Below are 57671 nucleotides of genomic sequence, written 5' to 3'. Positions count from 1 at the left end.
CAACGTGCTGCGCCACGTGTCCATGCTCTGCCCCGGGATGGAAAACATCAGGTCCAAGTTCAGACTGGGAAAACCTTCCGCTTTTAGCACCTGCCACGTCTCTTCCGCATCAGCTCTTGCATGATCACGGCCCAGGGTTTTGAGCGTTTCGTCATCCCAGGCCTGGATGCCCAGACTGATACGTGTGACGCCCATGGCACGCATCAGCGCCGCCTTGGACTCTGTGACACTGCGAGGATTGGCCTCCATCGTAAACTCCACCATCTGCGAGAAATCCACCCGCTCCTTCAGCCCGTACAGCAGGCGCTCCAGATGCACGTCGCTCAGCATCGTGGGCGTACCACCGCCAAAGAAAATCGTCTGCGGCTGCAGCGGCTGTTTTTCCACCTCCCTCAGCAGCGCATCCACAAATGCCGTCATGTCCGTGCCACCCGGCGTGTGCTTGTGAAAGCTGCAGTAGGGGCAGATGCGGTGGCAGAATGGAATATGAACGTAAAGGTGCTTCACTCTCCCAATGCTAGCAGAGAATGCTTGCTCCGGCATCTAGCATCTACCATCTAGCACCTAGAACCATGTCTGACGAATCCCACCATGAACGCGAACTCGGCGGCCAGCTGCTGGCATCGGTCTCGCGTTCTTTCTATCTCACCCTCAAGGCATTGCCCAAGGAACTGCGCGAGCCCATCTCCCTCGCTTACCTGCTGGCCCGCACGGCGGACACCATCGCCGACACTGCCAGCGTGGACGCCGCCATCCGCCTCGACTGCCTCGAGCGCTACCGCGCTCTTGTTCGTGGCACTGGTGACGTTCAAAGCCTCGCCAACATGCTCATCCGCCAGTTCTGCCCGCAGCAGAGCGATGATGCCGAGCGCCGCCTGATGGAAAAATTTGCCGATGGCATCGCCTGGATGCGCACCATGCAACCCGCACCGCTGGCCGCCATTCAGAGCGTGCTGGAGCACATCATCGACGGTCAGATGCTCGACATCCGCCGCTTTCCCTCAGACGGCCAGCTGCGCCGCCTGGCCAGCGCAAAGGAGCTGGACGAGTACACCTGGCTGGTGGCCGGATGCGTGGGCGAATTCTGGACCCAGCTCTGCGCCAGCGAGCTGCCCGCCTCTCTTGACCCCGCCGTGAGCACCGCCCAGATGCAGGAATGGGGCGCTCGCATGGGCAAAGGCCTGCAGCTTATCAACATCCTGCGAGACATCGGTGAAGACACCCGCGACGGCCGCTGCTACCTGCCCTGCCAGCCCGAGGACATCCAGACAGAATGGAGCCTCTGGCTGCAAACCTGCACCGAGCATCTCGAGTGCGGCCTGCGGTACGTCCAGCACGTGGCCCACGGCAAGCTCCGCTATGCCACAGCCCTGCCCCTGCTCCTTGGCATCCAAACCGTGGCCAAAATGCGCACCTCTACGTGGGATAAGATTCAGCAGGGCGTCAAAATCTCCCGTCTCGACGTCGCCAGCATCCTCGCCCAGGCCGCCATCGCCTGCCGCAGCGCGGGGGCGATGGAGAAGCTCTATCGGAAGCTGGCGGAAGCTTGAGGTACGACGTACACTCCCTGTCCGTCGCACGAATCAATCCTTCTTAAACCACCCCTTCACCTTCGTGAAAAAGCCTTTCTTCGGTGCGGTGGAACCCATTGCCTCCGGATCAGGCGTGATGGCAGGCACCGTCACGGGCAGGTTTTGATCCCAGCCACCGCCGAGAGCTTTGACCAGGCTCACGCTGGCGATCAGTCGCTGACCGGCCAGCGTGGCACAGGCGCGCTCGGTCGTTAGCAGAGAGCGGTTGGCCTCGATCACATCCAGATAAGGACTGGTGCCAGCCTCATAGCGTGCATGGGCGATCTTTGCCGCCTGCTGCGCGCTGGCGCGTGCACGGTGCTGCGCCTCAGTCTGGTTGCTGAGATTGCGCATGGCAGCCAGGGCGTTTTCCACATCATTGAACGACGCCAGGATCGCCTGTCGGTAGTTAGCCAGCGCTTCATCATGCGCGGCGCGGGCACGTTCCATGTAGGCGCGGTTCTTGCCACCGGCAAACAGCGGCACCGTGATGCTCGGGCCGATGTTCCAGTTCATGCTTCCCATCTCAAAGAGCTTTTCCACATCGCCGCTCAGATAGCCTGTGCGGCCCGTGAGCCGGATGCTGGGAAAGAAATTGGCTTTCGTCACACCGATCTGCGCAGTGGTGGAGGCCAGAGTGCGCTCGGCAGCCGCCACATCAGGGCGACGCTCAAGTAGATCAGTAGGCACACCCGCTGGGACGACGGGCGGAGAAGGCAGCTGGCTTGGATTGCCCCCCATCTTAAAGGCACTGGGGTTTGTTCCCGTCAGCAGAGCAATGGCATTTTCCAGCTGGTCACGCTGATTTTGCAGTGCTCCCACTTCGGCCTCGGCGCTGGCCACCTCGGTCTCGGCCTGCGCCTGCTCCAGTTCACTGCCTGCACCAGCCTTCACGCGAGCACGTGCGATGTCCAGCGCCTGCCTGCGCCAGCCCACGGCCGCGCGCACGGTGGCCAGTTCGCCATCGAGAGCACGAATGCGGAAGTAGTTCGTGGCCACGTCGGCATGCACTCCGAGCAGCACGTTTTGCATTTGGTTGGCGGCAGCAGCGGCATCCGCACGCGCGCTTTCGTTCTGGCGACGGATCTTTCCCCACAGATCCAGTTCCCAGCTAAAATCCAGCGGCACCGTGTAGCTCGGCCCAACGTAATGCAGGCCGTTCAGCGGAAAGGCGCTGGGCATGTTGGGGGAAGTGCGCTGCGTGGTGAAGGCGGAATTAATATCCGCCGTGGGGAAAAACGCCGCACGCGCCAGCCCCGTACCCGCCCGCGCCTGGTCAAAGCGCGCCACCGATGCCTTCAGCGTCTGGTTGTTTGCCGTGGCCATCTCCATGAGGCTGTTCAGCCTGGCATCGCCAAACACGCGCCACCACGCACCTTTCGGCAGTGTATCGAGCGGGCGTGCTTCACGCCAGTTCACGGCACCTTTGTAGCCTGCTGGCGTCACAGTTTCCGGCCGTTCGTAATTCGGCCCGATCTGGGCGATGACACTAGTCGCAAAAAGAAATGGAATGAAAAAGCGCATGGCGAAAATCAGTGAGGAACAGGAAGAGCAGCGGAAGGGATTTCGTCGGCAGAAGCGGAGGCCTTCTTTTTCTTCTGCCACAGCATCACCAGCACATAAAACACCGGCGTGAAGAACAGGCCCAGGAAGGTCACGCCGATCATGCCGGCAAACACGGCGGTGCCCATGGCGCGGCGCATTTCAGCGCCCGCACCGGTGGAGACCACCAGCGGATACACACCAGCGATGAAGGCGATGGACGTCATCAAAATCGGACGCAGGCGCAGGCGGCAGGACTCGATGGCCGCTTCCAGCGGACTGAGGCCGTGATCAAATTTCTCCTTCGCAAACTCCACGATCAGAATCGCGTTTTTGCAGGCCAGCCCGATCAGCACGATGAAGCCGATCTGCGTGAAGATGTTGTTGTCACCACCCGTGATCATCACCCCCGCCAGCGCAAACAGCAGGCACAGCGGCACGATGAGGATGATGGCCAGCGGCAGGCGCAGGCTCTCATACTGGGCGGCCAGCACCATGAACACCAGCAGGATGCACAGCGGGTAGATGTAGATGGCGGTGTTTCCGGCGATTATCTTCTGGTAGGTGAGGTCCGTCCACTCAAACTCAAACCCGCCCGGCAGGCCTTCTTTGGCCAGCTTGGAGATGAGCTCCTCCGCCTGGCCGGAGCTCAGCGGCGGCATGGGGGCACCGTTCAGGTCGGCGGCGAGGTAGCCGTTGTAATGCGTGACACGGTCCGGGCCAAAGCCCTCCTTCACTTTCACCAATGATCCCACGGGCACCATCTCACCCGCAGCGTTGCGCGTTTTCAGCCGCGTGATGTCGCTGGCGTCGTCACGGAACTGCTGCTCCGCCTGCGCCACGACCTGGTAGGTGCGGCCAAAGCGGTTGAAGTCGTTCACGTAAAGGCTGCCGAGGTTGACCTGCAATGTCTCAAACAGATTCGCCAGCGGCACGCCCTGAACCTTCGCTTTCTCACGATCCACGTCCGCCTCAAGCTGCGGCACATTGACGGTGTAGCCGGAGTAAACCTGCGTGAGCTTCTGGGTGCCATAGGCTGCGCCGACGAGCTTCTGCGTGGCCTGATAAAGCGCCGCGTAGCCCTGGTTGCCTCGGTCTTCCACCATGAGCTTGAACCCGCCCGTGGTGCCGATGCCGTTCACAGGCGGTGGCGGGAACATCATCACCATGGCGTCCTGGATGGCCATGAACTTGCCGTTGAGCGAATTGGCGATGGCCGCGCCGCTGAGCTCCGGCGACTTGCGGTCCTCGAAGTTGTCGAGGCCGACGAACACGATGCCCGCATTGGGGCTGATGGTGAAACCCTGGATGGACAGGCCCGGGAAAGCGATGGCGTCCTTCACGCCCGGCTCGTCCATGGCGATCTGGGACATCCGACGCATGACGTCGTCGGTGCGGTCAAGAGAAGCGCCATCTGGCAGCTGCGCAAAGCCGACGAGGTACTGCTTGTCCTGGCTGGGCACAAAGCCCTCGGGCACAGTTTCAAAACCTTTCCATGTGGCCCAGACAAGACCGCCGTAGATGATGACGGCGATGAAGCTGAAACGGATGATGCGTTTCACCAGGCCCACATACACATTGGACGACCACTCAAAGAAGCGGTTGAACGGCCGGAAGAACCAGCCAAACAGACCGTCGATGAGCTTGGTGAGGATGTCACGCTTGTCACCGTGGCCCTTCAGCAGCAGCGCGGAGAGCGCCGGAGAAAGCGTGAGCGAGTTGATGGCCGAAATGACCGTGGAGATGGCGATGGTGACGGCGAACTGCTTGTAGAACTGGCCGCTGAGCCCGCTGATGAATGCCGTGGGAATGAACACCGCGCACAGCACAAGCGCCGTGGCCACGATGGGCCCTGTCACCTCCGTCATGGCCTGCTGCGTGGCCGCCAGCGGCTTGAGACCGTTCTGAATGTTACGCTCCACGTTTTCGACGACCACGATGGCGTCATCCACCACGATGCCGATGGCAAGCACGAGGCCGAAGAGGGAAAGATTGTTGATCGAGAACCCGAGCGCATGCATCACCGCAAAGGTGCCGACGAGAGACACCGGCACCGCCGCCAGCGGGATGATGGAGGCACGCCAGGTCTGCAGGAAGATAACGACGACCAGCACGACGAGCACCAGAGCCTCCAGCAGCGTGTGGATGACCGCATCGATGGACTTCTCCACGAACACCGTGGGGTCATAGGCGATGGCGTAGTCCACGCCCTCGGGCATTTTCTTCTTCAGCTCAGCCATGCAATGGCGCACCGCCTCGGAGACGGCGAGCGCATTCGCGCCGGGAAGCTGGAATACGCCCATGCCGACGGCACGCTTGTTGTTGAGCAGCGCGCGCAGCGAGTAGTCGCCCGAGCCCATCTCGGAGCGTGCGACATCCCGCAGGCGGAGCTTTTCCCCATGCGGCCCGGTCTTGACGATGATCTGCTCAAACTCCTCCTCGCTGATAAGGCGGCCCTTGGCATTCACCGTCAGCTCAAAGGCGGAGTCCTTGGTGGGCTGCTGGCCGATGGTGCCCGCGGCCACCTGGATGTTCTGCTCGCGGATGGCGTTCACGATGTCGCCGGAGGTCAGGCCACGCGCGGCGGCCTTGTCGGGATCGATCCAGATGCGCATGGCGTAGTCGCCGCCGCCGAAGATGTTCACCTGCCCCACACCGGAGAGTCGCGACAGCTCGTCCTTCACATTGAGGGTGGCGTAGTTGCGCAGGTAGATCTCGTCATAGCGCTCGTTGGGGGAGAGCAGATGCACCACCAGCGTCATGTTGGGAGAAGACTTCACCGTGGTGACCCCGAAACGGCGCACCTCCTCCGGCAGCTTGGGAAGCACCTGCGCCACGCGGTTCTGCACCTGCATCTGCGCGAGGTCGAGCTCCGTGCCGATCTTGAACGTGACGGTGAGCGTCATCACGCCATTGGCCGTGCTCATCGACGACATGTAGAGCATGTTTTCGATGCCGTTGATCGTCTGCTCCAGCGGCGAGGCCACCGTTTCGGCAATGGTCTTCGGATTCGCACCGGGATAGGTCGCCGTCACAATGACCGTCGGCGGCACGACCTCAGGATACTCGGAGATCGGCAGCTGAAAGAGGGAGATGCCGCCGAGAATGAAAATCAGCAGCGACAGCACACCCGCAAAGATGGGACGGGTGATAAAAAATCGGGAAATGTTCATGCAAGCGTAGGGGGTATGTTTCGCTTTGCGATTACTTGGCCGCCGTTTCCTTGGCAGGCGGCGCATCCACCGGCTGCACCGGCATGCCTGGCTGCGGCAGACGCGCCTGCCCATTCACGATGATCTTGTCTCCCGCCGCCAGGCCGCTGCGGATGATGCGCTTGCCGTCGATGCTTGGCCCGATCACGATGGGCTTGTAAACCGACAGTGCAGGCGTCTTGGACTGGTCGATCCCCAGGACATACTTGTTGGCCTGATCTGTAAGGATGCTTTTTTCATCCACCAGCAGCGCCTGGTACTTGCCCGTCATAGGAATTCGGATGCGCGCAAACAGCCCCGGCGTGAGGATGTTGTCGCCATTGGAGAATTCAGCGCGCAGCACCATGCTGCCCGTGCCGGCGTCCAGCCGGTTGTCGAAGGACTCGATGTGCCCATGGTGTGGGAAACCCTTCTCATTGGAGAGCTGCAGTTCCACGGGCACTCGGCCGTCCCCATTGGTGAAGGTCTTTTTATCTCGCTGCATCGCCTGCAGTTTCAGCAGGCTGTTTTCATCGATGTCGGCATAAACATAGACGGGGTCCACGGTCACAATGGTCGTCAGCAGCGTGGTCCCGGCGGTGACATAGTTGCCTGTCGTGGTGATGGCACGGCTGATCCGGCCGCTGATGGGCGCCTTCACCGTGCTGTGCTCAAACTCGATCTCCGCGCTGTGCTGCGCCGCCTTGGCGGCCTCCAGCCCGGCAATGGCCTGTAGGTTCATCGACTCACGTGCCTCCGCCTGCTCTGGGGCGATGGCTTTGGCCTCCAGCAGGGTCTTCACACGGTCAAACTCACGCTTCATCGCCATGGCGTTCGCCTCCGCACGTGCCACCTCGGCCGCCGTGGAACGCAGGCGGGTCTGGAAGGGACGCTGGTCGATGGTGAAAAGAATGTCTCCCTTGTTCACCATGGCCCCGGCTTTAAAATGCACCTCTGTGATGTAGCCGGACACTCGTGGCTTCAGTTCCACCGTTTCCACCGGCTCAACACGCCCCGTGAACTCCTCCCACTCAACGAGTTCTTTCTGCTCGACCGGTGCGAGCGTGACCGGTGCCGGGGGCATCTGCCCGCCATGGCCACCACCAGGCGGTTTGCCACAGGCAGCCAGAAGCAGGACAAGAGGGAGAAGGTTTTGGATTTTCACGGGGCGCGTTAGGTTTTGGGGTGTAAAAGTTGACCAGTTGGTTAATTTGAAAGCAAAAAATGACCCATCTCAGTCTTTGACTCCGAGAATGATCTTGGCTCCGGCCTCAAACTCATCCAGACGGCCAAGATCGTTCCACATGCGGGCATGCAGCAGCAGGCCTTCGCTGTAGGCAAACACGATCCGTGCCAGAGCCATGGCATCGTGCGTGACAATGCTGCCCTGCGCCTGCGCATCACGGATGGCGCTCTCATAGTAGCGGATGAACTGGGCCAGGATTTCCTGCAGTTTGTCCCGCAGGCGCTCATCCACCGTGCTGACCTCCGCACCCAGGGAATGAATGGGACAGCCTAGCACTCGGCCATGTTTTTGAAACAGCTCCTCCTGTTCCTGGCGAAAATTGCGGAAACAGTTCAGGATCCGTTCCACTGGCGGCACCACAGGGGAGAAAATTTGATCCAGCTCCTTGCGGTGCTCGACCCAGCCATGCTCGATCGCGGTGAGGGCCAGTTCCGTCTTGGACTCAAAGAAATGGTAGAAGCTTCCCTTCTTGACCCCTGCCCTCTCGCAAATCTGATCCACCGAAGTGCTGCCATAGCTGCCTATCCAGATCAGTTCGATCATGGATTCTATCAGGCGGTCTTTGGCGGTGGAGGTGCGTCCCATGGGGATGTTTTAGGCTGTGGTATTGCATAATCAACGAACTAGACGTTTAGTCAACTATTTTCAAGACCCTCCACTTATCACTCCTCCATTTAGTAGCTCGTCTTTTTCCAAAACTGTGCCATTCTTTCACTCATGCACGACCAAGCCACAGTCCTGATCGTCGATGACGAGAAGCACACCCGCGACGGCCTGCGCCTCTCGCTGGAAGATGACTTCGACTGCTATGTGGCTGCCAACGCCGCCGAGGCGATGGAATACCTGCAAAATGACCACATCGATGTGATGCTCACGGACCTCCGCCTCGGCGAGGACGACGGCATGAAGCTGCTGGATGCCGCCCTAGCCCTGCCCAAGCCGCCTGTCTGCATCATGATGACCGCCTACGGCAGCGTGGACACCGCCGTGGAGGCCATGCGCCGCGGAGCCTACCATTTCGTCACCAAGCCGCTGAACCTCGACGAGGTGGAGCTGCTCATCAAACGCGCCCTGCGCAGCCGCTCGCTGGAGCACGAAAACGTCGCCCTCAAGCAGCAGGTGGAGCGCAAATTCTCCATCGAGGGCATCCTTGGCCAGGCCGAGGTGATGAAACCCATCCTGGACACCATCCAGCAGGTGGCTCCCTCCCGCGCCACGGTTTTGATTGAAGGTGAAAGCGGCACCGGCAAAGAGCTGGTGGCCCGCGCCATTCACAATCTCAGCGGCCGCCCCAAGGCCAGCATCGTCTCCGTGCACTGTGCCGCCCTTTCCCCACAGATCCTGGAGAGCGAGCTCTTCGGCCATGAAAAAGGCGCCTTCACCGGTGCGCAAGAGCGCCGCATCGGCCGCTTTGAGCAGGCCAACGGCGGCACGCTTTTCCTCGATGAAATTGGCGAGATCGACGCCAGCACCCAGGTGAAACTGCTGCGCGCCCTCGGAGAACAGACCATCGAGCGTGTGGGCAGCAGCAAGCCCATACAGATCAATGTACGCGTCATCGCTGCGACGAACCGCGACCTGGCCAAGATGGTGGAAGAAGGCAAATTCCGCGAGGACCTCTACTGGCGCCTGCGCGTAGTCACCATCAAGCTGCCGCCGCTGCGTGCACGCAAGAGCGACATCTCCGTGCTGGCGGATCACTTTCTCAAGGAGCTGGCCAAGGCCAACGGCAAGGCCTACAAGCCCCTCGGAGAGGACGCCCTGCCCGCCATGATGAACTACGACTGGCCCGGCAACATCCGTGAGCTGCGCGCCGCCATTGAGCACGGAGTAGTCATGAGCAACAGCAACCGCGTGATGCTCAAGCACCTGCCCTCCTACCTGCTCAATCCGCACGGCCTGGGCTTCGGACTCCGCGCTCCCTCTTTGATCGCCGCCAAAGACGCAGCAGCCGCGCTGCCTGCCACCGCTTCAGCCGACACCCCAGATGCCATCGCCAGACCCAAGAGCGATCTGGATGTGAACGAGGCCGAGCACCAGCTCATCCTCACCGCCCTGCAGCGCAGCGGCAACAACCGCACCGTCGCCGCCGAAATGCTGGGCATGAGCCGCCGCACCCTGCAACGCAAGCTCAAGGAGCTGAACATGGTGCGCACGCACCGCAGGCGCAGCGTGACACAGGCATTACCTCCTCCCCCGGCCTGAAGAACGCTTCATCAAAACAGCGGTGAATTCGTCCGAAACTCTCACTTTGGAAATCCAACGATGAGCCCATCCATTCCACGCCACGCCTTATGGCCTCGATGCCGGGGCGACGTAGGGAGCAGGATATTTTGACGGATTCTTCATGGCATCTTTCACCACCCGCGCCAGTCCGGCGATCAGGAGTGCTGCCAGCAAGCCGCCCACCTGCTTCAGGCTGAGCTGGCTGGCTGCCTCCTTTTCCATGGCAGCCTGTGCTGATTCGGCAGGAAGACGCCACATCACCTGGCATCCAGCCAGCAGATCATGCAGACATTGGCGACTGGGCGTCCACAGGCAGGCAAGGTAAAGCGGCAAAAAAAGAATGGAAGCCATCATGCCGGCCACACGCAGCATCCCCTGACCGAAATTGACACGCACACCATGCCTGTCTGTCACCACCAGTCCCAGCATTCGCTTTCCCAGTGATGCCTGCATGCCGGAACACTCCAGCAGTGCATAATAAAGCAGGACACATGCTGACACCAGCAGCCTAAGGCCATTCGTCATCTCCTGTGCTGCTGGTAGATTCTTGCCTGTCACGGCCATTTCTTGGATCGCGAGAAACTCCTTCAGAAAAAGCACCCCCATCATGGCAAAAAGCACCAATCCAGTGTCGATCACGAAGGCCCCCACCCGCCTCATGAAAGGGGCCGCTATGTCCACCATCCCAGCAGGACATCCGGCAACTTTTGCCCGCCGCACTTCGACCGCCTTTGGACCGCGAGCGGATGCGGACAAAACTGCTTCTGGCAGAGACTGCACCCTCTGGAGTGATCCTCGTTTTTCATATACCACGCGGTAAGGAAACTGATCCTCTGGCAGATGATAAAGCCACAAGTAAGCCTGATAAATCCGCTCCGACTTAGCAACCGCTTTGGCACGCATTTCTTCCATTCCCGCAAAGCTGCCCGGATTCCATACCGTGGCCATCTGCTGGTAGGCGGTATTTAAAGATTCCCGGGTTATAGGGGCGGCAATTTCCAGTAAATCCAAGGCTTCCCGAGTGGTCATAGACCGTTCATGTAATGAATCATTCGGCAAAATCAAACATTACACTCCAATATTCCCTGATACCAAACACCCATTTAGAAGCATCGGAGTGTGCAACAGTTCTAGCCTGCACACTCGAAAAGACAGCCCGCTCCACTCACCGCTGGAGCAGCGAGATCCATCACTCTTCGTAAACCGTCGGGTCTGGCAACCCGGCCAGCACGAAGGCCTCGATGCGTTCCACGCAGGTGCCGCATTTGCCGCAGTGAAGATCGCCGCCTTTGTAGCATGACCACGTCTTTCCGTAGTCCACCCCCAGCTCCGCGCCGGTTTTGGCGATGCCCGCCTTGTCCAGATGAATAAAAGGGCGCATCAGCTCGATGTGCGCATACGTCCCCTCCCGCATGGCGGCCGCCATGCCTTGCATAAAGGGCTCACGGCAGTCGGGATAGATCGTGTGATCACCCGCATGCGCAGCGATCACCAGCGCATCCGCCCCGCAGCTCTCCGCCAGCCCACAGGCAATGGAGAGCATGATGCCGTTGCGAAATGGCACCACGGTCTTCTTCATGTTTTCATCCGCATAGTGCCCCTCGGGGATGGTGCCGCCAGACTTCAGCAGATCAGAGGCAAAGTGCTGGTTCATGAAGCCGAGATCAATGATGTCGTGTTTCACGCCAGATGTCGCACAATGCCACGCCGCCAGCGGGATCTCCCGGTGGTTGTGCTTGGCACCGTAGTCAAAGCTCACCGCACCCACGACCTCATGCTCGTGACGCGCCCAGTAGAGAGCCGTCACGGAATCCATCCCACCGGAGAGCAGCACGAGCGTTTTCATTCTGGCAGGCGCAGCGTTTCTTCAATGTCGGGAAAGCGGGCCTCGCAGGTGAGCTGGATCCCGCCGCGTGCGCCAAATTTCCCCCGCACCACCACCTGCTTTGGAGCGCAGGCTTTCACGATGTCGTCCAGCACGCGGTTCACGATGGCCTCATTGAAGGAGGCATGGTTGCGGTAGGATGCCAGATAGAATTTCAGCGACTTTGTCTCCACGCACTTCTCATCCGGGATGTAATAAATCTCCAGATGTGCTGAATCGGGCTGCCCAGTCACAGGGCAAATGGAGCTGAATTCCGGCGCGCTGAGGTGAATGCGGTAGTTGCGGCCTGGTGTGCGGTTCGGGAAGGTCTCCAGCACCGCCACGTCCGGCGAGGCGGGCAGGCGGTTTTCGGAACGTCCGAGCAGGGTGAGATCAGGGGAGGAAGACATGTTCTCTCCAGAATGCCCGCCACGGAGGGGAATGCAACGCCGAGCATGGATTTGCAAAAAAGGCACATCTTTTTCCGCGGCTGCGCGGGCGGGCGCTGTCAGACTAGCCGGGCGAATCTGGTGAAACAGGAAAATTGATAGTTTTCCAAATGTGGAAACGTTTCTAAATTCAGAATGCTTAAGGAAGCCGCCATCCCTCTCACCGACGACACGCTCGCCCCCGGCACGGAGCGTACTCTCGCCATCCTGGAACTCCTGGGCCGCCACCGCGCCGGACTCAGCCTCACCGAGATCGCGAGAGAGCTCGACCTGCCGGTCAATTCCGTCTTCCGCATCACCGGTACGCTGCACAATCGCGGCTACCTCCAGCGCCGGGAAGACGACAAGCGCTTTGTGCTCACCAACAAGCTCTTTGATCTCTCCCGCCCGCAGGTGCGCGAAAAGAGCCTCGTCGTCTGCGCTCTGGAATCCCTCAAATGGCTGCGCGATGAAACCGGCGAAACCACTCAAATTCTCGCCAGCGTGAACCACAAGATGACCGTGCTAGAGCAGTGCATCTCCTCCCAGCCCATCAAGGTCAGCAGCACCGTCGGCCTGCAGGTGCCCATGTACTCCTGCGCTCCAGGCAAGGCGGTTCTGGCAAATCTCCCTCCAGTGGAGCTGGACCAGTTCTTTGCCGCCGTGCAGCTCAAGCAATACACCCCCACCACCCTGGCCGCCCCCGAACTGCTCACCGCTGATCTGGCCAAAACACGCAAACGCGGCTACTCCACGGACATCGCCGAAGGCCTGGAGGGCATCCATTGTGTCGCTGCCGCCATCCTGGATGAATACCGCTACCCCGTCGCTGCCATCACCGTCATGGCGCCCTCCTTCCGCCTGAAGCGCGACCAGTTTGAAAAAGCCGGCAGACTCTGCATCGAGGCCGCAGCAACCATCACCCAGAGGCTCCTGGCATGAACAAGCATCTTTTCATCTCCGCTGCTGCGTTCCTCTGTGGCAGTCTGCATGCTGCGCCCACAGCTGCGCAGATCGAATTCTTCGAGTCGAAGATCCGCCCCATCCTCGCGCAGGAGTGCTACGAGTGCCACAGCACGGCCACCAAGAAGAAGGGCGGCCTCGTGCTCGACTCCCGCCCCGGCTGGCAGTCGGGCGGCGAATCCGGCGATGTCATCAAACCGGGAAATCCCGCCGAGTCGCTGCTGCTGCAAACCATCAAGCACGAGCACGACGACATCAAGATGCCCAAGGCCGGGGCCAAGCTCGATGACAAGGTCATCGCCGACTTTGAGCAATGGATCCGCGACGGTGCCGCCGACCCGCGCGACACCGCACCCTCCAAAGCAGAGATCGCCAAGGAGACCGACTGGAAGAGCATCCTCGACCGCCGCAAGCAGTGGTGGTCCTTCCAACCCGTCTCCAAGCAGCCCGCGAACAAAACCATCGATGACTACATCGACGCAGAGCTGGCCAAGCAAGGCATCCCCGCCGCAGCACCTGCCGATGCACAAACACTGCGCCGCCGCCTGAGCTACGTGCTCACCGGCCTGCCGCCCTCAGGCGTTCAAAGCATCGACGACCTGCTGACCTCCCCGCACTTTGGCGAGAAGTGGGCCCGCCACTTCATGGACTGGGTGCGCTACGCTGAGACCTACGGCTCCGAGGGCGACCCCGCCATCCCCTACGCCCACCAGTACCGCGACTACCTCATCCGTGCCTTCAATGACAACGTGCCCTATCCGCAGCTCGTCAAGGAAGCCATCGCTGGCGATCTCCTCGCCAAGCCCCGAATCAAGAACGGCATCAACGAAAGCGCCATCGGCATCGCCCAGCTCCGCATGGTGCTGCATGGCTTCTCGCCCGTCGATTCTCTGGATGAAATGGTCACCTTCACCGACAACCAGATCGACACCGTCACCAAGGCCTTCCAGTCCCTGACTGTGAGCTGCGCCCGCTGCCACAACCACAAGTTTGACGCCATCTCGCAGACCGATTTCTACTCCCTCTACGGCATCTTCACCAGCACCCACCCTGCCGTCATTGACGTGAATGCCCCTGGCACAGGCAAAGCCGAGCGCGAGGAACTGGCCAGGCTCAAGGCACAGATCAAAGACGCCGTGGCTGCGCACTGGCTCAAGTCAGCCGCCAAAATCACCGCCAGCGAGAACACCGAATCCACGCACCCCGGCCTGGGCAAACTGCAGTGGTTTGCCAATGGCGTAAGCCTCACCAAGGCAGGAGAATTTTCCATCGCACTCGAAGGCGAAAACGCAGTCTCGCAGATCCACCCTGGCGGCTATTTCAGCGACCTGCTCAGCACCAAGGAACGCGCCGTGCTTTTCTCCAACCGCTTCAAATGCGAAGGCGGCACGCTGTGGTTCCGCGTGGCAGGCAATGGCGGCGTGAAGGCCAAGTATGTGGTGCAAAACTACCCACGCACCGGCACCATCCACAAGGCAGTCGTCCTCAGCGATGCCAAGGATGAAAAGCTCGGCTGGCGCTCCCTCGATCTCGAATTCTGGAAGGGCGATGAAATCTTCATCCAGATCACCACCGCCGCCGACCTGCCTGCTGAGTTCAACAAGGATGCCCGCTCGTGGTTTGGCCTCACCGACGTGTTCATCACTCAGGACAAAACACCTCCATCTGTCGAGGCACGCGCCCCGTTCGCCGCGAGCGATCTCATTCAGTCCTGGCAGAAAGGCACGCTGACGGACACGCAGGCGGAGGTGCTCAACCGCCTTGTGCAGACCGGCAGGCTGCCCAACAAACTCGCCGATCTTCCCGAGGCCGCCAAGCTGGTGGCACGCTACCGCGAGATCGAAGCCCGCCTGCCCATGCCCACACGCGTGCCCGGCGTGATCGAGGCCGATGCCAAAGACGCGCCGCTCTTTGTCCGTGGCGACCACAAGCAGCCTTCGGAAATCGTTCCCCGCCGCTTCCTCGACGCCCTCGATCCCGCGCCATTCAACACCACCGGCAGCGGTCGCCTCCAACTGGCCGAGCACATGGCAGACCTGAAGAACAACCCGCTCACCGCACGTGTCATCGTCAACCGCCTCTGGCACCATGTCTTTGGCCGCGGCATTGTCTCTACTGTGGACAACTTCGGCAAGCTCGGCGACCTGCCCACACATCCCGAACTGCTCGACTTCCTGGCCCAGCGCTTCATCGACAGCGGCGGCGATATCAAGGCCATGCTCAAGCTCATGGTCAGCTCACGGGCCTTCCAGCGCAGCGCGCAGGCCTCGGAGATCGCGATGCAGAAGGACCCTGAAAACAAACTGCTCAGCCACTGGACCATCCACCGCCTGGAGGCCGAGTCCATCCGCGACTCAATCCTCACCCTCACCGGCAAGCTCGACCCCGAGCTCTATGGTGAACCCATCGGCAGCGGCAACACACGCCGCAGCATCTACGTGAAAGTCATCCGCAATTCACTCGATCCCTTCCTCACCACCTTCGACTCTCCCGTCCCCTTTGCCACCCGTGGCAAGCGCGACACCACCAACGTCCCCGCACAGTCCCTCACCCTGCTCAACGACAACAACGTCATCCGCTGGTCACGCGAATGGGCGCTGCGCTCCAGCAAGCTCGACGACAAAGCCCGTGTGCAGCAGATGTTCCGCGAGGCCTTCGCGCGCGAAGCCACCCCCGATGAGGTGAAGCAAAGCCTGGCCTACCTCGGCATCTTGCAGCAGGAAAACAACGAACTCGTCCAGGAGCTGAACTCCAAGGAACAAAAGCTCGCGGCAGTCACGCAGCAAATCTCCGCCCTGCTGGAGCCCGCACGCACTCGACTGCAGACCGAGCGCAAGCTGCCCGCCGTGCCGCTCAACACCCCTGCCCCGCTGGCCGAGTGGACCTTTGACAAAGACGCCCGCGACACCGAAGGCCGCATGAACCTCGAACTCGTCGGCAACGCTCGTGTGGAAAACGGCGCTCTCATCCTGGACGGCAAGTCCATGGCCAAATCCGGCTCCCTGCCGAAGACGCTCACCACCAAAACCCTCGAAGCCTGGGTCATGCTGGACAATCTCACGCAGCGCGGAGGCGGTGTAGTCACCGTGCAGCACAAGGACGGCGGCCAGTTTGACTCCATCGTCTTTGCCGAGAAAACCCCGCAACACTGGGTGGCTGGCAGCAACTTCTTTGACCGCAGCGAGCTCTTTGAAGGCAGCGCCGAAACCGAAGCCACCACCCGCCCCGTGCACATTGCTGTGGTTTACCAGCCCGATGGCACCATCTCCGGCTACCGCGATGGCAAGCCCTACGGCCGCACCTACCGCAAAGCCCCCGCTGCCACCTTCGCCGCCGACGCCTCCCAGATCCTCCTCGGCTGCCGCCACGGTGCCCCTGCCGGCAACAAAGGCCTCACGGGTCGCATCTTCCGCGCCCGTCTTTATGACCGTGCGCTGACACCCGAAGAGATCGCCCAAACCGCCCGCATCGAATCCAGCTCCATCACCGAGGCCGATATTCTCGCCGCACTCACACCGGATCAACGCCAGCAGCTCACCCAGCTTCAAACCCAGCGCGACGAGCAGTCAAAACAACTCGAATCCCTCCGCGCCTCCACCGCTGGCGACGACGCCACCGTCCAAAGCTGGACCAGCCTCGCGCAATCACTCATCAACCTGAAGGAGTTTATTTACCTGAAATGAACACGCCCTCAAAACCCGCGCCAGCGTTTTGGAGTGCTCCAGTCCTCTGGAGCTTTGCGCAAGCCGGTGGCCACCCGAAAGCGCCGGAGGACCGGCGCACTCCAAAACGCTCACGTGCACAATGATTGGCTTCTCTCCAACTTGGCAAAAATTTGCGTCCAAAGCCCGATGCTTTGAACGATTCGACTATCTATTCGACAAGGACGTGAGGCCTGAATGGGCCAGATCAAAATATCTTGGCTTAAATGAGGGCCGGAAGATGGCCGTACGATTTTACTGGTTCAAAGCTGAGTTAAACAATGGCGGTCTGCCTCAGTACTTCTGGAACTCTAGTGGTGCTTTTACCGCCGATCAGATTGCTGACCTCGCAAAGATTGGCTGCCAAACCGAGTCAGAAATCCTTTGCTCAGCAGCTCGTAAACTATTTGGTTCTGTAACTCCTCCGACAGACACTACAGAACGCAGAACACAGATTCAGGCCTTTTACGGCACACATCCGTTCAACGATGATGACGATCAGGAGCGATTGTTACAGTTGGACGGCAAAGATGATCTGAGGTCAGAGACTTCTCATTTGCAAGACAATCAAAAAGCGATTGCCGAAGCTTTGTGCGCCTGGTTCCGCTCAAACAGTCTCTTCTTCACTCGCCTCAAGGACAAGCCATGAACTCCCCCCTCTCCCGCCGTCAAATTCTCTCCCGAGCCTCCACCGGTTTCGGCATGGCCGCACTTGCGGGTCTCATGCAGGAAGAGGCTCAAGCGGCGCTGCCGCTCGTCAATCGCGCCAAGCGCTTTGCTTCCAAAGCCCGCAGCGTCATCTTCCTCTACATGAGCGGCGGTGTCTCTCACGTGGACTCCTTCGATCACAAGCCGCTCCTCACCAAGTATGCGGGCCAGCCGATGCCCGGCGCGGTGAAGAAGACGCAGTTCAACAACAACGGCACCGTCCAGCCCTCGCATTGGGACTTCAAACGCTACGGACAGTCCGGCCTGGAGGTCAGCGACCTCTTTCCGCAGATTGGCGGTGTGGTGGACGAGCTATGCCAGCTCCGTGGCATGACGGCCAAATTCAGCGAGCATGCGCAGGGAAATTTCTTCATGCACACCGGCTTCCCCTTCCTCGGCTATCCCAGCGCAGGAGCATGGACGAGCTACGGGCTCGGCACCGAGTCGAGCGATCTTCCCGGCTACATCGTGCTGCAGAGCGGCGGTGCCTCCACTCCGCATGGCGGCGTGGGCCTCTTCAGCAATGGCTTCCTCCCCGCGCAGCATCAGGCCAGCATCGTGAAAGCTGATGAAGCCGAAGCTGTGGCCAACATCCGCCCGCGCCAGCCGCACGACATGCAGCGCAGGCAGCTCGACTTCATCGGCAGCATGGACCGCCGCTTTGTCAGCACCACGCAGCACGATATGCACATCGAGGCCGCCATCTCCAACTACGAGATGGCCTGGCGCATGCAGTCCGCCGTGCCCGAACTCTGCGACATCTCCGGCGAAACCGAAACCACCAAGAAGCTCTACGGTCTGGATGATCCGGAACCCAAAAAAGCCGCCTACGCCCGCCAGTGCCTGCTGGCGCGTCGGCTCGTCGAGCGTGGCGTGCGCTTCATCGAGCTGAGCACGCTGGCCTACAACGTGGGCGGTGGCAACGGTGCCAACCCCTGGGACCACCACGGCGCGATCAAGGAAGGCCACGGCAAGATGGCGAACCAGATCGACCAGCCCATCGCCGCGCTCATCAAAGACCTGCGCTCGCGCGGCCTGCTGGACAGCACGCTTCTCGTCTGGGCCGGTGAATTTGGCCGCACGCCCTTTGCCCAGGGCACCAATGGCCGCGACCACAATCCCTACGGCTTCACCGTCTGGATGGCCGGTGGTGGCGTCAAAGGCGGCCACGTGTACGGTGCCACCGATGACTTCGGCTACAACGCCGTCGAAAACATCTCCACCGTCTATGACATGTGGGCCACCGTGCTGCACCTCATGGGCATCGACCACGAGCAGCTCACCTACCGCTTCAGCGGTCGTGATCTGCGCCTGACGGATGTGCATGGCAACGTGCTCAAAGACATCATCGCCTGATGAATTCCCTCCTCTCACGCCGCCAGATGCTCGCCCATGCCTCCACCGGCTTTGGCATGGCCGCGCTTGCGGGACTCATGCAGGCGGAGTCGCCGGTGAATCGTGCGAAGCGCTTTGCCCCGAAGGCCCGCAGCGTGATCTTCTGCTACATGAGCGGCGGGGTCTCTCACCTCGACTCCTTTGATCCGAAGCCGCTGCTGGAAAAATACGCCGGGCAGCCCATGCCGGTGGAGGTGAAGAAGACGCAGTTCAACAACAACGGCACCGTCCAGCCCGCGCACTGGGCTTTTCATCGCCACGGCCAGAGCGGCATGCCGGTGAGCGAGCTCTTCCCGCACATGGCCACGCTGGCGGATGAGATCTGCGTCATCCGCAGCATGACGGCCAAGTTCAGCGAGCACGCGCAGGGAAATTTCTTCATGCACAGCGGCTTCCCCTTTCTCGGTTATCCGAGCGCTGGTGCCTGGGCCAGCTATGGTCTTGGCACGGAGTCGCGTGACCTTCCCGGCTACATCGTGCTGCAAAGCGGCGACGCCACGGTGCCGCACGGCGGTGTGGGAGTCTTCAGCAACGGCTTCCTGCCCGCGCAGCATCAGGCCAGCATCATCAAGGCCGATGCCGAAGAAGCCGTGAAAAACATCCGCTCCCGGCAGCCGCGCGCCAGACAGCGCCGCCAGCTAGACTTCATCAGTGACATGGACCACCGCTTTGCCAGCATGGCGCAGCACGACGTGCATGTGGATGCCGCCATCGCCAATTACGAAATGGCCTGGCGCATGCAGTCCGCCGTGCCCGAGCTGTGCGACATCTCCGGCGAGACCGAGGCCACGAAAAAGCTCTACGGCATGGACGGCCCGGACGACACCCGCACCGCCTATGCGCGGCAGTGCCTGCTCGCACGTCGGCTGGTGGAGCGCGGCGTGCGCTTTGTAGAGCTGAGCTGTCTGCCGCAAAAGCTCGGCGGCAAACAAGCGGCGAACCCCTGGGATCAGCACGGAGAAATCAAAAAAGGCCACGCCAACATGGCCTATCAGGTGGACCAGCCCATCGCTGCCCTCGTCAAAGATCTCAAATCACGTGGCCTGCTGGACAGCACGCTGGTCATCTGGGCTGGTGAGTTTGGCCGCACCCCCTTTGCCCAGGGCACCGACGGCCGCGATCACAACCCCTACGGCTTCACCATCTGGATGGCCGGCGGCGGCATCAAGCCCGGCCACATCTACGGCGCCACGGACGACTTCGGTTACGATGCCATCGAAAACGTCTGCACTGTCTATGACATGTGGGCCACCGTGCTGCACCTGATGGGCATCGACCACGAGCAGCTCACCTACCGCTTCAGCGGCCGCGATCTGCGGCTCACCGATGTCCACGGCAATGTGCTGCGCGATGTGATCGCGTAGGCAAGGCATTCGCAAAATCTCTCGAGAGCGTCTTGGAGTGCGCCGGTCCTCCGGCGCTTTCGAACGTTCACAATCCTTCACAACGCTCCAGAGGACTGGAGCACTCGATGAAGGTTCGCGCAGACGGTTACTTCAGGCTCACACCTCCAGCTTCCAAGGCCCGCGATACTCACGGCCCAGCAGCTTGGCGGCATCGGCATCACCCAGGATCTCCTCTTTCACCGGATCCCACTTGATAGAGCGGTTGGTGAGGAAGGAAATCAGGGCAAGGTGGCCTGGCGTGGCACTGTGATGCGCGGTCTCCACCGGAGTCACAGTGGGCTGGCGGCTCTTCACGCAATCGAGGAAGTTGCGGTGGTGCCCCTTGGTTTCGTAGAGGCGGGTCTTGATGATGTCATCTCCCAGCTTCGGAGCCTTGGCCACTTCGATGATCTCGCTCTTCGGGTCCTTCTCATCCTTCCGCTTCTTGACCATCTGTTTGAGCGCCGGGTTGGAGCAATCATACGCGCCGCCACGGTTCACATACACCCAGCCGTCCGTGCCGATCCACTTGGTGCCCATCTTGATGTCGTCATGGCCGCCCGCGATGGTCATGGTGATGCCGCCGGCATACTTGGCCTCGGCGCGGTACTTGGTGGCGGTGTTCCAGATGTCGGTGCGCGGTGGCATGTCCACCTGGATGGGGCTCACCTCATTGGGACCGCTGCGGTCCATGTCCATTCCCCAGTGCGCGATGTCGCAGTGGTGCCCGATCCAGTCGAGAAGCTGACCGCCGCCGATGTTGTAGTCCCAGCGCCAGTTCTTGTGCACGCGGCACTCAATGTAGTCCTGCATCGTCGCAGGCCCGATCCACATTTCATAGTCCAGTTCGGGAGGCGGTGGCGTCACGCTGCGCTTGTCGCCGGTGCCTGCAAAATCCTTGTGCCCATCAGGCAGCCCCACGTGCACCTCCTTGAGCTTTCCGATGAGCCCGTTGCGCACGATCTCCGCGCCGATGCGGAAGTTGTCCTCGCTGCGCTGCCACGAGCCCGTCTGCCAGATGCGTCCGTGCTTCTGCACCGCTTTCACAATGGCCTGCTGCTCGGCGATGGTGCGTGCCAGCGGCTTCTCACCGTAGATGTCCTTGCCGTTCTTCGCCGCTTCGATGGCGGTCAGCGCATGCCAGTTGTCCGGCAGCGCCAGCATCACGGTGTCGATGTCCTTGCGCGCCATCACCTCACGGTAGTCATGGTAGGGCTTGCAGTCTTGATTCTTGTAAGCGCCATTGATGACCTCCAGCGCCTTCTGCAGGTTGCGCTTGTCAATGTCACACGCAGCCACGATCTGGCAGTCCTGCTCCTGCAAAAATTTGCTCGTGTTGCTCGGCCCCATCATGCCCCAGCCAAAGACAGCCATGGTGATCTTGTTGGAGGGGGCGTTCTGCCCCAGCACACTGGCCGGGATGATGGTGGGAAAGCCGATGGCGGCTGCGGACCTGGCAAGGAACTGACGGCGGGAGGAAACAGGAATGCGTTTCATGGCGGTGGTTTGACGGATGACTGGATTTAAACGGGACTCCGCCCCGGAGTCGAGCCGCAAAATTCAGTTACTCCAGTTAGCAGCTCGTCGGCACGCGCTGGGCCAGCTTTACCGTATGGGGAATGGCCCCCAGGACAAAGCCGAGGCAGTCCACGGCACCCTGCGGCTTGCCTGGCAGGGCGATGACGAGGCTGCGCTCCACCACTGCCGCAAGGCTGCGGGAGAGGATGGCATTGGGCGTCAGTTCCAGTGACTTCATGCGCATGAGCTCGCCAAAGCCGGGAATCTCCACCCGCATAATGCCACGAATGGCCTCGGGTGTGACATCCCGCTCGGCGATGCCCGTACCACCCGTGGTAAGAATGAGCGCGCAGCCCTGGGCTCCAAAGGAATGAATCGTCTCCTGGATGCGCTTCAGATCGTCTGGGACGATCGCCTCCGCGGCGACAGTCCAGCCATAGCCTTCCGCCGCCTTTTTCAGCGCCGGGCCGCCCAGATCCTCATACACGCCCTCGCTGGCGCGATCAGATACCGTGATGATGCCTACCTGCATTCTTGATGAAAAGAAGGCGATTACTGAGCCTGAGGCTTGTCCGCAGCAGCGGCTTTGTCCTCCGTCTTGGCAGCGGTGGTCGGCTTGTGGTCCAACTCCAGCAGATCGCGCAGGACGTGGATGGTTTCCAACTTCACGGGCTCCACGCCATACGGGAACTTGGATTCGTCACTGCCACCCTCTTCATCCTTGGAGGCCGTGCGCATGCCGGAGTTCATCTCCTTGGTAAAAGCGGACTCGGGTACGAGGTCGGGCTTGTCCACATTGTCGAGCGTCAGGTGGTAGGTCTTGAAGCCGTTGTCCTTGATGCGCTCAGCCACTTCCTTCACACGCTTGGCGCGCTCTTCGGTCTGCTTGTCGCGTCGAGCTTCGTTGTCCAGGCGCTCTTTCTCGCGCTCCTGCAGGTTCAGGCTCACCGTGTTGCGGTCGATCTTGTCCTTCAGGCGCTTGGCCTCATCGACCACGTTCTGGAATTCAGGATTGGTGGCCAGGCGGCTCTTCACTCGGGCATTGATCTCTTCGATCGGAAACGGGTCCTTGCGGAAGAGCGGATACTTGCGCGGCGGGATGGTGTCGTAGGGCAGCGGATTCTCAGCGGAGGCTTCGCCGATGTCCAGCACGTCACGGATGGAGGGCAGCGGCACGTCAGCCTCCACGCCCTTGAGCTGGGTGGAGCCACCGGCGATGCGGTAGAACTTCTGAATCGTCACCTTCAGGTCACCAGCACCTTTCTTGTCGCTGAAGAAGGGCATGTAGCGCTCCACAGGCAGGATGGTCTGCACCGTGCCTTTGCCGAAGGTGGACTTGTCTCCCACAATCAGCGCGCGGTGGTAGTCCTGCAGGGCGGCGGCCAAAATTTCAGAGGCGGAGGCGCTGGCCTTGTTGGTCAGCACGATCATCGGGCCGTCATACACCGGCTTCTCGTTTTCGCAATCGCGCCAGGTGATGCTGCCACGCCAGTCCTTGGCCTGCACCACAGGTCCGGCGGGGACAAAGAGGCCGGTGAGCTTGATGGCTTCATCCAGGGAGCCGCCGCCGTTGTCACGCAGATCCAGCACCAGACCGTCGATCTTTTCCTTCATCAGACGACGCAGCAGGCGCTCCACGTCAGCACTGGTACTGACGGTGCCGTTTTCCATGTCGGCATAGAAGTTGGAGAGGTTGATCCAGCCCACTTTGAGCGTCTTGCCCAGGTCCGGCGGAGTCACCAGCAGCTCGGCATTGGCCAGCTTTTCCTTCAGCGGCACCTCATCACGCACGATGGCGATGATGCGGGTGCCGGCGGGGTCATCAGCCGGGACAATCTTGATGCGAACGGTGGTGTTCTTCTCGCCGCGGATCATGTCCACGATCTTCTGCAGCTTGAGGTACTTCACGTCCACAAACTCGTCGTCGCCCTGGGCCACGGCGATGATGCGGTCATTCAGCTTGAGCTGCCCTTGCTTGTCAGCAGGGCCGCCGACCACGATGCCCTGGATCTCGGCACCATCGTCCTTCTGGCCGAGCAGTGCGCCGATGCCCACCAGCTTGTGGGACATGTGGATGCGGAAGTTGTCGCTCTCATCCGTGCTCATGTACTCCGTGTGCGGGTCGTAGGCGGTGGCGAGGCTGGAGAGGAAGAAGTTCACCACATCCTTGGTGTCGTTCTCGTTGATGCTTTCGAGCAGGCGGGTGTAGTCCTTCAGCACACGTTCCTTGGGCGTCAGGTCTTTGTCGTCCTTGTCCTTGTCTTTCTTGGCGGCGACCTCAGGCTTGGCCGGGGCGGCGGCTTTGGGCTCCTCCGCTTTTGCCTCGGGCTTGGCGGCAGCGCTTTCGGCCTTCTTGGCGGCAGCCTTCTCAGCCTTCTTTTTTTCGTCGCGCTCACGGGTCTCGTCGGCGATGCGCTCTGCCAGCAGATTGTCCTCGATGATGTCCAGCCAGAGCTTGTCCTGTTCGGCCTTGTCTTTCGGCCAGGGGGCCTTGTCGCGCTTGATCTGGATGGTGCGCTTGGAGTCAAAGGTGAACTTGTTGGTCTCCAGCGCCTTCTTCAGGAATTCCACGCGCTCCTTCACACGCTCCTTGTAGATGTCATAGATCTCGATCGCCGGGCTGATGTTACGCATCAGCACATGGTCGTCGAGGGTGGTCTCATACTTGTCCTTGAAGCCCGCCACATCCTGCTCGGTAAAGAAGATGTGCTTGAAGTCCAGCATGTTCAGGTAGTTGTGCAGCATCTCCCCGGACACCTTGTCGTCAAAGTCCTGCTTCGAGTAGTGGTGGTTCTGCAGCATGTAGGCCACGTGCATGGCCACCTGGCCGAAATTGGTCTCTGCCTGCGCGGTAGGAAGGAGAAGCGCGAGGGCGGAGGCCGCAGCCGCGACGGGGGTGAAGAAATTGCGAGTCATGGTGGGGGTCGTCCAGATCTATATAACGAACCTCGCGGCGCGTTTTGCGTTCAGATTTTGCCTTTTCAGAGTTGAAATGTCCAACTCTTTCCCGTCTTTCGCCTCCTCCATGCCTCAAATCTCCACCTACACCGGCGGCATCGCCGCCACCAATGGTCACGTCCTCTCCCTGCCCGGCGGCACGGTGCTTGTCGATGCCCCTGATGGCATATCCGGCTGGCTCCGGCTCAACAAGATCAAGGTGGATGCCGTGCTCCTGACCCACCAGCATTTCGACCATGTGCTGGATGCCGCTGCCGTGAAGGCGGAGCACGGCTGCCCGGTCTATTCCTTTGCCCCGTATTCACGCGACCTGACACTGGAAACCCTCTACGGTGCGGCCAGCGGCAGCCCTTTCTCCGTGCCTCCTTTTGACGTCGATATCGCTCTCAAAGGAGAGAGCCAGGTGGAGGTCCTCGGAGAGACCTGGAAGCTCTTCCATGTGCCCGGCCATTCGCCCGACAGCCTGTGCTACTACCTGGAAAATCAGGACCTGCTTTTTGGCGGCGACGTGCTCTTTCTTGACAGCGTGGGCCGCACCGATTTACCCGGAGGTTCCGGCGCACTGCTGCTCAGCGGTATCATCAAAAAATTGTTCCCTCTGCCCGATGCCACACGCGTCTTTCCCGGCCACGGCGATGACACCACCATAGGCCGGGAACGGCTTGAGAATCCGTTTCTCACGTGACACCCTGATCGTCAATTCACCTAATGCCGCGTTCACTGCATGACCTGACCTATGACCAGCTCCGCGAGGTGCTCGTCTCGGCAGGCCTGCGCCCGGCCCACACCGGCACGCTTTGGAACACCCTGCACTTCCGGGCCATGGCCGATCCGCTGGCCCGTGAAGACCTGGCACCCCCGCTGCGAAAATGGCTTACGCAGGTGCTCACTGACGGCAACTGGATGCTGGACGTGCCGCCCATCTCTCTCGACACGCCCAGCAGTGATGGCCTCACGCACAAATACCTCCTCCGCATGGCCGATGCACAGGAGATCGAGACCGTCATCATGGGCTACACCGGCCGCCATACCGCCTGCATCAGCACCCAGGCCGGCTGCGCCATGGGCTGTGTCTTCTGCGCCACTGGGCAGATGGGCTTTGTGCGCCACCTGCGCCCCGGCGAGATCGTGGCCCAGGTGCTGCATGCCCAGCGCTGCGTGCGCGCCAAAGGGGAAAAAGGCCTGCGCAATCTCGTCTTTATGGGCATGGGCGAGCCCCTGCACAACTACGACTCCGTGATGACCGCGCTGGACATCATCTGCGACACGCGCGGCCTCAACATCGGCCCCAGCAAGATCAGCGTCTCCACCGTGGGCGTGGTGCCCGGCATCCTGCGCATGGCGGCGGAAAACCGGCCCTACAACCTGGCCGTGAGCCTGCACGCCGCCACCGAGGAGGAGCGGGCCAAACTCATCCCCGCCAACCAGCGCTGGCCGCTCACTGATCTGATGGCCGCCTGCCGCAGCTACAATGCGCAGACGGGCCGCCGCATCTTCTTTGCCTGGACTTTGATTGATGGCGTCAATGACACCCCCGAGCACGCAAAGCGCATCGCCGAACTGCTCCACGGTCTCGACGCCCACATCAATCTCATCCCCCTCAACCGCACCGACGGCTACTCGGGAGAGGAAAGCACCAGCACCGCCGCCGATGCCTTCCACCGCATCCTCCAGGACGCCGGATTCCCCTGCACCATCCGCCAGCGCCGCGGCATCGACGTCGCCGCCGGCTGCGGGCAGCTCAAGGCGCTGAAAAATCGGCGCAAAGCAGCCGCCTGATGAACTCCCCGTGAAGCCCATGTGAATTCGGCTTCACTAAACCATCCCTCGCTTGCCGCCCCCTCGTAGCAGGGCGTATCGTTTTCGCAGCCATGTCCGCCCGCGTCTTTTTGCTGAACCTGTGCGCCTGCCTGTGGTGCTGCTTCACCCTGGTGCTGCGCATTCATCTGGCTGGGCATCATCATTACGCCTTCATGGTGTGGAATCTCTTCCTGGCCGCCATTCCGCTGGGTCTCAGCCTGGGCCTGAGCAGAATCAGCCGTCTCTCCCTGGCTCTACCGGTGCTGGCGCTTTGGCTGCTGTTCTTCCCCAATGCCCCCTATGTCCTCACGGACCTGATACACCTCAACGAGCACCCCGCCAACGTACCCAAATGGCTGGACCTGCTGATGCTGCTCTCCTTTGCCCTCGTCTCTCTCTGGCTCGGCTTTCAGTCCCTGCACATCGTGCAGCACTGGTTTGCGCGGAAGTTCTCTCATGCCACCGCGTGGTGCGTCAGCGTGGGCTCGCTCGGCCTGAGCGGCTTCGGCGTTTACCTGGGCCGCTTTGACCGCTGGAACAGCTGGGACCTCCTGCACCGGCCCGCTTCCCTGCTCACCCGCATCGCCTCCTACGTGCTGCACCCTCTGGCGCATTCTCGCACCTGGGGTTTCACTCTCGGCTTCGGCACCCTGCTGATCCTGGCCTATCTTTTCTGGCTTTCCTCAGCAGCTGCAGCCCCTGTGAATCGTAAAATAGAATAGCCGTGCCCAGCTACGATCCCAGCCACGACCACCTCCTGCTCTTTGATGGCGTCTGCCATCTTTGCGATGCCAGCGTGCGCTTCATCGTGCGGCACGATGCCGCAGGGTGCATCAAGTTCGCCCCCATTCAGAGCCCCCTCGGCCGCGAGCTCTACTCACGTCATGGCCTGGACCCTGATGCCCCCGGCTCCATGCTCTTTCTCACGCCCAAGGGAGCCTTCAAAGAAAGCGATGCTGCACTCGAGATCGCCCGCACTCTCGGCATTCCATGGAAGCTGGCGCTCCTCTTCAAACCCGTGCCTCATTTCCTCCGCGATGCCGCCTACGCCTTCATCGCCCGCAACCGCTACCGCTGGTTCGGAAAGCATGAATCGTGCATGATGCCCACACCTGAGTTAAGAGCCCGCATGCTGGAGTAGCAGGAAGACACTCCAAAGCCGTCATGCCCGGCCCGTGGCAGGCGTGGTCCGGCGGCGGCGGTCGTCGTCGCTGAAGTAGGTCTGCATGCGTTCGCGCAGGTCGGCGTAGAAATTGCGGGACATCTCCTCCAGCACCTCCGCCGTGTGGCTGACGCCGCTCTTGGCGGCCAGCTCGCGGGCCACGCGGTTTTTCTCTTCAAACTCGCGTTCCAGATCCATGAGATAGACGAGGAACTCCTTGGCCGAGCGTGCGCCATCCACACCGGTGACGAGGGCGCGCTCCAGCGGCTTGTTGCGCGTGAGGTTCAGCACCTTGCTCTCGCTCAGCTCCTTCATCTGGCGGCTGAAGCCCTCCAGGTAGGCCTTGCGCTCGCCATCATAGAGGCGCTCCTCGCGGTCCAGCAGCGTGTCGTAGGGGCCGGGCTTGGAGAAGAACTTCACGATCAGCGGAATGGTGTCCACCAGCATAAAGAGCAGCGTCAGCACCAGATACGCGGCCAGCGCGAATTTGCCGCCTTCCGCGCCTTGGTCAAAGAGCTCGTGCAGCGCCAGCGTCTGCGTCAGGATGTCCCGGCGCGGCTCAGCACGGATGCCTGAGATGCGCGTGTCCTCGTCCTTGATGAGCTGGCCGATCTCCGCGTGCAGATTTTTCTGCTGCAGCAGCAGCGCATCAATCTGCGTCTTGAGCGTCTCGCGGATGGCGTTTTGCTGGGAGACAAACTGGTCCGCCTGCTCCGTCTGCACCTTCTGCTTCAGCGCGGAGATGCGGTCCTGCTCCGCTTTGTTGCGTGCGGCTTCTTCCAGCGCTTTGGCATCCAGCGCTGCATTGACTCCGTCCTCAGCGGCTTTGATCTCGGCCACCAGCGCCACACGGTTCTTCGTCATCGTGTCCAGCACACCGCTCAGACGGGCGGACTCGGCACGGCGCCAGGTCAGCTGGTCCTCCTGAATGCTCTTGGCACGCGGCCCCAGGCCCACGATGCCGCTGCGCTGGCCATTCACCTCGCGCTCAAATTCAGACTGCCAGTGGTTCAGCTCCTCGGCGATCTTTTGGTAATCCTGGCTCAGCTTGGCCATCTCGGTATCCAGCTTGGTCAGGCGTTCCTTCCCCGGAGCCACCGCATCGGCGATCTTGCCTTCGCGTTCGGCCTTGGCGGCTTTCTCATCGGCAGTCAGAGGCTTTTCCACCGGCTTGCCGTTTTCATCGAGGAACTTGGCGTTGAAGGTCGCATTCCAGTTTTCGCGCTGCTTGGCGATGTCCGTCTCCAGCGTGGCCAGCCGCTCTTCCACGGCGGCCTTCTGCTGCTTGGCGGTTTCACGCGCGGCCTCGATCTCGCCCTGGCGGTGCTTTTCCACCACGGAAGTGATCGTGTCTTTAAACAGCAGCAGCGTCAGCGGATGGGAGATGGTGATACCCATGAGCGCCGCCACCACCATGCGCAGGGAAAATTGCGCGGCCTTGCGGAAGATAGACTGGTAGGCGCGGTAGGTGGCCAGCAGTGCACGGTCCACCGTCAGGATGATGAAAGACCACACCAGCGACACCGGCGCGATGACCATCCAGTTGTCCGTCAGCGTGCTAAGCGCATACGCGCAGGCGATGATGGCAAAGGTGGAGGGCACCAGCACCGTGGCGCCAAAGGCCACATACTTCCGCCGCTCCCATGCCGGGCAGTCATCGAGGTTGTCGGAGGAGGCTGAGGAGAGCCAGAAGAAAACGCGTTCGATGCGCTGGAGGAGGTTCATGGGCGTGTGAGGGTGCCGTTGGCGAAGGTGGGGTCACGGGCGGGATTGTCAATCTGCGGGTATGGATTATTAAGCCCTATCTATGACGCCCGTCCTCAACGATGCATTCATCTGCGATTCCGTGCCTCCCGAGGTCATGGACCAGGTGTGGGCGGCAGGGTGGCGTCATTTTGGCCGGTACTTCTTCCGCTACAGCACCCAGCCGGCCCCGGAGGGCGGGCTGCAGACCATCACCCCGCTGCGCATCGATCTCGCAGCCTGCACCTTCACCAAAAGCCAGCGCCGCGTGCTCAACAAAAACACCGGCCTGCGCAGCGAGATCGCCCCCGCCGCCATCGACTCCGACCTGCGCGCCCTCTTCCAGCGCCACAAGCAGCGCTTCACCCACAACATCCCCGACACCCTCGAAACCTTTCTCGGCCCCGATCCCTCCCACGGCCCCTGCGAGTGCCGCATGATCCGCGTCTTCGACGGCCCACGGCTCATCGCCGCCAGCTTCTTCGATGTCGGCCAGCAGGCCGCCTCCAGCATCTACGGCCTTTTTGAACCCGAATGCTCCAAACGAAGCCTCGGCATCTACACCCTGCTGCTGGAAATCCAGCACTGCCAGACTTCAGGCCTCCGCTGGCTTTACCCCGGCTACGCCACCCGCGAACCCAGCGTGTATGACTACAAGAAGCAGTTTCGCGGCATGGAGTATCTGGAGTGGAGCTCGGGAGAGTGGGTGCCACTCATGTAGCACCCGCTGGGCAGAAACAGATTCCACCTTCCCGCTCAGACATCACATCGGTGCAAGCCCCCCGCAGGTGTCCTGAATCACGGTTCGCTGAATTTGATGCCTGATACCACGCCTAAGCACGGCATCACGGCATCATTTCTTCAGCCACAGCCTCTCACCTGTGCATTGAATGGTATCAAAAAGCATTTCATGGCATTGATGTGAAAAAAGTTTTCAGCAACCCTCGCCGGGTGTGGCAGCATTTAGCAGCTCCATTTGCTGCCGTGAACACGCGCCAGAGAAGCAGCTGGCCACAGCCGCATGCAATCAATGCCGGACATGCCACGCGCACATGGCAGCATGCATTCATTGAGAGATTCATAGGCACAAATATTTCCCCCCTTGGAGGGGCAAGGCTCATCACTTCTTCACCAGCGCCATTCTATGCCGCAGACCTGCTCTCGTTGCCAAACATGGGAAGCAGCAGTGCCTGCGCCCCCTCCGCAGGCTTTGATGCCGTGATGCCGTGCTTAGGCGCGGCATCAGGCATCACTTCCGTTTTCACCACTCAGGGAGCCTGCAGGCCATGGCATGTGGAGGCATGCAAGCGCATCCGAGTGCAGTTGCATCAGTGTTTAAGGAAAAAAGGCGGCATCATTCCCCCATGCATTTTGCTGCCATGGCTTCACGCAAAACCAGCTCCCTACCTTCGGATGTGCAAAAACAGATTCACCCCCTCCGGTTCCCACATCACCTCGATCGAGTCGGCAGGTGCTCCGGCCTCCAAGGCCAGGGCGCGGAGTTGATCGCTCGTACGGTGGTGCAGCACCCAGTCTCCCAGCAGCTCCATGTAGTCGCGGCTGGGGTTGTAGTCGGAGAAATTCCCCACCACCACTTCCCCGCCGCGCTTGGTCACGGCCATGAGCGCCTTGAGCAGAAAGACAAAGGTGCGATCCGTGAGGTAGTCGAACAAGCCGGCCGACCACACCAGCTCATACCCCTTGGTGGGCAGAAAGCGCAGCACGTTGCGATGGTAAAACTCCACCCTCTTTCCAAATGGAGCGCACAGCTTCCGCGCACGCTCGATGGCATGCGCCTCGGCGTCCACGCAGTCGAAGAACACCTCGCACTCGGGATTGTCCAGCACCCACTCACGCACATCCCGGGCAGGGCCGCTGGCCACATTCAGCACATTCAGGGGCGTCCGGGCGCGCCCAGCAGAGTGGGAATTGAGCAGCTGGTGAAAGTAGGCCTTGCGGTTGCGCACGGCATTCGGTGCCGCCTGGGAGTGGAAGTAGAGATCCCAGCGCCGCAGATGCGGCTCCTGCGCGATCTGCATGGTGTAAATGGCCTCAATAATCTCAAAATCACCGCTGTAGCCGTATTTCTTGCCCAGCGCCCGGGCTTGCATGGTGCCCTCCAGATGTCGGCTGGTGATGTCGTGAGAGTAGGCGATCACGTCTTCCCGAGCGATCACTCCAGCCTTTACCGCATCACCAAGCCGCCTCAGCGCACGGTTCATGTGTGCATAATCGCTCGGCATGGGGCCACCGCAGGCGATAAGCTCGCGCAGCAGATCATCACACTCGATCAACGGCGCAAAGTCGTTCTTGCGAACGGTATGGCTTTCTTGGAGGACAGTGGGCGGCATGCGCAGGAGGTGGCAGATTGAAACCGGATGACTTAGTTATTTGATAATAAGCCCCTCCTGACCTTCCTGGAAGTAAAAAATTATTAACATCAGGCTATCAAAGCAGCCAAAATTATCAATATTTTTGAAATTTATACACTGCATGATTAATCAAAAGTGAATCAGAAGCGGTGAGTTCTAAAAACACATTCTTCAGCTAACAGTCCCCAAGTGAATCTCGTCAGTCAGGAACTTAACTTCTGACTCAGAGCAGCGGCGATGCCCCGCCGAAGACAAAAAATCGCGTTCCCGCGTAAAAAGCAGCCTCCAGGCGGAGATAAGAGAATGAACTCGCATGCCTCCCACCGACCACGAACGCCACCGCCGCTTCCTGCGCAGCTTCACAGCGCACGAGCCCGCCATCCGCGCCCATGTGCGTCGGCTGGTGCCCGCACGGGCGGATGCGGACGACATCATGCAGGAGATCAGCGTCGTCCTGTGGGAGAAATTTGACTCCCTGGCTGAAGGCGCAGACTTCAAGCCCTGGGCTTTCGGCGTGGCACGCTACGAGGTCCTGGCCTGGCTGAGAGATCGCGGTCGTGACCGCCTCGTGCTGGATGAGGAAGTCGTCTCCAAGATCGCCGAGGAAACCACCGCCCTGGAGCCTGTGCTGGAGCGCCAGCGCGAGGCCTTGGAGCACTGCATGCAAAAAGTGCCCGCAGACCAACGCGGACTCCTCATGCAGGCCTACCAGCCCGAGTCCAGCATCCAGGAAGTTGCGCAAAACAGCGGGCGCAGCGTGCCCGGCTTTTACCAGTGGCTGCACCGCATGCGGCAGAAGCTGCTGGAGTGCATCCGCCGCGTTTTGGCAGAGGAGGCCGCCTCATGAAAGCAGAGCTGATGGCCGCCTACCTCAGCGGCAGCATCACGCCGCCGCAGATGCAGCAGCTCAATGCCATGCTGCTGGCAGACGCGGAAGCCCGCCGCGAATTCGCCGAACTGCTCAACGTGGACTCCGCCCTCGCAGCGCTGGCTGCGGATTGGACCTCCACCCCCAAGGCGGCGCAGCCAAAGCCTGCGCGCTGGCTCACCTCTTCGCCACGCTGGATCACCGCTGCCGCTGCATGCATCGCCATGCTGCTAGGTGCTTGGTACTGGCAGCATGCCCACACCATCTATGCCACCGTTTCCAAAGCCGCAGGGGTGCAGGAACTGACCGATGGCGCAGCCCTGCGCGGCGAGACTCACGACATCCGCGCAGGCAGTGTCTCCCTCATCACCGCACGCGGCGCACGCATCGTCATCGAGGCCCCGGCGGAGTTCCGCTTTGAGTCTGCACAACGCCTGCACATGAAGCGCGGGCGGCTGGCAGCCGATGTGCCGCCCACGGCCAAGGGCTTCACCGTCATCACACCTTCCGGAGACGCGGTGGATCTCGGCACCCGCTTCGGTGTGGACGTGCCCACCAGCGGCGCGGCGGAGGTGCACGTGTTTCAAGGCGAGGTCATCGCCAAAGCCTCCGGCGCACATGACAAGCAGAGCCTGCGCGGTGGCGATGCGGTGACCTTTGCCGCAGGTGCCAGCACCGCACGCGAGCTGCGCTCCGCCGCCTTCATCCAGCCCGATGAAATGCCCGGCCTCACCGCAGGCCTGGCCGCCGGTCAGCGTGCCCAGGCCGAGGGCGCGCTCGCTGCTTTACGCAAAGATCCCGCGCTCATCGCGCTGCTCGACTTTGAATCCGCCGAAGAACTGCCCGGCGTGTATCGCAAAGTGCAGGGCCGCTGGCCGGGCTCTCACGCGCCGGAGTTTGTGAATGTGGGCGATCATTTGAAGCTCGATGTCGGCGGTGGCCGTGACTGGCCGCAGCTCACGCTCGCCGCGTGGGTGCGCATTGACCGCCTCGGCGCGCCCTACCAGTCCCTGCTGCACACGGATGGCTGGAGCCAGAACAACCCCGGCCAGGTGCACTGGATCATCAACCGGGACACCACCATGCGCCTCGCGCTCATCGGCAATGTCCTCGCCCCCGGCTCCGTCGAACGCCAGGGCCACCCCGACTCACGCACCCCCGTGCTGCCGGAGCAGGGCCGCTGGGTGCATCTGGCCGCCGTCTATGACTCCGCGCAGAAAACAGCGCGCTTTTATCTCAATGGCCAGTTCGACAGCGAGACCCGCCTGCAGACCGCGCCGCCCGCACGCCTGGGCCCCGCACAGATCGGCAACTGGAACCAGCAGGATCGCAAGCTCAGCGGCCGTGTGGACGAGCTGCTCCTGCTGGGCCGCGCCATGAGCGACGCCGAAATCCACGCCCTGCACGCCGCTGGCAATCCCTACCGCTGATGAAGCTCGCCCTCTCATTCCTGCTCGCCTCCTCCGCTCTCGCCGCCGCCGTCGATTTCGTGCGCGACGTGCGCCCCATTTTCCAGCAGCACTGCTACAGCTGCCATGGCGAAAAAAAGCAGAAGTCCGGCCTGCGCCTCGACATCAAATCCGAAGCCTTCAAAGGCGGCGACAAGCACGCCCCCGACATCATCTCCGGCAAGTCCAAGGACAGCCCCCTCATCCACTTCATTACCACCGACGACGAAGACGAGCTCATGCCGCCGAAGGGCAAACTCTCAACCAACGACATCGCCACTCTCACCACCTGGATCAACGAAGGCGCCCCATGGCCCGACGGCATCGACCTCGCCAAACTCGAAAACCGTCTCGATCACTGGAGTTTCAAACCGCTCCAAGTTTCAAGTTCTGCACAAAGCATCGATCAATTCATCGACGCTAAGCTCGCCGAAAAGCATCTGCACCGCTCCGCGCCCGCCGATCCCGTCTCACTCATCCGCCGCATCACCTTCGATCTCACCGGCCTGCCGCCCACCCCCGAAGAAACCACCGCCTTCGAAAAAGAGTTCATCCAGGATCGAGCATCCAGCATCCAGCATCTGGTTGACCGCCTACTCCAAAGCCAACGCTACGGCGAGCATTGGGCCCAGCACTGGCTCGACGTGGTGCGCTACGCTGACACTCATGGCTTTGAGGTGAACACCGAGCGCCCCAATGCCTGGCCCTACCGTGACTACGTCATCCGCTCCTTCAACAAAGACACGCCCTACGACCGCTTCATCAAGGAGCAGATCGTGGGCGATGCCATGGGCCAGGATGCCGCCACCGGCTTCCTCGTCACCGCCTCCGTCCTGCTGCCAGGACAGATCGGCAAAGACGATGCCTCCAAGCGCCTCGCCCGCCAGGACTCCATCGACGAGATCGTGGTCAACATCGGCCAGACCTTCCTCGGCCTCAGCATCGGCTGCGCCCGCTGCCACGATCACAAATTCGATCCCATCACCTCCAAAGATTACTACGCCATGCAGGCCTTCGTGGCCGGTGTCGAATACGCCGACCGCGACCTGCACACTCCCGAGGCCGAGGCCGCGCGTGCGGAGGAAAAGAAGCTCAAGGCACGCCTCGCAGAGATCGACAAAGAACTCGCCCGCTTCGTGCCTCTCGCCAAATCCGGGACCGAGCGCCCCATGATCAACGCCCGCGAAAACGCCGACCGCTTTCCTCCGGTGAAAACAAAACGTGTGCGCTTCACCATCAAGGCCACCACCAATCTGGAGCCCTGCATTGACGAGCTGGAAGTCTTCAACACCGCCGGCGAAAACGTCGCCCTCGCCACCACCGGCACCCAGCGCAAATCCTCCGGCGACATCGGCGTGGCGGAGCGCCACGAGCTGCGCTTCCTCAACGACGGCCGCTACGGCAACTCAAGAAGCTGGCTCTCCAACAAGATCGGCCAGGGTTGGGTGGAGCTGGAGTTCCGCCAGGAGCAAACCATCGAGCGCGTCGTCTGGGGCCGCGACCGCGAAGGCAAGTTCACCGACCGCCTCGCCACCGACTACCAGATCGAAGCATGCGATGCCACCGGCACCTGGCACATCGTGGCAGACGCCAGCGACCGCCAGAAGTTTGATCCCAAAAATCAGACCAAGAAAACCAAGCCCACGCTAAACGGCCTCACCGCCGAAGAAACCAAACGCGCCAAACCGCTGATCCAGGAAAAAGCCGCCGCTGAATCCAAAATCACCCAGGCACAAAACGCGCAGAAGGCATTCGCCGGCACCTTCCGCACCCCGGACGACATCCACCTTCTCAATCGCGGCGATCCCGAGCAGCCCAAGGAATCGGTGACTCCCGCCGTGCTTAGCTCACTCGGCTCTTTGAAGCTGCCCAAAGAAAGCGCCGAGCAGCAGCGCCGCCGCGCCCTCGCCGACTGGATCGCCAGCCAGCAAAACCCGCTCACCGCCCGCGTCATGGTCAACCGCATCTGGCAGGGCCACTTCGGCACCGGCCTCGTGCAGACCGCCAGCGACTTCGGCCACATGGGCATGAAACCCACCCACCCCGAACTCCTCGACTACCTCGCCGCCGAGTTCATCCGCAGCGGCTGGAGCGTGAAGCACATGCACCGGCTGATTGTGCTGTCGGAGACCTACGGGCAGTCTTCGCAGATCGCTGAAGACAATCAGACCATGAGACAATCAGACACGGAGAAAAGCTCCGCTTCAGCAGTCTCCTTGTCTCCCCATCTGATTGTCTCCCTATCTACCTCCGCAAGCACCACCGACTCCGAAGCACGCTACCTCTGGCGCTTCCCCTCCCGCCGCCTCGAAGCCGAATCCATCCGCGACTCCATGCTCGCCGTGAGCGGTCGCCTGAACCTGAAAATGCATGGCCGTGGCTTCAATCTCTTCGACCAGCGTGGCGGCCTCAGCGGCTTTGATCCCATCGAGACCTTCACCCCCGAAAACGAGCGCCGCATGATCTACGCGCACAAAGTGCGCCGCGAGCCCGAAACCGTCTTCGGCGCCTTCGACTGTCCCGACGCCGGCCAGAGCACCGCCCGCCGCATCGAAAGCACCACGCCCATCCAGGCCCTCAACCTCTTCAACAGCCGCTTCACCATCCTGCAAAGCACCGCCTTCGCCGATCGCGTGAAAAAGGAAGCCGGCCCCGATCTCGCCCATCAAATCACCCACGCCTACCGCCTCGCCCTCAGCCGAGCCCCCACTCCCGAAGAACTCGCCGACACCCTGCCCCTCGTCCGCGACCACGGCCTCCCCGCCCTCTGCCGCGCCCTCTTCAACAGCAACGAGTTTCTCTTCATACCCTAGCTGGAGTCCGGTGCTCAGGGCAGATTCTGATTCTCCACTTCCCGCAATTCGTTCGGCAACACTCCTGCAGGATCGGGGGCGACATAATCAAAACAGCTGCCCGTCTTCATGCCGGAGAAAACATTGCCCTGCACCTGCACATTCTGTGGCAGCAGCGGGTATTCCGGGCGGGCATAGATGCCTGCGGCTATGCGCTTGTCACAGTGCTCAAAAAGATTGCTCACGATGAGAATGTTTTTCGCACGGCCATAGCCTCCCAGTTCATCGCTTTCACCAAAAGTTTCCACATCCGCTGCCATCAGGGAGACAGGCCAGCCATAATAGTCTGCAGGCTTCCCAAGATTGCGGAAGGTGTTGCCAATGATGATGTGGTCGTCGCCCTGCAAACGCACACCGCCAGTGTTTTCCCGCCCCTGTCCGTCGAAGACATTGCCCTGCACCAGAACACGTCGAGCAGTGCGCAGGCAGAGCACCCCCTGGCTGCCGAGGAAGCGGTTCCCGCGCACCACGATGTCGGACGCCTTCAGGGTGATCAATTCATTCTCGCCATCGCACTTCTCAAAGATATTGCCCTGAATGAGCGCCCCCGTGGAAGCCGCACGCACCCCGCTCCACCCGATCTGGATGATCTCGTAGCCGTTTTGGTTGTCGAGATGCGGACGGCTGGCAAAGCGGTTGTTGAGAATATGCAGCCGCTGCAGCCCCTGCGCTGGCAGCTCAGCCGCCCCAAGCATCTGGCCAATGTTGCGAAAGTTTTCAAAGACGCAGTTGGCCACCGTGTTATCACTGCCGCGCAAAGCCATGAGCCAGACATGGATCTTCGAGCACTCAGCGGGATCAGCAGAACCGCAGTCCTCGATGCGGATGCGATGAAAAATGCACTGGTTAGCCGGTTTCTGCTCCCCATTCCCTGCCGCGAAAACAGTGGTGTTGTTTCTCGTGACTGTGATGCCATGAAAGGCCAGGTCGTGCACGATGAGATGCTCCCCATGAAAACGCACACTGGAGCCACCGCTGAAAACCACCCCACCAGGCATCTCCGGACAGATCAAAAGAGGAGCCTCCATGGTGCCGTGCCCTTCAAATACAAACGACTGGTCTTTCCACTCTCCCGCCGCGAGCACGAGCCGGTCTCCCGGAGCCAGCCTGCCGGAGATCCGTCGCACCTCCGCCGCGTCATGAACCAGATGTGTCTTCCCACCAAACAACCCGCAACGCAGGATGTCCCCACCCTCAATTCTGGCCAGCCTGGGATCTATCGGACGCTGAAGATCCAGCCGCAAAGCGCTCCGCCATTTCGCCGCGTTCAGTGCCGTCTCCAGTTCTTCGTCAGCAGAAGCACAGAACGTGGATCCAGGCGCGACAAGCAGCCATGAGATGAAGGCCCAGATACATGCGGTGGTTTTCATGCGGTTAGAATAGTCGACAGGTTCTTTTTCTTCGCCTCCAGGCGCAGCGGCATCTATCTCACCAAAACCTCTGGTTGGAAATGGTCACGTCGTCCACATACAGCATGTGCTCATGCTCGGTGCTGCCGTTTGCGGTGATGCCAACTTCGAGGCGGTCATAGACTACTTTTGCGGTGGGAAGCGTTTGTCCGCGGGCATCGATCACCTTGGTGTCGTCCTGCCAGATCTCCATGATGCCGTCGAAATTCTCTGACAGAAACATGTGCACTCGCAGCCGAACCCAGCGGTCCGTGGGAAACGATATGGCGCAATCATGCGGCTGGCGAAAGGTGCGCGCGGAGAACCACTTGCCCAGATCAGAGGCGATGACGCCGCCCTTTTGCAAATACACCCGGCGCCCTGGCGACTGCCATTTGTGACTCGTCTCAAGGTCCCAGAGAAAAACGTGCTCAAAACTCGGCCCTCTTTTGAGCCAGAACCAGGCCTCCGACCAAACGTGATCACCTTTGGTGAAAGGCAACTGCTCGCGTTCAACGTCAGACTTTGAAGTGATGTCATTTCGCTTCACCGTGGCAAAGCATTGGATGGACTGTTTTCCCGAATGGGCCTTCTCCATGGTGAGACTGATGCTGTTATTCGCTGGCACGAGCTGCCGCCCATGCCAGCGCGAGAGATCCTTCGGGTAAAGTTCGAGAAACGTGGCTGCGTTTTCAAAACCATCTCGGAAGACAAAGGCGCTCTCACCACGCACAGGCTGCTCCTCGAACCAGTCCAGCCGCACCGCCAGCAGTCCTGCGAACACCGTGAACGCAAGCCCCCCAAGAGTGATCAGCACACGTTTGAATCTCATGTCACGCTTGGGTTCTCCGGCAGATCCTTCATTCGACCTGCGCCTTTAATTTCGCCTTCATCGCCGGCCAGCCTTTCGCGGGCACGCCCTCCCAAAGGCGAAAATTTCGAAAGCTAGCGGAGAGCGGCGGGCTTTTGTCAAAGCCGTTCGAGTAGCCGCTGACTCCAAAACTGATGTAGGCCTTGTCAGCCGCCACCTGCGGATGCGCCCCGGCAATGGTTCGGCCGTCAATGGTGGTGACCATTTCCTCTTCCATAATCTCGATGAGCACCGTCTTCCACTCCCCCATGGCCATGGCTTTCTTCACCGCGCCAAATGGCTCGTTCACATCCGGTCCGTCATGGTCGTGGTCGTCCTTCTGCGTGGAAAATCCGTTTTTATTGATGATGAGGCGGCACAGATGCTCCACGCGGTTTTGCGCAGGACGTGTGGGCGTGGCTGCCCTGATTGCCGCCGGATCATCAATACAAAAGACCACCTGCGAGCAGCCGTCGATCTTCACATCAAACTGCAGCACCGCATTTTTCCACGGCAGCGCAAAAAACGCCGCCGCGCTATGATTGTCCTTCTTGAGCTGATAGCCACGGAGAGCACCGTCCACAATATCCCACTGGCCAGGTCTGAACGACCAGCCGTGGCTCATGCTGGCGAGCCCGCCTCCTTTGAAAATGTCCGTCGGCATCTGGGAGAGATCCTCGCTTGCCAGCAGCTTCCCGCGCTCGGTCATCAGCGTCTTGGGATCATTAGCCAGAGCCAGGCTCGTCACAGCAAGGAGGAAAAGAATCGTGAGCTTCATGAATCAGTTGGATGTTTGGGCTACCACGCCGACCTCCAGCTCCACAAGCTGCAAAGGCTGGGCCAGACTCGCGGGCAAAAGGGTGATCTCGATGTCATTCCATCCTTCGTGCAGCTGGCTCAGGTCACTCACCGGCCACTGCACATAAGCCTCCGTCGGCGGCGGGTGCGATCCATTCCCATGGCGCTTGCCTGTGGTGACAACAAGCTGACCGGCCACATCGCCTTCGTGAAAAGCACGCCCGTTCACCACCACTCGTAGCGCCAGCGGGGCAAAGGTCTTGTTCGCGCCGGACAGACCGAGACGCAGCCCGACATAGTCAGGCTTCGGCACGGCCTTCGCCAAATACTCGCCAATCAGCAGCCGCAGCTTTGAAACAACCCCAGGCCTTAGTGCCAACGGCAGTTGCTTGCGATACTCGTAGCTGTCCTCCGAATCGTGAAAATAGCTCTGTGTCACCTGATAGCGTCGGCTGCCGGGAGGCTCGCGCCAGATGCCTCCTTTGATCGCAGCGGCCATGCTGGCACTGTCAGATGCAAAGCTGAAGTTGAAGATCTGCACGCCATCCGCACCTAGCTGGCGTTGGTTCAGAATGGAGCCAAGTATCTGCGCGGCGTCCGGCTCACGCTTCACCTCCATGTCATAAGTCGCAGCCTGATGATTCGCGGCAAACGGCCAGTTGTAGCCGCCCCTGCCATAAATCGAGCCCACAATCTGCACCCCCGCAGGCTTCGCAATGCACACAAATTCATCGATTGGCATGTCATGCGTCAGCGTCATCAGCGGCGCTGGAATGACGACATCCACCAGCCGCTCTCGCATCCACTTCTCCACCTCCAGGCCAGACCACGCGCAGTTCTTCAGCGCCGGTGGCACTCTCACGATCAGCGGCATCGCACGCTTCTGCTTCGCCGATTGCTCCTCCAGCCGTGAACGCACCCGCCGCAGCATCTCCGTGATCAGCGGCGCGCCTTTTTCCGCCTCACCCGGCGGGAAAAAAATCTGGAAGCGGTTAAAGTCCAGCTCAAGTCCGTCCATCAGGTCCGCATAGCGCTCCATCGTCTCAAAGATCACCGCCAGGCGAAAGGCGCGCACCGACTCTCGGGCATAGTTCAGCAGATGCTTGTACCCCTCAAAGGCCGGCACTGGAGATGCGCCGATCGTTGCATCCTGATTCTCCATCCAGAACCGGCCTGTGAGCGGATACTCGAGGGGATCCGTCGTGAAGTGTCCGTCGTTCATCCGATATGAAGGCACAAATTTCAGCCCCAGTTCATGCAGCCGCTCGCCAACGATGCGCGGCGCATCCAGCCCGGCCTCTGTGGCCACGCGGCATTTCTCGATCCGCGTCTTCCATTTCGGATCCTCGGTATACTTCGTTTTCCTCCAGCCCCAGGTGCTCGCGACTTTGGTCGGATAGTAGAGAATGTCAGAGCCCGCGCCGATGCACCAGCACACCGTGTTCACCGGCAGCTTCGCCTCTTCATCGATGAGCTGCTTCAGTTTGACCACCGAGTCTTCCGGCGTCACTCCACGAAAGGACAGATCACCATCAAAGTTGTGCATCAGCCCCAGATCAGCTGCCATCACGGGCACCATGAGCACAGCAGATAATACAAGCGTGGCGGTAAATTTCATCGAATGAATCAGCAGGAGCGCTCACTTCATACGCAGGCCGCCACCTCAGCTTCTCTAAGAAGTCTCCGAATCACGCCATTCCAGCACTCCACCTCGGCGGCTCCGCCCCCTGCATTTTTCGTCATTTCGCCATGAATCATCGTTAAATCTCGCCGCGTTGTGGAGAGTGTCAGGCGGACTCTTCATTCCCTGACCTCGCGCCCCAGCCATGTCTCCCCATGTCGAACATCTCTCCCCCGCAGGCCACACGCTTCTGGATCGCCGCCGCTTCCTCTCCAGTAGCGCCACAGCACTAGGCTCCATCGCGCTGACCAACCTCCTCGGCCTCGATGGGCTGCTCGCTGCTCAGTCAAACGGCCCCATCATTGACCCCGCCCGCCCCTACGCTCCACGCCAGCCGCATTTCCCTGCGAAGGCCAAAAACGTCATCGTCATCTTCTGCGCAGGTGCCGTCAGTCAGTTGGAGACTTGGGACTACAAACCCGAACTCATCAAATGGGACGACAAACCCCTGCCCGGTGGCCCCGCTGTCACTTTCCAAGGGCCCGCAGGCAATCTCGCACGTCCGCAATACACCTTCCGTCAGCGCGGCCAGACCGGCAAATGGGTCAGCGACATGATCCCGCACCTCGCGGAACTCACCGACGACATCGCCTTCGTCCACTCGCTCACCAGCAAGTCCAACACCCACGGCCCCGCTGAGAACTTCCTCTCCACCGGTTTCAATCTCGACGGCTTCCCTTCCCTCGGTGCCTGGACCACTTACGCCCTCGGCAGCGAGAACCAGGATCTCCCATCCTACGTCGCCATCCCCGATCCACGCGGTGTGCCGCAAAACGGTGCCAACAACTGGGGCCCCGGCTTTCTCCCCGCAGCCTTTCAAGGCACCACGATGAGCTCCAAAGCCCCCGTGCGCCACCTCGCCGCACCGGGCGTCCCCCCAGCCAACGATCAAGCTGCACGCTCCCTGCTTCAGCGAATGAATGCCCGCCACCTCGCCGCCCATCCCGGCGATGGCAAACTGGCCGCACGCATCGCCAGCTACGAGCTCGCTGCGCGCATGCAGCTCAGCGTTCCCGAGATCAGCGACATCAGCACCGAGCCCGCGCACATCCTCAAACTCTACGGAGCCGACGACACCCAAAACGCCGACAAAGCCGCCTTTGCCAAGAATTGCATCCTCGCTCGCCGCCTCATCGAAAAAGGCGTGCGCTTTGTGCAGCTCTTCAACGGAGCCTACGCCAGCGGCGGCAAGCTCAACTGGGACGGCCACAACGCACTCAAGGAGCAGTACGATGTACACGCCTCCATCCTCGACCAGCCCGCCGCTGCGCTCATCCGCGATCTCAAAGCCCGTGGCCTGCTGGAGGACACTCTCGTCGTCTGGTGCACCGAATTCGGCCGCATGCCCTTCTTCCAAAAAGGAGCCAAAGGCCGCGACCACAACCCCGACGGCTTCACCTGCTGGATGACCGGCGCAGGCGTCAAGCCCGGCGTCAGCACTGGCGAGTGCGATGAACTCGGCCAGAAAGCCGTGAAGGACATCCACCCTCTCTACGACTTCAACGCCACTATTCTCCACCTCCTCGGCCTCGACCACGAACGCCTCACCTTCGAGCACAACGGCGTCCAGCGTCGCCTCACGAATGTGGAGGGGCATGTGATCAAGCAGATGCTGGCGTGAATGACTGAAGTGATTCAGGCACTCCTGCCTGCAACTCGAACGTCTCGTGACATCCGCAGCAGGCAAGAGTGCCTGCATCACTCACCCCTGCACAAGCCCCTCGATCTCGTCCCTCGCTGGAATCGCCGGCTGCGCACCCGCCTTCAGCGTCGCCAGCGCACCAGCCGCATTCGCAAAGCGAATCGCATCTACTCTGCCCTCGCTGCTCGCCACGGCAAACGCCCCCGCAAACGTATCCCCCGCACCCACCGTATCCACCGGCGTCACCTTCGGCGGCGCGACCTCCGTCACGCCGTCCTCCGTGATGCTCAACGTGCTCTCCGCGCCACGCGTGATGATTAGATGACGGCACATCGCCTCGTTTAAATTTCGCCCCGGCGTGATCTTCGCCGCCTCCCCTTCATTCACTATCAGCACATCCACCGCAAACCGCGCAGCCAGATACTCCGCGCTCAGCGGCGAAGGATTCAAAATCACCCGCACACCCGCATCCCTCGCGATCTCAGCCGCTCGCTGCACCACCGCCAGCGGACACTCCAGTTGCAGCAGCAGCGCATCCGCACTGCGGATCAGCTCTGCATGCCGGTCAATGTCCTCCGGCGTGATTGCATGATTCGCCCCCGCATTCACGACGATGGAGTTTTCCCCAAGATCATCCACTGCAATGAAAGCCGAGCCCGTGGGCAGCGGCGAACGCAAAACGCCCGCCGTATCGATGCCATCACGCTGCAGATGCTCGATATAGCGCGCACCAAAATCATCCTGCCCCACGCAGCCGATCATGCTCACCAGGCCACCCGCACGCGCCGCAGCCACCGCCTGATTCGCCCCCTTGCCGCCAAAGCATGTCAGCATGCTGCTCGCTGCGAGGGTTTCTCCCGGCGCGGGAATGTGCGGCACACGCAGCGTGTGGTCCACATTCAGCGAGCCGACGACGACAATCCTGGGACGCTGCGTAGCCATCACTTCTTCGCGGGTGGAGGTTCCACACTGAGCTGCACGATAGCCTCGCGCACGCGCGCCGCTTGCTCCGGGCTCATCACCAGAAAGCGGTGATTGCCTTTGCCCTTTTTATTGGCGCGAAAAAGCGTGGCCGAATCATCTTCCACGATGACTGTCCCCGGCGGCGAAAGATCAAAGTAGCCACGCTCCGGCAGCACCGCATATAGCACCGATGTCGGGTCCCAAGTCGGGCGGTCATGCGGCGGCGGATTGTACAAATAATATGCCTCCTTCAGCGGATGGTGCGGGATGTATTCGAGATCCTGTTCGATCACCACATGCGGAAACGCCGCTGCCACACCGATCTCATACCCGCTCCACACCACCTGGGTAGGCCACTCCTTGGCCAGTTTCTGCGCCGCAGGCACATCCAGCTTCACGTTGTACTCCAGGTGCCGCGTGTCCCACTGCACCGTCTGAAACGCGCCCGCCATGATGCTCAGCACCTTCACCTTTTTCGCGACCAATTCTTTCCCGCCCGGTGAATCCAGCAGGCGGGACAGATTGGTAAAGAAGCCCACCTGCGCGATCACCACGCTGCCGTCCGGCTGCTTGGCCAGGATGTCCTTGATCAGGCCCACCGCCTCCGGCGCATCCGCACCACTCTTGAGATCATGCGGATATCGCAGGCTGCCATCAGCGTTCTTTTCGTCCGCCAGCAGGTTGAACTTCCCAGCCTCCTTTGCCGCTCCATCACGCACCACGCCGATCGGGATGTCCGGATAGCCATAAAGCGTGTTCACCGCATCCACAAACGCCGCCGCCTGCGGATGGTCTTTAGTGATCGTCACCGCCAGCAGTTCGCACGCACCGCGTTTTTGCAGATTGTGGATCATCGCCAGCGCCATCAGGTCATCGACATCGTTGCCCATGTCGGTGTCAAAGATGAGTTTGACCGGCGCCGCCTGGGACAGGCCGCAGAGCGCACAGAGGAATAGGGTGATGAGCTTTTTCATTTCTTGGGTGGTTGCACAGTGGTTTGAACGATGGCCTCCAGCATGCGTGCCTTCTGCACTGAGGTCAGGGTGAGAATATGGTCACGTCGGGCCACCTTCACAGATGGGCCCGGCGTCACAACTCGCGTGAAACCATCATCGCCCACTTTCACACGACCCGCAGCAGAGATGCCGAAAAACCCACGCTCAGGAAACACCGCCTGCAGCACACTGCTTTCGTCCCAGCACGGCCGGCGATGCAGAGGCCCGCTGTGCAGCAGATAGGCCTCTTTCACGATATGATGCGGCATGTAGCCAAAATCCAACGCAATTGAATCGCTTGGAAACGGCAGCGCCTCACCAATCTCATACCCGCTCCAGTACACCGGCACCTCATCCGGCCAGTCATTCGCCACCGTCTGCATGAAGCCGATGCCATTGATCACGTTCGCCTCCAGGTGGTAGTTCGTGTTGTTGCAGAACGCGAACGCTCCTGCCATGATCGACAGCATCTTCACCTTCTGCCGGATCAAAGCCGGCCCGTCCAGCGGCGAATGGGCATCCGCCTTCGATTTCAGCAGGTTCGCCATGTTCGAGGCAATGCCCACGCTGATGATCGAAACACTCCCGTCCGGCTGCTTCGCCAGCAGCTCGCGCAGCAGATCTACCGCCTCGCGTGCATCTTCATTCTTCTTCAAATTGTGCGGATAATCCGGCGAATCTGCCAGCTTCAGATACTTGCTCTCACGCTTCTGCGCCGTCGGATCACGCGTGACACCAATCGGCAGGTCCGGCCTTCCGTAAAACGTGTTCTGCGCATCCACAAAACTTGCCGTGAGCGGATTGTCCTTCGAGATCGTCACGCCGAGAAACTCACAGGCACCACGATCTGCCAGCGTGTGGCACATGGTCAGCGCCAGCACGTCGTCCACATCTCCGGTGATGTCCGTATCAAAGATGATGCGCGGCTTTTCAGCCAAAGCCGAGGCACCGAGAAGCATTAAAAAAACGAGTGGTCTCATGTCTGTTATTTCCTTCTCCAGGTATCCGCCAGCACAGCGGCCACGATGACCAACCCGGTCACCACACGCTTCACCGGCTCCGTCGCACCCACCTGAATCAATCCCGCCTCCAGCGTGGCGATGATGAGCACGCCCATGAAGCTCTTCACCACAGAGCCACGTCCACCCATCAGGCTCGTGCCACCCACGACCACTGCCGCGATGGCCCCCAGCTCAAAACCCGTGCCCGCATTCGGATCCGCCGAGCCCAGACGCGAACAGTTAAACACCGCCGCCAGTCCGGTCAGCGCCCCCAGCAGCGCATGCGCAAAGATGCGCGGCCGGTCCACCGGCAGCCCGGAAACCAGCGCCGCCTCACGGTTCGCGCCAATCGCAATCAAGTGCCGCCCCAGCGCCATTTGCGAGAGCATCACCTGCCCCGCCGCCACCACCAGCAGGCTGATCACAAACGCAGGTGAAATCACCATCCCGCCAAACGGCGCGCCCAGCGTCTCGATGTCCGCTCCGATGTACTTCGTCTGCGAATTCGTGGTCAGAAACGCCAGCCCGCGCGCGATCTCCAGCATGCCCAGCGAAACAATGAACGACGGCAGCCGCAGCTTCACGCTCACCGCACCCGTCGTGCCGCCCAGCACGGCTCCCACGCACACGCAGGCCGTCATCGCCAGCGTCAGCCCCCAGTGCAGATCCGCCATCAATACGCCCGCCACCGCCCCGCAAAAGCCCAGCAGCGATCCCACCGAGAGATCGATCCCGCCCGTCACCATCACCAGCGTCATTCCCGTGGCCACCAGCGCCAGCGCAGGGATGCGGTTCGCCACTGTCCCCAGCGTGCCCAGACTGAAGAAACTCTCCCGCAGCATGCCAAACAACCCGATCATTGCCGCCAGCACGCCCATGAGGATGAAGAAGTCGGTGAAGCGGCGCATTTTTAGTTTTGAGTTCCGGTTGGCAGCGGAGCATCAAGGTCAATACCACACGATCTAAGATGCTCCTTGTCGGCATCACTCAGTTCGCGACCGAGATTTTGAGCTAGGTCCTCCACCTTGGCACGAAAGCCGTGGATGAACGCAATGGACAAACCTAAAGCCGCTTTCTTGACCGCCGCACTCAGCAGCGGCTCATCGCCGATTCTTTTATCGACAATTCTCAGCAAGTCGCAAAGTCGATGTAGTTCTGATTCGTCTTCAGTGGTCATCAAGTTAGCCCCCCATCCATCACTTCGTCACGACATCCACCGGCGTCTGCTGATCCGCAGGAGTCGTCTTGCCCTTCAGAACCTTCAGTGCCGCCTCGATGCCAAACACCGCGAGCTGATCTCCATGCTGGTCGCACGTCGCCAGCACGCGACCATCCGCCAGCAGCGGCTTGAGCGCGGCGATGTTGTCAAAGCCCACGATCTGCACCTGCCCTGTCTTGCCCGCCGACTGCACCGCAGCCGCAGCGCCCAGCGCCATGTTGTCATTCGCACACAGCAGCGCCTTCACATTCGAATTCGCCGCCAGGATGCCCGCCGCGATGCCATTCGCCTTCTCCATCTCCCACTGACCGCTCTGCGAAGTCACGATCTTCATGCCGCCCGCGTTCATCGCATCTTCAAAGCCAGCCTTGCGCTGCTGTCCGTTGAAGGCCGTCGTCACGCCTTCGATGATCGCCACCTCGTCTCCCGCCTTGAGCTTCTTTGCCAGCACCTCCGCCACCGCCTTCGCACCCGCACGGTTGTCAGGCCCCACAAACGGCACGCTCAGGCCCGCCTGCTTCAGCGCGTCGGCGTCCAGCTTGTTGTCGATGTTAATGATGAGCACGCCCGCCGCCTTCGCGCGCTTCAGGACCGTCACCAGCGCCTTGGAGTCCGCCGGGGCAATCACGATGGCCTGCACTCCTTGCGACACCATCTGATCCACCAGCCCCACCTGCTCAGCGAGATCCGTCTCGTTCTTGATGCCGTTCACGGTCAGCTCGTAGTCCGCCGCATGCGCCGACTGGTGCTTCTTTGCGCCTTCGGCCATGGTTTGGAAAAACTCATTCGCCAGCGACTTCATCACCAGCGCCACCTTGGGTTTTCCTGTGGCAGTCGAACTGGCAGGCCCGCCCGCAGGCTTGCAGGAAATGAGCGCCAGGCTGGCGAGAAGAAGTGGAACAAGGCATTTCATGGCTGGAAAAGACGACTTTGCGCAAACGATTGTGCAGAAGGAATACTTTCGGTCAATCTTTCTTCTTGGGCCCGATGGACGCGCGCTCGATCAACCGCACCGGCAGCGTCGTCAGCGCCTTCCGGGATGGCTTTCCGCCTCGCTTGATCAGCTCGCACAGGCGGTCCACCGCCACTGTGCCCATGTCCTCCACCGGCTGCGCCAGAGTTGTCAGCGGCGGAGAGAGCAGCGAGGCCCAGGGCTGCTCATCAAAGGCGATCAGCGAGAGATCATTTGGGATCTCCAGCCCTCGTTCACGCACCGCCTCCAGCGCCCCCAGCGCAAGCTGATTGCTCAGCGCGAGAATCGCCGTGGGACGTGGCCGCGCGTCCAGCAGCTTCAGCGTGTGCTCCCGAGCGATGGCCAGCGAATGCTCCCCACCTGCCAGAAACCTCTTCTCAAACCGCAGCCCCGCTTCACTCAACCCGGCGCGATAGCCACGCACACGCTCGGCAATAACCGAGCTGTCCTCCCTCCCCTGCAGGCAAGCGATGCGCTTGTGCCCCAGCTTCACCAGCCTCCTCACAGCCTCACACGCTCCGGCAAAATTGTCAGCCACCACAGCAGCCGTCTTCAACGAGGTAAACACACGATCCACCTGCGTCAGCGGCAGCCCGGATGAAATGAGAGGTTTCAGGTGCGCGGACTCACCTCCCACTGGCGCAAGGATGAGCCCGTCAATCCGTCGATCCACCAGCATGCGGATGCACTCCGCCTCCACCTCCGCGGACTCCTGCGAATCAGCCAGCAACACCGTGTAGCCCTGCGCCCGTGCACGCCTCTCCACCGCCCGCGCCAGCGCAGCAAAGAACGGATTCGAGATGTCCGGAATCACCAGCCCCAGCGTGCGCGTGCTTTGCAGACGCAGGCTCCGCGCTAGCTCATCCGGACGCACCCCCATCGCCGCCGCTTCATCCAGAATGTGCTTCTGCGTCTCCTTCGCGATCCGAAACTCATCCCCCCGCCCCGCCATCACACGCGAAACCGTGCTGGCCGAAATACCAAGATGCTGGGCGAGAGATTTGAGATTCATGCGAACTCCGACACACTGGCAACAAACCGGCAGCGCCGCAACAACACCCGCTCACTCAACCGATTGTATACCTACGGAATACACAGAATACACGGAGCCAGTCCCTGACTTCTGATTTCCGTGCATTCCGTGTATTCCGTAGGCCGCTCCTCTGGTACAATTTTTGGCACTCCTCTCCTCCCCACCGGGAATACCTAGCGGCCATGTCAGATTCTCCATCCAGCACCGAGACCCTCGTCCTCCTGCTCACGCAGCATCAGGAGCCGTTGTTTCGCTATATCTTCAGCCTCGTCCCTCGCGAGGCGGATGCCCGCGACATCCTGCAGGAGACGAGCCTGGCGCTGTATCGCAAATTCGCCGAGTACGACCCCGCCCGCCCCTTTCTCCCCTGGGCCTACCGCTTCGCCTACCTTCAGGTGCAGAAGCACCGCGAGAAATCCTCACGCTCGCCGCTTCTCTTCAGCGAGGACGTCATGGACCTCCTCGCCAGCGAGCGCTCCCACATCGAGCCACAGCTCGATGAGCGCCTGCGCCTGCTGGATGCCTGCCTGCAAAAGCTAACCCCGCAGGATCAGGAGCTCGTCACCAGCCGCTACGCCCAGCGCCAGAGCGCGGAGGAAATGATGAGCCGCTTTTCCCTCAGTCGCCGGACCCTTTTCCGCAATCTCGAGCTGCTGCGCCAGCGCCTTCACGAGTGCGTCTCACGTCAGCTTCACACCGAGGGCCTCACATGAATCTCGAATCCCTCATCCACGCCGCCATCGATGGCGAGATCACACCCGAGCAGCAAGCGCAGCTCGAAGCCCTGCTGCGCTCCGACTGGCAGGCACGCCGCCTTTACCTGGAGCTCGTCGATCAGCATGCACGCCTGCTGCTGCAGCCCGCCGTCAATACTGGCCGCCTGCCAACAGCCACACCCAAAAAATCTCCGCCTCGCCGCTGGTGGCCCTCTCTCACCGCAGCCGCCGCAGCCATCGCCTGCGCCTTCCTCTTCTGGCCCCGCCACCCAGCGGAAACCGAGGCCACCTCCAACGGCGTCGCCATGCTCAGCCAGACCATGGCTGCAAAGTTTGCCACGGCACTCCGCAGCGGCGACACCCTCAAGCCCGGCACCGTCAAGCTCACCCAGGGCCTCGCCCAGATCGAGTTTTACAGCGGCGCCACCGCTTTGATCGAAGGCGCTGCCGAGATCGAAATCCTCTCCGCCTGGGAGGCACGCTGCCTCAGCGGTCGCGTGCGGGTACATGTGCCACCTGCTGCCAAAGGTTTCCTCATGCACGCCCCCGGCATGAAGCTCGAAGACCTCGGCACCGAGTTCGCCCTCAATGTGAAGGACAACACCAGCGCCGTGCATGTCTTCGAAGGCGAGGTCATCGCCCACACCGATGCTCAAACCTCCGCAAGCCTGAAGCAAGGCATGTCCCTTTCCTCAGCCAAAACCGCCAGCATCTCGCCCAAGGATTTCCTCTCCATCAATGAGCTTCACGGCCTCGTGCAAAAGCGCGACACACAGCGCTTTGATGAATGGCAGCAGTGGTCGCTCGAAACGCGCAAAGACCCGCGCCTCATCGCCTACTACACCTTCAAGCACTGGGAGGACGACCGTTGGGACCGCCTCGTCAATAACTTCACCGAACCCCGCCGCCCCAGCCGTGCTGGTGGCGCGGTCGGCGCCAGCTGGACCCAGGGTCGCTGGCAGAAAAAGGAAGCACTGGAATTCAAGCGCCCCGGCGACCGCGTGCGGCTCAACCTCGACGGCACCTACCACGCCCTCACCCTCGCCTGCTGGGTCAAGGTCGATTCCGTGGACAAAAAGTACAACTCTCTCCTCCTCACCGACGGCTACGATAACGGCGAGCCCCACTGGCAGATCTACGAGGACGGCAGCCTCATGTTCTCCATCATGTATCGCCCGGCAGAGGCCGCCAAGAGCGCGAAGTACAACCAGATGTACTTCAGCCGCCCCGTCTTCACTGCCGACAGCCTCGGCCGCTGGCACCATCTCGCTGTCACGTATGACAACACCAGCGGAGAGGTCATCCAGTACTTCGATGGCCAGGAAGTCGGACGCGAAATCTCCAAGCTCCACCAGCCCGGACGCGACATCGTATTCGGCCCTTGCGAGATCGGCAACTGGGGGCTGCCCACTCAGGGCCACCAGTTCCCCATCCGCAATCTCAACGGCGCCATCGACGAATTCGCCATCTACAGCGCCGCATTAAAGGCTTCTGAAGTCCGTAACCTCTACGACCACGGCAAACCCGAATGACCACCCGCCAAACCTTTTTCATAAGCCTGCTCCTGGCTGCATCTTCTCTCCATGCCGAGGATGCCGAGGCGCTCTTCGTGCGCCGCATCTGGCCGCTGTTTCAGGAAAAATGCCTCGCCTGCCACGGCAATGACGAAAAGAAGATAAAAGGCGGCTACGACATGCGCACGCAGGAGAGCGCCATGAAGGGCGGCGAGAGCGAAAAGAAATCCATCATTCCCGGCAGGCCTGAGGACAGCCCGCTCTACCTCGCCTCCACTCGTCAGCACGCCGACGACTGGGAGCCCATGCCCCCCAAGGAAGCCGACAAGCTCTATGCCGAGCAGTTGGGATGGATCAAAATCTGGATCGCTGAAGGTGCTCCGTGGCCTGACGAAACAAAACGTGCCGCCATCGCCAAAGCCAACGCCGAAAAATGGAGCGCCGAAGATGGCATCGTGGTGAAAACCTCTGGTGCTCTCTCCCCCGAATGGGCCAGCCGCCGCTACAAACCCGAAGGCCTCTGGGCCTACCAGCCAGTGAAAAAGCCCGCCGTGCCCGCTGGCCAGCATCCCATCGACTTCCTCCTCGCTGTCAAAGACCCCGCACCCGCCGCCGATCCACGCACCTTCATCCGCCGCGCCACCTTCGACCTCACCGGACTCCCTCCCACTCCCGAGGAAGTCGCCGCCTTCGAGCAAAGCTATAGCAAGGATCCAGCATCGAGCGTCCAGCATCTAGTCAACCGCCTGCTCGACTCCCCTCACTACGGCGAGCGCATGGCGCGTCACTGGCTCGATGTCACCCGCTACGCGGACAGCAGCGGCTTTGCCAACGACTACGAGCGCGGCAACGCCTGGCGCTACCGCGACTACGTCGTCCGCAGTTTCAATGCCGACAAGCCCTACGACCACTTCATCAAAGAACAAATCGCCGGAGACGAAATGCAGCAAAGTGATGCGGGCACTCCTGCCCGCAATTCAGTCGCCCCAGCGACAACTCCTGCCAGTGAAGGGAGCGCGGGCACTCTTGCCCGCAACTCTCTGCCCCGTAACGGGGGCATTCCTGCCCCCTCTCCGGCAAACTCCGAACTCCTCATCGCCACCGGCTTCCTCCGCATGGGCCCCTGGGAGCTCACCAGCATGGAGGTCGCCAAGATCGCCCGCCAGCGCTTCCTCGATGACGTCACCAACAGCGTCGGCGAGACCTTCCTCGCCCACTCGCTGCAGTGCGCCCGCTGCCACGATCACAAGTTCGACCCCGTGCCCACGCACGACTACTACGCCATCCAGGCCTGCTTTGGCACCACCCAGCTCGTCGAGCGCCCGGCCCCCTTCCTGCCCGTGGAAAACACCACCGGCTTTGAGGAGAAAAAATACCTGGAGTCACGCCGCGACGAGCACCTGGCCATGCTAGCCCGCCTTGACGAAAAGATGCTCGCAAATGCTTCAAAATGGTATGCCGAAAAGAATCTCGATCGCAGCGCCTGGGACAAAGCCGTGACATCCGCAAGCGCCTTCATCGCAGGCGGCGGCAAAATGAAGAAGGGCCGCAGCTTCACCGGCGTCTTTGAAACCGCACGCGCCGCCCTGCAAAAACAAAACGTTCCCGAGGATCAATACCCGCCCAAGCTCGTCGGCTTTGAGCCCGAGGATTACGGCAACGAGCGCGTGGCCCGCAAAGGCCTCGAACGCCTGAAGTGGGAGCTGGAACGCTACGAGCCCTTTGCCTTCAGCGTCTATGACGGCCTCACCCCTCAGGTCACCAGCATCAATCAGCCCATCCGCATGCCGCAGTCCCCCATGACCACTGGCGAGTTGGAAAAGACCGCCATCCTCAGCGGTGGCGATCCCTTCTCTCCACTCGCGGCCGTCAAACCCGGCGTGCTCTCAGTTCTCAACAGCATCGAATTCTCAGACGCCATCACCGGCCGCCGTACCGCGCTGGCAAACTGGATCGCCAGCAAGGACAATCCGCTCACCGCCCGCGTCATCGTCAATCGCCTCTGGCTCTGGCACTTCGGCCAGGCCATCGCGGGCAATCCGAACAACTTCGGCAGCACCGGCAAAAAGCCCACGCACCCTGCCCTGCTCGACTGGCTGGCCGCAACGCTGATGGAGAAAAACTGGTCCATCAAAGAGATGCACCGCATCATCATGACCAGCGCCACCTACCAGCGCAGCGCAAAGTTCGAAGGGAGCGCGGGCACTCCAGCCCGCTCTGCCGACAAGATTTCACCCCTCACTCGCGAAGAGGCTGAAAAAACCTACGCTGTCTTCAAGCCCCGCCGCCTCATGGCCGAGGAGCTGCGCGATGCCATGCTCAGCATCACCGGCGAGTTCAACCCCGCGCTCGGCGGCATCCCCAATCGCCCTGAAATCAATATCGAGGTGGCCATGCAGCCACGCCAGGTCATGGGCACCTTTGCCGCCGCCTGGGTGCCCAATGCTCTGCCTGCACAGCGCCACCGCCGCAGCCTCTACGCGCTCAAAATTCGCGGCGTTCGGGATCCTTTCATGGAGGTCTTCAATGAACCTGCCCCCGACTTCTCCTGCGAAGCCCGCGAGGTCTCCACCGTCACCCCCCAGGTCTTCAGCCTCTTCAATGGCCAGGCCAGCTACAGCCGCGCACTCGCACTCGCAAACCGCGTTCTGAAGGAAAAGACACCCGATGCTATCACCCGCATCTTCCAGCTCACCTATGGCCGCGCTCCATCCGCAGATGAAAAAAACGCCTGCACCGCTCACTGGCAGGCCATGGAAAAGAAACAAACCGGCCTCACCTTCCCCCAGTCATCCCCGCCGCTCACCGTGAAGCGAGACGCTGTGGAGGAAAACACCGGCGAGAAATTCAGCTTCCAGGAAAACCTGCCCGGCTACGCCGACTTCGTCCCCGACCTCCAGTCCGCCGATGTCGATGCCCGTACACGAGCACTCGCAGACGTCTGCCTCGTGCTGCTGAACTCCAACGAATTTGCCTACCTCTACTGAGCCATGAACCCTCACTTCTTCCCCTGTGCAGGATCACGCGCACTGCATGCCCCCACACGCCGCGAGTTTGTGTATGGCCTCGGCGCATCTCTCGGCAGCGTGGCGCTCACCTCACTGCTGGCATCTGAAGCTCAAGCCCCCCTCGCCCCCAAAGCCCAGCAGGTTCCTGCGAAGGCCAAGCGCTGCATCTTCCTTATGATGGAGGGCGGCCCCAGCCACATCGACACCTTCGATCCCAAACCCGCTCTCGAAAAACTCCACCTCAAAGAGTTCGTCCGCGAGGGAAAGCAGAAGTCCGCCATGGAAAGCGGCAAGCGCTACTACGTGAAGTCCCCCTTCAAGTTCGCCCAGCACGGCCACAGCGGCGCATGGATGAGCGAGCCCTGGAAACACCTCTCCACCGTCGCCGATGACCTCTGCTTCTTCCGTGGCTGCCAAGTGGATTCAGTCAACCACCCCACCGCCATGTATCAAATGAACTGCGGCAACCGCTTTGGCGGCGATCCCGCCATCGGTGCCTGGGTCACCTATGGCCTCGGCTCCGTGAATCAGGACCTCCCCGGCTTCGTCGTGCTTCCCGAAATCAGCTACCCGCAGGGCGGCAGCGCCAACTGGAGCAATGGCTACCTCCCAGCCCAGTTTCAGGGCACTCCGCTGCGCCCCAAAGGCTCCCCGATTCTCGATCTCCAGCCCCCACCCGGCATTTCCGCCGAGCACCAGCGCGCCAATCTCGACCTGCTCGCCCAGCTCAATACCAAGCACGCCGAGACCCACCCCTGGCACGATGAACTGCAGGCCCGCATGCACAATTACGAGCTCGCCTTCCGCATGCAGACTCAGGTGCCCGAGACTCTCGATCTCAGCAAGGAGGACGAAAAGACCAAAGCCATGTACGGAATCGGCAGCGGTGCCACCGATGCCTTTGGCCGCAAGTGCCTGCTCGCCCGCAAGCTCGTGGAAAAAGGCGTGCGCTTTGTCCAGCTCTACGCCGGCACCTGGGACAGCCACGACTACATCGAGCGCGCCCATGGCAATCTCATCCATCAGGTGGACCAGCCCATCGCCGCCCTCATCAAAGACCTCAAGCAGCGCGGCCTGCTGGACGACACCCTCATCGTCTGGTGCGGCGAATTCGGCCGCACCCCGGACAACGGCGTGCGCGGCGGCACCGCCTATGGCCGCGACCACAACCCCAAGGCCATGACCATCTGGCTCGCCGGGGGCGGCTGCAAAGCAGGCCACACCATCGGCAGCACGGATGATCGCGGCATGGAAGCTGTCGAGGAAGTGCACCATGTGCGCAATCTCCACATCACCCTCCTCCGCCTCCTCGGCCTGGACGACAACAAGCTCACCTTCTACCACGCAGGACGCTTCAAGCAGCTCAGCCAGTTCGGCGGCCAGGTGATTGAGAAATTGATCGCATAGCTTTCCTCTTCTGGCACGTTCCAGCATCATGCTGAAGAAACTGATCGTCGTTCTCTGCCTGGGGGCTGCCGCAGGTGCCGCCTGGGTCGCGCTGAAACCTTCCAAGACCAGCACCGCCCCCATCACCGTCTTCTGCGCTGCAGGCATGAAAAAGCCGGTCGAGGAAATCGCCGCTGCTTATCAAAAGGAAACCGGCATCGAGGTGCGCCTGCAGTTCGGCGGTACCGGCACACTGCTCAGCCAGCTCAAAATCGCCAAGCATGGCGACATCTTCATCGCCGCAGATGACGGCGCTCTGGCCGATGCCAAAAAACTCGGCGTCACCCGCGAGGAGTTCGTTCTGGTCAAACAGCAGCCTGTCGTCGCTGTGGCCAAGGGCAATCCGAAGCACATCGACAGCCTCGCCGCGCTGAAGACTCCCGAAATCAAAGTCGCCCTGGCCAATCCCGAGGCCGCCAGCATCGGCCGTGTGGTGAAAAAGATCCTCGGCCCCGAGTGGGACGCGCTCGCTGCCAAAGCCGCCGTGATGAAACCCACCGTCACTGAAATCGCCGCCGACCTCTCCCTCGGTGCCGTCGATGCCGCCATCGTGTGGGACTCGGTGGTGCCGCAGTTCAAAGGGCTGGAGGCCGTCATGCTGCCGGAGTTTTCCAAGCACACCGAATCCGGCACCGCCGCCGTGCTTTCCTTCAGCCAGCATCCAGCAGAGGCGTTGCGCTTTGCCCGCTACCTCACCGCTCCGGAGAAAGGTGCCGCCGTGTTTAAGAAGCAGGGCTTCAAGGCCGTGCCCGGAGACAAATGGGCCATGCGCCCCGACCTCATCCTCTACAGCGGCGGCGTGAACCGCCCCGCCATCGAAAAGCTCCTTCATGAGTTCGCCGCTCACGAGGGCATCACCATGACCACTGTCTTCAACGGCTGCGGCATCCTCTGCGCCGCCATGAAGACCATGGGAGACAGCGCTAATCCCAAGTATCCGGACGTCTATTACGCCTGCGATGTCTGTTTCGTCCCGCCTGTGGCCGAGCAGTTTCCCGAGGCCATCCTGCTCACCGAAGCCGAGATCGTCATCGCCGTTCCGAAGGGCAACCCCAAAGGCGTCCACACCCTCTCAGACCTCGCCCGCCCCGGCCTCCGCGTCGGCCTGTGCAATGCCGAGCAGTCCACCATCGGCTACCTCACCCGCTCCATCCTCAAGTCCATGAACCTCCTGGAAAGCGTCAGCAAAAACGCCTCGTCCCAGGTCCCCACCGCCGACTTCCTCGTCAATCAAATGCGCACCGGCTCACTCGATGCGGCCGTGGTGTACGGCATCAACATCAACAACGACAAAGAACACTTCGAAGCCATCCCCCTGCCTGCGGACAAATCCAAGGCCGTGCAGCCCTTCGCCGTTCGCAAAGACTCCCCCTACCGCCAGATGGGCCAGCGCCTGCTTGCCTTTCTACGAGAAAAGCGCACCAGCTTTGAAAACGTCGGCTTCGCCTGGAAAGGCGACACCACCCCGGTCAAAAGTGCGGACATCGTTCTACCAGCCTGGAT

45 protein-coding genes (2 of these 45 running past the window's edge) are annotated in these 57671 nt (G+C 61.1%); 21 read left to right on the top strand and 24 right to left on the bottom strand.

The features are described from left to right. Positions 1-507, bottom strand: partial view of a radical SAM family heme chaperone HemW gene (gene hemW / locus HNQ65_RS15290; RefSeq protein ID WP_184340445.1) — the 5' portion only. Its footprint begins 582 nt before the window's first position; only the first 507 of its 1089 coding nucleotides appear in the window; the start codon lies at positions 505-507; its stop codon lies off the left edge, out of view. A gap of 65 nt (positions 508-572) precedes the next feature. Here hemW and HNQ65_RS15285 point away from each other — a divergent pair, with 65 nt between their 5' ends. Beyond that, entirely contained in the window at positions 573-1550 is a 978-nt protein-coding gene (locus HNQ65_RS15285) for a phytoene/squalene synthase family protein (RefSeq protein ID WP_184340444.1), read from the top strand. A 33-nt stretch (positions 1551-1583) separates the two neighbouring features. On the opposite strand, the gene HNQ65_RS15280 is transcribed toward HNQ65_RS15285, so the two are convergent. From HNQ65_RS15280 to HNQ65_RS15265, 4 genes are all read right to left on the bottom strand, one after another. Further along, positions 1584-3095, bottom strand: coding sequence for an efflux transporter outer membrane subunit (locus tag HNQ65_RS15280; RefSeq protein ID WP_184340443.1), 1512 nt, complete (start codon positions 3093-3095; stop codon positions 1584-1586). 8 nt (positions 3096-3103) lie between these two features. Next, positions 3104-6286, bottom strand: coding sequence for an efflux RND transporter permease subunit (locus tag HNQ65_RS15275; RefSeq protein WP_184340442.1), 3183 nt, complete (start codon positions 6284-6286; stop codon positions 3104-3106). A gap of 31 nt (positions 6287-6317) precedes the next feature. Next, entirely contained in the window at positions 6318-7469 is a 1152-nt protein-coding gene (locus tag HNQ65_RS15270) for an efflux RND transporter periplasmic adaptor subunit (RefSeq protein WP_184340441.1), read from the bottom strand. A 69-nt stretch (positions 7470-7538) separates the two neighbouring features. Continuing rightward, positions 7539-8135, bottom strand: a complete 597-nt coding sequence (locus HNQ65_RS15265) for a TetR/AcrR family transcriptional regulator (RefSeq protein ID WP_184340440.1) — start codon at positions 8133-8135, stop codon at positions 7539-7541. Positions 8136-8267: 132 nt separating this feature from the next. Between HNQ65_RS15265 and HNQ65_RS15260 the strand changes: the two genes are divergently transcribed. After that, on the top strand, positions 8268-9755 hold the full coding sequence (locus HNQ65_RS15260; protein WP_184340439.1) for a sigma-54-dependent transcriptional regulator: 1488 nt from the start codon (positions 8268-8270) through the stop codon (positions 9753-9755). Positions 9756-9842: 87 nt separating this feature from the next. On the opposite strand, the gene HNQ65_RS15255 is transcribed toward HNQ65_RS15260, so the two are convergent. The 3 genes from HNQ65_RS15255 to queF all read right to left on the bottom strand — a co-directional run bounded on the left by HNQ65_RS15255 (position 9843) and on the right by queF (position 12050). After that, complete coding sequence (locus tag HNQ65_RS15255) at positions 9843-10805, bottom strand: RDD family protein (RefSeq protein WP_184340438.1); 963 nt, start codon at positions 10803-10805, stop codon at positions 9843-9845. A gap of 160 nt (positions 10806-10965) precedes the next feature. After that, a complete protein-coding gene (queC, locus tag HNQ65_RS15250; protein WP_184340437.1) occupies positions 10966-11622 on the bottom strand; it encodes a 7-cyano-7-deazaguanine synthase QueC in 657 nt (218 codons plus the stop codon). Beyond that, positions 11619-12050, bottom strand: a complete 432-nt coding sequence (gene queF, locus HNQ65_RS15245) for a preQ(1) synthase (protein ID WP_184340436.1) — start codon at positions 12048-12050, stop codon at positions 11619-11621. The genes queC and queF overlap by 4 nt, the downstream gene beginning before the upstream one ends. 174 nt (positions 12051-12224) lie before the next feature. On the opposite strand from queF, the gene HNQ65_RS15240 reads away from it, so the two are divergent. From HNQ65_RS15240 to HNQ65_RS15220, 5 genes are all read left to right on the top strand, one after another. After that, positions 12225-13010 carry an IclR family transcriptional regulator gene (locus HNQ65_RS15240; protein WP_184340435.1) on the top strand — a complete coding sequence of 262 codons (786 nt, stop codon included), beginning with the start codon at positions 12225-12227 and terminating at the stop codon, positions 13008-13010. Then, entirely contained in the window at positions 13007-16714 is a 3708-nt protein-coding gene (locus tag HNQ65_RS15235) for a DUF1553 domain-containing protein (protein WP_184340434.1), read from the top strand. The genes HNQ65_RS15240 and HNQ65_RS15235 overlap by 4 nt, the downstream gene beginning before the upstream one ends. Before the next feature lie 121 nt (positions 16715-16835). Beyond that, a complete protein-coding gene (locus HNQ65_RS15230) occupies positions 16836-17381 on the top strand; it encodes a DMP19 family protein (RefSeq protein WP_184340433.1) in 546 nt (181 codons plus the stop codon). Continuing rightward, a complete protein-coding gene (locus tag HNQ65_RS15225) occupies positions 17378-18796 on the top strand; it encodes a DUF1501 domain-containing protein (protein WP_184340432.1) in 1419 nt (472 codons plus the stop codon). The genes HNQ65_RS15230 and HNQ65_RS15225 overlap by 4 nt, the downstream gene beginning before the upstream one ends. Continuing rightward, positions 18796-20199, top strand: coding sequence for a DUF1501 domain-containing protein (locus HNQ65_RS15220; RefSeq protein WP_184340431.1), 1404 nt, complete (start codon positions 18796-18798; stop codon positions 20197-20199). Before HNQ65_RS15225 ends, HNQ65_RS15220 begins: the two co-directional genes overlap by 1 nt. Positions 20200-20337: 138 nt before the next feature. Here HNQ65_RS15220 and HNQ65_RS15215 read toward each other — a convergent pair whose 3' ends face one another. From HNQ65_RS15215 to HNQ65_RS15205, 3 genes are all read right to left on the bottom strand, one after another. After that, positions 20338-21717, bottom strand: a complete 1380-nt coding sequence (locus HNQ65_RS15215; RefSeq protein WP_184340430.1) for a Gfo/Idh/MocA family protein — start codon at positions 21715-21717, stop codon at positions 20338-20340. Positions 21718-21793: 76 nt separating this feature from the next. Then, positions 21794-22270, bottom strand: a complete 477-nt coding sequence (locus HNQ65_RS15210; protein WP_184340429.1) for a MogA/MoaB family molybdenum cofactor biosynthesis protein — start codon at positions 22268-22270, stop codon at positions 21794-21796. A gap of 20 nt (positions 22271-22290) precedes the next feature. Then, complete coding sequence (locus HNQ65_RS15205) at positions 22291-24654, bottom strand: carboxy terminal-processing peptidase (RefSeq protein WP_184340428.1); 2364 nt, start codon at positions 24652-24654, stop codon at positions 22291-22293. Between the two features lie 109 nt (positions 24655-24763). On the opposite strand from HNQ65_RS15205, the gene HNQ65_RS15200 reads away from it, so the two are divergent. The 4 genes from HNQ65_RS15200 to HNQ65_RS15185 all read left to right on the top strand — a co-directional run bounded on the left by HNQ65_RS15200 (position 24764) and on the right by HNQ65_RS15185 (position 27637). Continuing rightward, positions 24764-25381, top strand: a complete 618-nt coding sequence (locus HNQ65_RS15200; RefSeq protein WP_184340427.1) for an MBL fold metallo-hydrolase — start codon at positions 24764-24766, stop codon at positions 25379-25381. A gap of 23 nt (positions 25382-25404) precedes the next feature. After that, a complete protein-coding gene (gene rlmN, locus HNQ65_RS15195) occupies positions 25405-26475 on the top strand; it encodes a 23S rRNA (adenine(2503)-C(2))-methyltransferase RlmN (protein WP_184340426.1) in 1071 nt (356 codons plus the stop codon). Between the two features lie 92 nt (positions 26476-26567). Then, positions 26568-27218 (top strand): DUF1361 domain-containing protein, encoded by a 651-nt coding sequence (locus HNQ65_RS15190; protein ID WP_184340425.1) that lies wholly within the window; start codon positions 26568-26570, stop codon positions 27216-27218. 2 nt (positions 27219-27220) lie between these two features. Next, positions 27221-27637 (top strand): DCC1-like thiol-disulfide oxidoreductase family protein, encoded by a 417-nt coding sequence (locus tag HNQ65_RS15185; RefSeq protein WP_184340424.1) that lies wholly within the window; start codon positions 27221-27223, stop codon positions 27635-27637. A gap of 21 nt (positions 27638-27658) precedes the next feature. On the opposite strand, the gene HNQ65_RS15180 is transcribed toward HNQ65_RS15185, so the two are convergent. Then, a complete protein-coding gene (locus tag HNQ65_RS15180; protein ID WP_184340423.1) occupies positions 27659-29383 on the bottom strand; it encodes a DUF4407 domain-containing protein in 1725 nt (574 codons plus the stop codon). Between the two features lie 82 nt (positions 29384-29465). Here HNQ65_RS15180 and HNQ65_RS15175 point away from each other — a divergent pair, with 82 nt between their 5' ends. Further along, on the top strand, positions 29466-30122 hold the full coding sequence (locus HNQ65_RS15175) for a GNAT family N-acetyltransferase (RefSeq protein ID WP_221306176.1): 657 nt from the start codon (positions 29466-29468) through the stop codon (positions 30120-30122). Between the two features lie 682 nt (positions 30123-30804). On the opposite strand, the gene HNQ65_RS15170 is transcribed toward HNQ65_RS15175, so the two are convergent. Beyond that, positions 30805-31752, bottom strand: a complete 948-nt coding sequence (locus HNQ65_RS15170; protein WP_184340422.1) for a class I SAM-dependent methyltransferase — start codon at positions 31750-31752, stop codon at positions 30805-30807. Between the two features lie 334 nt (positions 31753-32086). Between HNQ65_RS15170 and HNQ65_RS15165 the strand changes: the two genes are divergently transcribed. The 3 genes from HNQ65_RS15165 to HNQ65_RS15155 are packed head-to-tail and all read left to right on the top strand — an operon-like array spanning position 32087 to position 36902. Continuing rightward, a complete protein-coding gene (locus HNQ65_RS15165; protein ID WP_184340421.1) occupies positions 32087-32620 on the top strand; it encodes a sigma-70 family RNA polymerase sigma factor in 534 nt (177 codons plus the stop codon). Beyond that, positions 32617-34071: a LamG-like jellyroll fold domain-containing protein gene (locus tag HNQ65_RS15160; RefSeq protein ID WP_184340420.1), complete on the top strand. Its 1455-nt coding sequence runs from the start codon at positions 32617-32619 to the stop codon at positions 34069-34071. The genes HNQ65_RS15165 and HNQ65_RS15160 overlap by 4 nt, the downstream gene beginning before the upstream one ends. Beyond that, on the top strand, positions 34071-36902 hold the full coding sequence (locus tag HNQ65_RS15155; RefSeq protein ID WP_184340419.1) for a PSD1 and planctomycete cytochrome C domain-containing protein: 2832 nt from the start codon (positions 34071-34073) through the stop codon (positions 36900-36902). Before HNQ65_RS15160 ends, HNQ65_RS15155 begins: the two co-directional genes overlap by 1 nt. Before the next feature lie 14 nt (positions 36903-36916). Here HNQ65_RS15155 and HNQ65_RS15150 read toward each other — a convergent pair whose 3' ends face one another. From HNQ65_RS15150 to HNQ65_RS15135, 4 genes are read right to left on the bottom strand one after another with little or no spacing between them, the layout of a single operon-like run. After that, positions 36917-38311, bottom strand: coding sequence for a polysaccharide lyase 6 family protein (locus tag HNQ65_RS15150; RefSeq protein WP_184340418.1), 1395 nt, complete (start codon positions 38309-38311; stop codon positions 36917-36919). Between the two features lie 58 nt (positions 38312-38369). Continuing rightward, positions 38370-39161 (bottom strand): heparin lyase I family protein, encoded by a 792-nt coding sequence (locus HNQ65_RS15145; RefSeq protein WP_184340417.1) that lies wholly within the window; start codon positions 39159-39161, stop codon positions 38370-38372. A 28-nt stretch (positions 39162-39189) separates the two neighbouring features. Continuing rightward, positions 39190-39957, bottom strand: coding sequence for a hypothetical protein (locus HNQ65_RS15140; protein ID WP_184340416.1), 768 nt, complete (start codon positions 39955-39957; stop codon positions 39190-39192). A 3-nt stretch (positions 39958-39960) separates the two neighbouring features. Next, on the bottom strand, positions 39961-41595 hold the full coding sequence (locus tag HNQ65_RS15135; RefSeq protein WP_184340415.1) for a hypothetical protein: 1635 nt from the start codon (positions 41593-41595) through the stop codon (positions 39961-39963). 208 nt (positions 41596-41803) lie between these two features. On the opposite strand from HNQ65_RS15135, the gene HNQ65_RS15130 reads away from it, so the two are divergent. Next, on the top strand, positions 41804-43279 hold the full coding sequence (locus HNQ65_RS15130; protein WP_184340414.1) for a DUF1501 domain-containing protein: 1476 nt from the start codon (positions 41804-41806) through the stop codon (positions 43277-43279). Positions 43280-43360: 81 nt separating this feature from the next. On the opposite strand, the gene HNQ65_RS15125 is transcribed toward HNQ65_RS15130, so the two are convergent. The 7 genes from HNQ65_RS15125 to HNQ65_RS15095 are packed head-to-tail and all read right to left on the bottom strand — an operon-like array spanning position 43361 to position 49463. After that, positions 43361-44242: a ribokinase gene (locus tag HNQ65_RS15125; RefSeq protein WP_184340413.1), complete on the bottom strand. Its 882-nt coding sequence runs from the start codon at positions 44240-44242 to the stop codon at positions 43361-43363. Next, entirely contained in the window at positions 44242-45237 is a 996-nt protein-coding gene (locus HNQ65_RS15120) for a nucleoside hydrolase (RefSeq protein ID WP_184340412.1), read from the bottom strand. The genes HNQ65_RS15125 and HNQ65_RS15120 overlap by 1 nt, the downstream gene beginning before the upstream one ends. Continuing rightward, on the bottom strand, positions 45234-46238 hold the full coding sequence (locus HNQ65_RS15115; RefSeq protein ID WP_184340411.1) for a nucleoside hydrolase: 1005 nt from the start codon (positions 46236-46238) through the stop codon (positions 45234-45236). Before HNQ65_RS15115 ends, HNQ65_RS15120 begins: the two co-directional genes overlap by 4 nt. Positions 46239-46243: 5 nt before the next feature. Beyond that, positions 46244-47167: an ABC transporter permease gene (locus tag HNQ65_RS15110; protein ID WP_184340410.1), complete on the bottom strand. Its 924-nt coding sequence runs from the start codon at positions 47165-47167 to the stop codon at positions 46244-46246. A 2-nt stretch (positions 47168-47169) separates the two neighbouring features. Next, positions 47170-47436 (bottom strand): hypothetical protein, encoded by a 267-nt coding sequence (locus HNQ65_RS15105; protein ID WP_184340409.1) that lies wholly within the window; start codon positions 47434-47436, stop codon positions 47170-47172. A gap of 19 nt (positions 47437-47455) precedes the next feature. Then, positions 47456-48391, bottom strand: a complete 936-nt coding sequence (locus tag HNQ65_RS15100) for a sugar ABC transporter substrate-binding protein (RefSeq protein ID WP_184340408.1) — start codon at positions 48389-48391, stop codon at positions 47456-47458. Positions 48392-48443: 52 nt separating this feature from the next. Beyond that, a complete protein-coding gene (locus tag HNQ65_RS15095; RefSeq protein WP_184340407.1) occupies positions 48444-49463 on the bottom strand; it encodes a LacI family DNA-binding transcriptional regulator in 1020 nt (339 codons plus the stop codon). A gap of 203 nt (positions 49464-49666) precedes the next feature. On the opposite strand from HNQ65_RS15095, the gene HNQ65_RS15090 reads away from it, so the two are divergent. The 5 genes in view from HNQ65_RS15090 to modA are tightly spaced (at most 28 nt apart) and all read left to right on the top strand, a layout consistent with a single transcriptional unit that may run on beyond the window. Next, a complete protein-coding gene (locus tag HNQ65_RS15090) occupies positions 49667-50197 on the top strand; it encodes a sigma-70 family RNA polymerase sigma factor (protein ID WP_184340406.1) in 531 nt (176 codons plus the stop codon). Further along, a complete protein-coding gene (locus HNQ65_RS15085) occupies positions 50194-51732 on the top strand; it encodes a LamG-like jellyroll fold domain-containing protein (protein WP_184340405.1) in 1539 nt (512 codons plus the stop codon). The genes HNQ65_RS15090 and HNQ65_RS15085 overlap by 4 nt, the downstream gene beginning before the upstream one ends. After that, positions 51729-54701 (top strand): PSD1 and planctomycete cytochrome C domain-containing protein, encoded by a 2973-nt coding sequence (locus HNQ65_RS15080; protein ID WP_184340404.1) that lies wholly within the window; start codon positions 51729-51731, stop codon positions 54699-54701. The genes HNQ65_RS15085 and HNQ65_RS15080 overlap by 4 nt, the downstream gene beginning before the upstream one ends. 3 nt (positions 54702-54704) lie before the next feature. Continuing rightward, a complete protein-coding gene (locus tag HNQ65_RS15075; RefSeq protein WP_184340403.1) occupies positions 54705-56129 on the top strand; it encodes a DUF1501 domain-containing protein in 1425 nt (474 codons plus the stop codon). Positions 56130-56157: 28 nt separating this feature from the next. Further along, a protein-coding gene (modA, locus tag HNQ65_RS15070; RefSeq protein ID WP_184340402.1) for a molybdate ABC transporter substrate-binding protein crosses the window boundary here: on the top strand, positions 56158-57671 show its 5' portion. 13 nt of this gene lie beyond the right edge of the window; the window shows 1514 of its 1527 coding nt (coding positions 1-1514); the start codon lies at positions 56158-56160; the stop codon falls past the right edge of the window.

This window comes from Prosthecobacter vanneervenii, assembly GCF_014203095.1.
GTDB classification, from domain to species: Bacteria; Verrucomicrobiota; Verrucomicrobiia; order Verrucomicrobiales; family Verrucomicrobiaceae; genus Prosthecobacter; species Prosthecobacter vanneervenii.
The sequence above is the reverse complement of the archived record's forward strand: the minus strand, read 5'-3'. Positions and strand labels throughout refer to the sequence as shown.

Bases quoted from the DNA above. Each gene is read 5' to 3' on its own strand.
- rlmN (WP_184340426.1), top strand. From the start codon at position 25,405: ATGCCGCGTTCACTGCATGACCTGACCTATGACCAGCTCCGCGAGGTG.
- HNQ65_RS15180 (WP_184340423.1), bottom strand. From the start codon at position 29,383: ATGAACCTCCTCCAGCGCATCGAACGCGTTTTCTTCTGGCTCTCCTCA.
- HNQ65_RS15150 (WP_184340418.1), bottom strand. From the start codon at position 38,311: ATGAAAACCACCGCATGTATCTGGGCCTTCATCTCATGGCTGCTTGTC.
- HNQ65_RS15280 (WP_184340443.1), bottom strand. From the start codon at position 3,095: ATGCGCTTTTTCATTCCATTTCTTTTTGCGACTAGTGTCATCGCCCAG.
- HNQ65_RS15190 (WP_184340425.1), top strand. From the start codon at position 26,568: ATGTCCGCCCGCGTCTTTTTGCTGAACCTGTGCGCCTGCCTGTGGTGC.
- HNQ65_RS15145 (WP_184340417.1), bottom strand. From the start codon at position 39,161: ATGAGATTCAAACGTGTGCTGATCACTCTTGGGGGGCTTGCGTTCACG.
- HNQ65_RS15155 (WP_184340419.1), top strand. From the start codon at position 34,071: ATGAAGCTCGCCCTCTCATTCCTGCTCGCCTCCTCCGCTCTCGCCGCC.
- HNQ65_RS15120 (WP_184340412.1), bottom strand. From the start codon at position 45,237: ATGAAAAAGCTCATCACCCTATTCCTCTGTGCGCTCTGCGGCCTGTCC.
- HNQ65_RS15135 (WP_184340415.1), bottom strand. From the start codon at position 41,595: ATGAAATTTACCGCCACGCTTGTATTATCTGCTGTGCTCATGGTGCCC.
- queC (WP_184340437.1), bottom strand. From the start codon at position 11,622: ATGAAAACGCTCGTGCTGCTCTCCGGTGGGATGGATTCCGTGACGGCT.
- HNQ65_RS15175 (WP_221306176.1), top strand. From the start codon at position 29,466: ATGACGCCCGTCCTCAACGATGCATTCATCTGCGATTCCGTGCCTCCC.
- HNQ65_RS15095 (WP_184340407.1), bottom strand. From the start codon at position 49,463: ATGAATCTCAAATCTCTCGCCCAGCATCTTGGTATTTCGGCCAGCACG.
- HNQ65_RS15275 (WP_184340442.1), bottom strand. From the start codon at position 6,286: ATGAACATTTCCCGATTTTTTATCACCCGTCCCATCTTTGCGGGTGTG.
- HNQ65_RS15085 (WP_184340405.1), top strand. From the start codon at position 50,194: ATGAATCTCGAATCCCTCATCCACGCCGCCATCGATGGCGAGATCACA.
- HNQ65_RS15260 (WP_184340439.1), top strand. From the start codon at position 8,268: ATGCACGACCAAGCCACAGTCCTGATCGTCGATGACGAGAAGCACACC.
- HNQ65_RS15200 (WP_184340427.1), top strand. From the start codon at position 24,764: ATGCCTCAAATCTCCACCTACACCGGCGGCATCGCCGCCACCAATGGT.
- HNQ65_RS15115 (WP_184340411.1), bottom strand. From the start codon at position 46,238: ATGAGACCACTCGTTTTTTTAATGCTTCTCGGTGCCTCGGCTTTGGCT.
- HNQ65_RS15140 (WP_184340416.1), bottom strand. From the start codon at position 39,957: ATGAAGCTCACGATTCTTTTCCTCCTTGCTGTGACGAGCCTGGCTCTG.
- HNQ65_RS15225 (WP_184340432.1), top strand. From the start codon at position 17,378: ATGAACTCCCCCCTCTCCCGCCGTCAAATTCTCTCCCGAGCCTCCACC.
- HNQ65_RS15090 (WP_184340406.1), top strand. From the start codon at position 49,667: ATGTCAGATTCTCCATCCAGCACCGAGACCCTCGTCCTCCTGCTCACG.
- HNQ65_RS15210 (WP_184340429.1), bottom strand. From the start codon at position 22,270: ATGCAGGTAGGCATCATCACGGTATCTGATCGCGCCAGCGAGGGCGTG.
- HNQ65_RS15100 (WP_184340408.1), bottom strand. From the start codon at position 48,391: ATGAAATGCCTTGTTCCACTTCTTCTCGCCAGCCTGGCGCTCATTTCC.
- HNQ65_RS15165 (WP_184340421.1), top strand. From the start codon at position 32,087: ATGCCTCCCACCGACCACGAACGCCACCGCCGCTTCCTGCGCAGCTTC.
- HNQ65_RS15235 (WP_184340434.1), top strand. From the start codon at position 13,007: ATGAACAAGCATCTTTTCATCTCCGCTGCTGCGTTCCTCTGTGGCAGT.
- HNQ65_RS15075 (WP_184340403.1), top strand. From the start codon at position 54,705: ATGAACCCTCACTTCTTCCCCTGTGCAGGATCACGCGCACTGCATGCC.
- HNQ65_RS15220 (WP_184340431.1), top strand. From the start codon at position 18,796: ATGAATTCCCTCCTCTCACGCCGCCAGATGCTCGCCCATGCCTCCACC.
- HNQ65_RS15255 (WP_184340438.1), bottom strand. From the start codon at position 10,805: ATGACCACTCGGGAAGCCTTGGATTTACTGGAAATTGCCGCCCCTATA.
- HNQ65_RS15105 (WP_184340409.1), bottom strand. From the start codon at position 47,436: ATGACCACTGAAGACGAATCAGAACTACATCGACTTTGCGACTTGCTG.
- HNQ65_RS15240 (WP_184340435.1), top strand. From the start codon at position 12,225: ATGCTTAAGGAAGCCGCCATCCCTCTCACCGACGACACGCTCGCCCCC.
- HNQ65_RS15125 (WP_184340413.1), bottom strand. From the start codon at position 44,242: ATGGCTACGCAGCGTCCCAGGATTGTCGTCGTCGGCTCGCTGAATGTG.
- HNQ65_RS15080 (WP_184340404.1), top strand. From the start codon at position 51,729: ATGACCACCCGCCAAACCTTTTTCATAAGCCTGCTCCTGGCTGCATCT.
- HNQ65_RS15130 (WP_184340414.1), top strand. From the start codon at position 41,804: ATGTCTCCCCATGTCGAACATCTCTCCCCCGCAGGCCACACGCTTCTG.
- HNQ65_RS15230 (WP_184340433.1), top strand. From the start codon at position 16,836: ATGATTGGCTTCTCTCCAACTTGGCAAAAATTTGCGTCCAAAGCCCGA.
- HNQ65_RS15215 (WP_184340430.1), bottom strand. From the start codon at position 21,717: ATGAAACGCATTCCTGTTTCCTCCCGCCGTCAGTTCCTTGCCAGGTCC.
- HNQ65_RS15285 (WP_184340444.1), top strand. From the start codon at position 573: ATGTCTGACGAATCCCACCATGAACGCGAACTCGGCGGCCAGCTGCTG.
- HNQ65_RS15110 (WP_184340410.1), bottom strand. From the start codon at position 47,167: ATGCGCCGCTTCACCGACTTCTTCATCCTCATGGGCGTGCTGGCGGCA.
- HNQ65_RS15160 (WP_184340420.1), top strand. From the start codon at position 32,617: ATGAAAGCAGAGCTGATGGCCGCCTACCTCAGCGGCAGCATCACGCCG.
- queF (WP_184340436.1), bottom strand. From the start codon at position 12,050: ATGTCTTCCTCCCCTGATCTCACCCTGCTCGGACGTTCCGAAAACCGC.
- HNQ65_RS15170 (WP_184340422.1), bottom strand. From the start codon at position 31,752: ATGCCGCCCACTGTCCTCCAAGAAAGCCATACCGTTCGCAAGAACGAC.
- HNQ65_RS15265 (WP_184340440.1), bottom strand. From the start codon at position 8,135: ATGGGACGCACCTCCACCGCCAAAGACCGCCTGATAGAATCCATGATC.
- HNQ65_RS15205 (WP_184340428.1), bottom strand. From the start codon at position 24,654: ATGACTCGCAATTTCTTCACCCCCGTCGCGGCTGCGGCCTCCGCCCTC.